The sequence below is a fragment of the Pedobacter sp. MR22-3 genome, assembly GCF_026240075.1.
GTDB lineage: Bacteria > Bacteroidota > Bacteroidia > Sphingobacteriales > Sphingobacteriaceae > Pedobacter.
Window position 1 is genome coordinate 115,344 of sequence record NZ_JAPIVF010000009.1, and the last position, 57,201, is coordinate 172,544.

Sequence of the window (57,201 nt, forward strand, 5' to 3'; positions counted from 1 at the left end):
GTTTTGACTAGTTCACTTGAAAGACTTCGCAAGTTTCATACAGTGAATTGCGAAGTCCCCCCTTTCTGCTATTTGATACAAAATGACGTTAACGGTTTTCTATAATTTTATTGATACCGATAATGTGTGAGGCTCTTCCATGCATATCATATCTTGGCTTGCCAAATGCACTGATCCAGTGTACCGATCCATCTTTCCATTTCACTTCATATTCTGCCCGATATACACCATTATTTTCTATGGCATGTTCAACAGATTTTTTAATTTGCTGCCTGTATTTCGGTAACATGGCTTCGAAAAGATCGGGATAATTAAATTGTTCATCAATATGATAACCGTAATTCCGTTTAAACTGATCATTGGAAGTCATTTTTCCTGTAGCGAATTCTACTACAGTATATCCCATTTCACCGGCATCAATGGCACTCATCAATACAACATTGGCTTCTTCGTTCAATTGCTTTGCAATAACCTGCTCAGTAATATCTGCCAGTATAAACATGATGCTGTTTCCGCCTGTTTCCAAGTTTTTGGTAAACTGCAGGGTTATGTTAATGTATAAACTCCTAAGCTGGTTTTCATTCCACACCAATAGCCGTACTTCATGGCCGTGTACGAGTTTTCCGGTCTCTTTTATGTTGTCTATTAACCGTAGAAAATCCTGATCTTCCAGATCTGGAATGACCAAAGAAAGCGGCTCACCTATTAGTGCTGAATCGCGACCCAAAATATTCAGCAAAGTCTGGTTAGCCTGTTCAAAAACATGATTTTCTTCAGAAATAATACCGATAGCTACCGGAGCCTGCTGAAAAAGTATTTCGAAATTATCCTGAAGACTTTCGAGATCACGGTTAGCTTTCGCAATTTGTTGCTGGTAATCTATCAATCCGGCATTTTGAGCTGCAATATTTTCGTTTTCAGAAATCAGATGACCGGCTTGCTCCCTTAATGCAGTCTGATTCATTACCAACTTTGCCAGTCCGGCTAAAATCTCCTGCTTTTTTTCATCAAATTTCATTGGTTCATACCCCATCACACACAGCGCACCAATTCGGTATCCATCATTGGTAATCAATGGTGCACCAGCATAGAAGCGTACCTTGTATGGGTTATTCGCCAGTTCCGGTATATCAAAAACATCCTCAATAACAGTTATATCTTTACTTTTAATTACCTCATTGCAAAGACTATCTCGTTTATAAGATGAAACATCATGATCAAATCCAATATTTGCCTTGAAAAATACCTCATCTTTATCTACAAAAGAGATCAGGCAAATCGGAAGATCAAAAATCCGGGTAGTCACTTCTGCCAACTGGTCAAAAGTGGATTCAGCTGATGTGCCCAAAATTTGATAACGGTTAAGTGCTTTCAGCCTATCGGCTTCAGTTTGTGATGGGTAATTTGAATTTCTCATATTTTGTTGTACGATATTTTGGTTATTGCAAAGTTTGTTTAAATCGTTTTAGCTAAATTACTAATGGTTATTCAGTAAAAATTATCCAAAGCATGAAGTCATGCGCCGGATTAATCTGAGCGCTCATATAAATTCAGCTTATTGATGTGGCTTTTCTTAATTAATTTTTTGCCAGCGGCATATTAAGTTTTAAGTTTTGTTGATTCAGCGTTACTATTAATCGTTTTGTCAGAAAGTTCCTTTTTCGTTAGGGTAAGTGTACCGAATAATGAAACAGGAATAAAAAAAATCCATACATCATTATCAATGGGACAGTTTGCAATCTCGATCCATCCGCTACTCGCCGCATCAGGATATAAGGTATAACTGCTCTCCATGTCTACATCACCGCTATTGTAGAGCCTGCAATTGCTGGTGTTGCCCACCCTTTGAAAACCGCATGCTGAGGTGCGATTACCTGGCGACCGGAGAAAGTAATTAAGGCCTTTGCCCGATTGTTCCGTGTAAAGCACATTACCAACCAGACAGCCCCTCGTTTGCGCAAACATCACGTTTGCACACCAAATGTTAATTAACAAAAATAAAATAATTTTTTTCATAAAATACCTAAAACGGTATGTATTAGCAATGTTTAAATAAAAAAATGGGAGATAAAGAAATATTCTGCTGATCGGCTAAAAGGAAAAGGATATCGGACAAATCTACACAACATTAACCATTTTGGACTTATTAAACATACAAATAGTAGTCAGTGTTGTACGTAATGACTTTACCATGAAAATCACTAATAATCAAAAATGATGTGCCAAATACCTCAAAATGAATAAGAGCATTACTAAAACGAAATAGTAGCCAAAACAGTCATTTTTTATAACGCTAGCAGTAAAAGATGAATGATATGCTGTTTTTAATGAAAATATATGTGAAAGGAAATTTATAGGTGGGCATATAATAAAGCATACAGTAATGCCTGAACAGGCACAAAAAAACAGGGAAGGAACCACTCTCCCCTGCTATCATCAACTAAACTAAACTGTTTAAAATTAAACACAAGATAACAGACATCCAAAAAAAAGCAACAATGTTGCAATTAAATGATTATTTGCTACATCCCCCCTATTCAAACGTGGCATTGATTCCTTAAAGAGTCAGTTCATATTAATGAAAACTAAATAGGATGAGTAAAAATAAGTTGTAAGATCAGCAATCATGCCCATAAGTTCAGATCTATATTTAAGGTTTTTGTATTTGCTATAATTTGATTTTAAAAAACCAATTTTCAAATCCCTTATTCAATAGGTTTACACGCCTTAAGTTTTCGCTATATCATTATTGTACGCTTTTCAAAATCATCAGCTGCTTTTTTGAGTTTGAATAACCTAAACACGCCACAGCAGGCCTGTAAAAGGCAAAATGAATGAAAGGAATGGCTTATCAGGTGGGTACGCTCGATAGTTTTGTAAGTATTCAGATCACTATTATATGTCTTCTTACTTATGAAATCAATATCTAAAACGAGTTTTTTAATTGTTTTTTTTCTCCTGTTATCACATTATGGTTATACACAACCTATAGGTTGTCAGCCTTTAAATTCTACCGAAATCTATACATCTAATGTTTTGGGTATTTGGGGTGGAACACCTTTACTACCAACCTGTGGTCCTACTTCAACTATTACCACGCAATATGCGGCAAATGTTAGAATAAGGCCTAACCGGAGTTGCAATATTAACATACTTGGCGCCGGAAATGAGGTATATTACAATGTTGCTTACTGTCCGTTAGATGATTACCTGGTTTACTTTGGTTGTGGACTGGGCGTATTAGGCTTCAGAATGCTCTCCAGACGGCTGGCCTAATACGAATGATAAAAGAATGATACCACTGTATATTTCTCCGGCCCAAAAATTGGATAAAATTAGGAATCCGAAGAGGTAAACATTCTACGATATGAAGCAGAATGCTTCACGCTCTGGCTGCAAGCCTTCCTTCTCTCGCAATGTGCCCATAAAGAGAACATTGCGGGAAGGATTTTTTTATTTAATCGCCCCATACGAATCCATCAAAATGTTCAATCACTTTTGTTTAAATCTGCTTTTCCATTAAAAAAATCATTAGATTTTAATGAAAATATTTTCTTCAAACAGATCAATTCTTTATCGGTATTCCTTTTGTTCAGTTTAAAAATCAAGCAAAAAAAATGCCTTTGGGCATTAATAATCTGGTCTTATAAAGCATTTCATGATTAACATATATAATAAATGGGTTTAAGTAAAAGTATTGCGGCTGATTGTTGAATTTGTATCTTCCGGAACAACAGCTGAAAGAGCTGCTTTTTCACTTCCTATCTATACCATTGAAAATAGAAAATTACCCGGGATTACTCTTATTATGACGATTTTGAAGAAGAGATAAACTGGAAGTGAGTCACCGGCAGCATGAGGAAATACAATCGTAAGTATTGATGCATTTAAAATGCAAATGCGATAAGACTTGCTTATCGCATCGCGGAAACATACTAGCGATGTTTAGTTGAGAGCATTGCTGTTTCTGTTTTAGTTAATGATGATACGAATGTAGTATTTTTCAGATTACCATACAATCATAAAATACTGTTAAAGTATCCTAAGAAATACAATCAAAAAATATAATCCAACAAAAAAAAATACAAATAACTATAATACAAATACTTATACAAAAACAATTATTAACTCAACTGATTTTGATTTGATTTTTATCAACAACTATATCTGGTTTCACCATATTTTGAGATGAATCTCCTTTTAACATATAGCATAAATGTTTAATTAGATGAATGATACAGCCCCACAATAGATTTAATTGCCTTTAACGGCTATCTGAAATCTTTTTTCAATTCCCGAAAGAGATTTGCTTTATCACTCAAACAAAGCCTAACTTTTAGAGTTGTATTCAAAAATAAAATGAATGGAAAATCATACAATGCTTCAATATTTCGAATGGTACTACCCTAAAGATGGTAGCCTTTGGAGAAAAGTAAGTCAGGATGCAAAAGAATTAAAGGAAATGGGAATAGATTCAATTTGGTTGCCGCCTGCCCATAAAGGGATGGATGGTACTGAATCTACAGGTTATGACTCTTATGATCTATACGACCTGGGTGAATTTGACCAAAAAGGAAGTGTTGCTACCAAATACGGAACAAAAGAAGAATATATTGAGGCCGTAAAAACAGCAAAAGCGGCCGGGCTTCAGGTTTATGTAGATATTGTGCTCAACCACCTTGGTGGTGCCGACGACTTTGAACCGGTAATGGTAAGAAAGGTAAATCCCGAAAACCGCAACGAATTTATTTCAGAACCTTTTGAGATTGATGCCTATACCAGGTTTACCTACCCCGGCAGAAATGGCAAATATTCTGAATTTAAATGGGATTACCAGTGTTTTACCGGTGTAGATTATGATGCCAGAACACAGGAAACAGCTATTTATAGCATTCAAAATCAATATGGCGAGGGTTGGGAAGAAGTAATAGATAACGAAAATGGCAACTACGATTACCTCATGTTAACCGACATAGATTTCAGAAACCCGGCGGTAAGAGCAGAACTGAAAAGATGGGGGAAATGGTTTTATGAAACGGTGGGTTTTGATGGTTTCAGACTGGATGCCATCAAACATATGCCGCATGCTTTCTTTAATGAGTGGCTGGATTATCTCCGTGCAGAACTGAATGCAGAACTGTTTACCGTAGGTGAATACTGGTCGCCATATGATTTACAATCGATGATGGATTATATTGAGGCCACAGAAGGACGCATGTCGCTTTTTGATGCCTGTCTTCAGGCAAATTTTTCCAGGGCTTCCAAAGCAGGGGAAGAATTCGATCTTTCTACCATCTTAAACGGAAGTTTGGTTCAGGTACGTCCGGAACTCGCAGTTACACTGGTTGAAAACCACGATACACAACCGCTTCAATCTTTAGAACAAACGGTAGAACCCTGGTTCAGGGCACATGCTTATGCCATTATTCTACTACGTGAGGCGGGTTATCCATGTGTATTTTATTCTGATGTTTACGGATCTTCCTATACAGATAAAGGAACAGACGGAAAAGACCATGAAGTAACCATGCAATCGCTTCCGCAACTGGCGCAGTTATTACACTTAAGAAAAAACAAAGCCTACGGTTTTCAGCGAGATTATTTCGATCATGCAAGTTGCATTGGATGGACCAGGGCCGGTGATGAGGAACATCAGGGTTCGGGTGTCGCCGTAATCATGTCCAATGGTGAAGCAGGCACAAAACATATGGAAATGGGCGAGGCATTTGCCGGGCAAACCTTTACGGATTGTTTAGGTCATGTTGAGGGTGAAGTAACCCTTGATGAACATGGATGGGGCGAGTTCCGTTGCGATGCCGGTTCTGTATCAGTCTGGGCCGTTTGCGGTTAAACGACCAGGAAATTATTAAATGTCTCAAAAACGAAAAACTAATGGAAAAATTTGAATTGAACCTGAATGGACTGAACCATGATGTTCTTCCCCAGGATAACGGTACTTACCGAATTATGAATGGCGAAGAAAAAATTGGTGTCATTTATGCGGAACCTGGTGATGAGGGGCCGCAATGGAAAACGCTTGATGATCTCGATACGGATCTGGTTAACGATTTGGGCAAAGCCATTACAGATCATAATGCTTAATAGCTTCAATTAATCTCATCTGGTCTGAGGTCTGAAAAGACAAAAGCCGTATTCCTATTGTCCATTGCATCAGCGGTTAAGCATTTGCAATGGACTTTTACACGAAATGCCACCTGACATTAGGAATTAGTTTCAGAAACCGAGATCCATTTAATAATTCGAAAATCCATTGCCTGATCGATCTATCAGTTTACTCTAATTCGATAATTATAAAACAATGTAAAGATCACATCGGTTGCTATAGATAATATTCCAATGGATAAACTTGTGTATTCAACAAACATTTGTTGTACTATAACGCTCTTGATGAATTAGCCTATGATAGATAAAAAAATAAGAGAAGCGGAAATCCTTTATGAAGAATTAAAAGATAGTGCAACCTTACAACTGGAATTATTGAGGTTAGATGCCATACATTATATTGCCAAACTTAGCGCCAATCTGATCACGAATATATTTACCTTAATTTGCGCCATTTTAGCTTTTCTGTTTGGTACCGTTACACTAGGTTTTCTATTTTCAGATTTATTAAACAGTTACACATTGGGCTTTGGCGGACTTACCTTATTCTACCTATTGGTTGCCATAGTGACAATTAAAAAGGCAAACTTTATAGAAGCCATCATTATTAATTTTACCATCCGGAAATTTTTATTGACCAAAGGAAATAAAAACGATGGATATCATAACCCGTTGGATCCTGAGTAAAGCAACTTAAAGGGAGATCAAGGCTATTATCTATATTAAAAACGAATACCATTATTACAATGAAATTTGCTGTAAAACCAAAATGTATTTTCTTTATTTTGCTGATGCTTGTATCCACCAGCATCTGGTGTCAGGCACAGCAGGCAAAAACCAAACCAACTGATTCTGTTAATACCATTCCTGATACACTCCTTTTTAAAATTCAAACGGCCCAGTCTGCCATTACGGAAATCAACGCGGCCAACAAAAAGGGATATAACCTCGATGCCATTCAGCGCCAGTTTAATACGGTAAAAGAAAATGTAAATCCATTGATTATATCTTTTAAGGCTAAGGAGGAACTTGATACCAAAAACCTGTTGAGTTTTGATCTTATTTTGCGAGATGCAGATACCAGATTAAAAAATATTACGGCTATTTTAGTACAAAACAGCAATGCTCTTCAAAAAATGTCTGACCAGGTAGTTAGCCTGAGCAGCGATACCCTACTGCAAAACAATAATGGCGAGGATGGCCGGAAACTATATCATCAACAGATCAGTGAAATTAAATCGCGATTACAGGAGGCTGGAAAATTAACAGGTGAAAACCTGAGTCAGGTCAATGTACTTCTGGCCAATACTTCTGCATTAAATGTAGTGGTCAATGATTTGCGTGCACAAACTGCTGAAAAACTGGCGCTTTCAGGCAAACTCGCTTTGCGCAAACGGAATCCATACCTTTGGCATGCCACGCTCCAAAACCCGGCCAGCCAAACCACTGGTAATTTAATTGCATCATCATATCAGGGACAGCAGCAAATTCTCAAATACTTTATTCATTCTACCTGGGATAACCGTTTTCTGGCCATCTTAATTTCCGTTGTTTTTTTTATCTGGGTGCACCGAAACTTCAAAAGTTCCAGGCGTGCGGCAATCAGGCGCCAGCTTGGTGACCTGAAATTCGAATACCTCAAACCCTTCCCGATTTTTTCAACGCTGATTGTATTGTTAAACATTACGCCGCTTTTCGAACCCGATGCACCAGCACTATACATTGAATTGATTCAGCTTTTACTACTGGCTGTGATGTCGGTTCACCTCTGGAACACTTTAGAAAAAAAACAGCTGCGTTTCTGGCTGATGCTCATGGCTTTATATACCATCATGATTATCGGAAATGCCGGAGTAGATGATACGCTTCCACTTCGTGTGGTGCTGATTGCCATTAACATTTTCTTTATATGGATTGGCATTCAGCTATTTAATAAAGTAACTTTTAAGGAATTTTCCAAAAAATATATCCGCACTGTACTGATAATCCTCATTTTAATGAATGCGCTCTCCGTATTGCTGAATCTTTTTGGCAGGGTTGATATGGCCAAAGTAACCAGTGTTACCGGAGTGATTGGCCTCATTCAGTTAATTGGTTTGAGTGTGTTTATGCAGATTATGCTTGATGCACTGGATCTGCAGATGAAAATCAGTTCCTGCAATAATGGTCTTTTTTCGAGAATCAACCACATGAAAACAAAAGCCAAATTTAAAAAGGGGCTTTCTGTACTTTGTGTTTTATTATGGGTAATCGTATTGCTTATCAACCTAAGTCTGATTGGAGGCCTCTGGCAATGGATCAGCGAAATACTGTCAAAACCGAGGGTATTCGGCAGCATTCACTTCAGCCTTGGTAACATCGTATTTTTTATTGTCATTATCTACATCGCCAATAAACTACAGAAACATGTTCCCTTATTGTTTGGTGAGGAGCGCATTACCTTTAATGAAGATAGTGGTCATAAGGGGTCAAAAGTGGCATTGGTTCGCCTGGTGATCATTGTTTTAGGTGTATTACTGGCCGTAATGGCTTCAGGTTTACCAATGGATAAGCTTACGGTTGTTTTAGGTGCATTTGGTGTAGGTATTGGTTTAGGGATGCAGAATATCGTTAATAATTTTGTTTCCGGAATTATTCTGATTTTCGAAAAACCCTTCCGTATAGGCGATTATGTTGAACTCGCCGATAAAAAAGGCAAGGTTCGGGATATCGGAATCCGCTCCAGTAAACTCCTTACCCCTCAGGGTTCTGAAGTCATCATTCCCAATGGTGATTTACTTTCAGGACGTTTGGTAAATTGGACCTTAGGGAATGATTTCATTAAAACCGAACTCGTTTTTAAAGTAAGTGCAGAAAGTGATTTTGAAGACATCAAAAAAATTATCTCGGGCATGTTAAATGAAGCGGAAAATACCGTAAAAAAACTACCTCCTGAAGTTTTACTGAATAACATTACAGCTGACAGTTTAGAAATTAAGGTCCTGCTCTGGATTAACAATATTTATGTGGAAGCAGAATTTAAGAGTGATTTCCTGCAACAGCTGGTGAAAAAATTAAAGGATGCCAGCGTTAAAATCATGTAGTGGCTGATGCATGTATTTTATATTTGTCAGAGAGAATTTTAGCATCAGGTCATTTGTCTAAAACTTTTTTCAAATGTTTAAAGTTGTGTAATTGGGGATCTCCGAACTACAAAACAGATTTACAATGACAAAAACAACACTAAACGTTAACCAGCAACGTTATGAGCTGAACCTGCTTCCATGGGTTTCGTTACTTGATGCCTTGCGTGAACACCTTAAACTTACCGGGACTAAAAAAGGTTGCGACCATGGTCAGTGTGGTGCCTGTACCATTATCTGTGATGGCAAGCGAATATTAAGCTGTATGACCCTGGCGGTAATGAAAAATGATTCTGAAATCACCACTATAGAAGGTATTTCTGATGGTGAATCCCTTCACCCCATTCAGCAAGCTTTTATTGATCACGATGCATTTCAATGCGGTTATTGTACTCCCGGACAAATTTGCAGCGCTATTGGAATGTTGAAAGAAGGTCATGCCCATACGCGTGAAGAAGTTCAGGAACTCATGAGTGGCAACATCTGCCGTTGTGGTGCCAATGTGGGTATTATTGATGCGATCATGCAGGTTAAAGACGGAGGTACGCATGAATAATTTTGAATATAAACAAGCTACCAATATTCACGATGCTTTAGATCTGGTTAACCAGAAACCTGATGCCGTATTTGTTGCCGGGGGAACCAATTTAATCGACTTGTGGAAATATGACCTTACACATCCTTCCCAACTCATCGATATCAATCATATCCCTGAAAACGATGAGATTTCTATACAAAAAGATGGTAAAATCCGTCTCGGGGCTGCGGTAAAAAATGCAGACACCGCATATCATCCTTTAATTGAACAAAAATATCCCCTGCTTTCCAGAGCTATTCTGGCTGGCGCTTCGGCGCAGATCCGAAACATGGCCAGTAATGGCGGTAACCTGCTGCAGCGCACCAGGTGTTATTACTTTTATGACCCGGATGTACCATGCAATAAACGCAATCCGGGATCTGGTTGCCCGGCCAAAGCCGGGTACAATAGAATCCATGCCATTCTGGGTACGAGTGATGCATGTATTGCGGTTTTTCCTTCAGATATGTGCATCGCCCTCGCCGCACTTGATGCTACTGTAAACGTGAGCGGACCAAATGGCAACCGCAGCATTCCTTTCGCATCCTTTCATCGGCTACCAGATAACCGCCCTGACCTGGACAACACTTTAGAGCAGGGAGAAATCATCACTTCCATTGATCTGCCTCAAGATGATTTTTCCGAAAATTATTCTTATCTGAAACTGAGAGACCGGCACTCCTATGCTTTTGCATTGGTATCAGTAGCCACAGCATTTAAGCTGAATGGAAATACCATTGAATTAGCCAGAATTGCTTTAGGTGGTGTAGCCCACAAACCCTGGCGCAATATTGAAGCGGAAGAATTCTTAAAAAATAAGGAAGCAAATGCTGAAAATTTTTCTGCAGCAGCTGATATGATATTAAAAGGTGCAAAAGGATTTGGTCATAATGATTTTAAAATCAGCCTTGCTAAAAAGGCCATTATCAGAAACGGACTTATGGCATTAAACCCGTCCAGTCAGTTGCCTGGTGCTCAGCCATCAGCATAATAATTTTACGAGAACACATGGAAATGGATACAAATAAAACGGTAGGTAAGCCAGTTAGTCGTTTAGAAGGTAAACTCAAAGTAACCGGAATAGCCAAATATGCCGCTGAATATGAGGTTGACAATTTACTTTATGGTTATGTAGTAAACAGCACGATCACCAAAGGAAAAATTTTAAGTATTGATGTAAGTAAAGCAATGGCACTGCCTGGTGTGATTGAAGTACTTACACATGAAAACCGGACCAGGCTGGCCTGGTTTGATTTGCAGTATACTGATATGGATGCCCCTCCGGGAACGGTTTTTAAACCGCTTTATGATGAAAATATTTTATACAATGGCCAGCCAATTGCCTTAGTGGTGGCCGAAAGTTTTGAAATGGCACGCTTTGCAGCTACACAGGTTATTTTTAAATATAAAGAAGAACCTTTTCAAACCAGTCTGGAGCATCACCTGGATCAATCAAGAGTAGCAAAAAAAGGATTTGCTACTGCATTGAAACCACCTCCACCACCGCCAACAGGCGATTTTGAAAAAGCCTATCAACAGGCTGAGGTGAAAGTAGATGCGACCTACATCCACGGTACCGAACACCATAACCCTATTGAACTTTTCGCCACCACAACCGTTTATCAGGGCAACGGTAAACTCACCATTTACGATAAAACACAGGGCACCATCAATAATCAGTTGTATGTAGCCAACATTTTCGGACTCAAATATAAAAATGTAAGGGTACTGGCACCATTTGTAGGTGGTGGATTTGGCTCAGGCCTTCGCCCCCAATACCAGTTATTTTTATGTGTAATGGCGGCACTGCACCTCAAACGGAATGTTCGGGTGGTATTAGACCGGAAACAGATGTTTTCATTTACCCACCGCCCGCCAACCGTACAAAACCTGCGCTTTGCAACCGATACTGATGGCAAACTTACGGCGATGAATCATTCATCGAAGAGCGAAACCTCTTCATTTGAGGATTACTTTGAACCGATTGCCTCCTGGAGTCACCGGCTTTATCCGGCACCTCATACCTTATTTGAACAGGAACTTGTGCCACTGGATGTTTATACGCCAATGGATATGCGTGCACCTGGCGGAAGTACAGCCCTACATGCTATTGAGTGCACCATGGATGAACTTTCCTATAAGCTTAATATCGATCCGTTGGAATTACGCTTAATCAATTATACAGAAATGGACCCATCTGCCGGCAAACCCTATACCAGTAAAGCCCTGAAAGCCTGCTACCTGGAAGCTGCTGACCAATTTGGCTGGGAAAAACGAACGCCAAAACCAAGAAGCATGGAACGTGGCAATAAGTTGATTGGTTATGGCATGGCTACCGGAATATGGGATGCCTTTCAGTTTCCATCGCGTGTGGAAGCCATGATTACCGCAGATGGAAAAATGATACTGAATAATGCAGTAACGGATATTGGTACCGGTACGTTTACGGTAATGACGCAGATTGCAGCAGATGAACTCGGACTTCCGCTGGAAGAAGTGGATTTCCGCTATGGGGATAGCAAAAAGCCATTTTCGATGTTTCAGGGTGGTTCAGCGATGACCTCCTCTACCGGCGTAGCCATTGTAATCGCAGCAAAGGAACTCAGAAAAAAATTAGCAAAGAAAGCCAGGGAAATGCCCCACTCTCCTTTTAAAAAGGTTGAAGACGCGGAGCTGACTTTCAGCAATGGTAACATTATTTTAAATAACGATCCGAATATTTCCGTATCATTTAAAGATATCATCGCCTTTAATAAAGGCAAGGTAATCAAAACAACCAATATGGGAAAGCCACATCTGCTTAAACTAAAAAAATACAGTCTGGCTACACATAGTGCCTCTTTTGTGGAAGTGGAAGTGGATAAAGATCTGGGCACTGTTACCGTAACCCGGGCAGTAACCGCTGTTGCGGCAGGAAAGATCATTAATCCTAAGACAGCTAAAAGTCAGGTTTATGGATCGATGGTTTGGGGAATCAGCAAAGCGCTTCATGAAGAAACCATTATGGATGAAAACCTGGGTAAATATATCAATGCCAACCTGGGCGAATACCACCTTCCTGTTCATGCCGATATCCGCCAGCTTGAGGTTATTTTTGCCGAGGAAAATGATGAGCTAATTAATGAACTTGGCGTGAAGGGTGTTGGTGAAATTGGCCTTGTAGGTATGCCTGCTGCCATTTCAAATGCCATTTATCATGCCACCGGAAAGCGCATTAATAAATTACCTATTCATTTTGATGAGCTGATATAACTTTTATCAGCGGCCTTGCCGATAGTAGAAAATGAACCTTAATAAATTATGGATAATGGTCATTCCATTGTTGATCGCATTTCAAACAGCTGCCCAGACTGAAAATACCGGGTGGCTGTTCATTTCCCACAGTCAGCAAGTAAGCCAGAAATTTGACATCCTGGCTGATGTGCAAGTCAGGTCAGCTGATCAGCTGAATGCTTTTTCAGCATTGCTTCTTCGCACAGCTTTAAATTATAATTTTAATAAACACCATGCTATTGCTGCTGGCTATGCTTTTTTAGGAAAATGGGAAAATGATGAATCAGCAATCAAGATACTTCATCCCGAAAACCGGATTTACCAGCAATATCTTTTTAATGCCAATACCAGTCGTACAGAATGGACGCTAAGGTTTAGGCTGGAACAACGTTTCATGACGCAGCAAGATCAGACGGATTTTTCACAACGGAGCCGTTTTTTTACTGCGGTGCAGGTTCCACTCTTGGCAAATGAAGATTTCAGTAAAGGTTTTTATACAGGCTTTCAGAATGAATTATTTCTGAATGTCATCAATAAGAAAAATGTAAACGGCAGCATATTTGATCAAAATCGCTCTGCTGTTTCTGTGGGCTACCGGTGGAACAAAAAAATAGATATGGAATTCGGCTACCTCTTATGGGCACAAAAGGAAGAGGACAATTCTGCTAAAACCAATGTTTGGCAGTTGATGATCACCACCAGTTTCTGATCCTTTGAGGTAAGTTTAGGCTTCCATTTTAAATACTGCCGGCGATGGATCAAGTATTTCATCGTCATGTGTCACCAGCAATACCGTTGTGCCCTGAACTAAGAATAAGGCCTGGAGTTTAGCGAGCAGTTTACTTTTCAGTTCCCTGTCAAGCGCTGAAAAAGATTCATCCATCAGTAACAGATCAGGTTTTGTGGACAATGCTCTTAAAATGGCCAGCCTTTGCTGTTGACCACCTGATAGCTGAGCAGGCAGGTGCTGACGAAAAACTTCCATCTCACCCAACTCCAGTAACTGACCGATATATGCCTGATCGGACGTGCCATAGGCCAACTGTTCTTCAACCGTCATGTTCGGAAACAAGGCATAATCCTGAAAAACAAACCCAACATTTCTTTCCTGAATTCTTTTCGAAAACTTCCTTTCAGCATCAAACCAAAGGGTATCCTTAAATTTAATCATTCCTTTTTCAGGGGTAATTAATCCGGCAATCATCTTCAGCAAAGTTGTTTTTCCTGCACCCGATGGTCCGGTAATCTGGGTAACTTTTCCAATATCGAATTGGGCTTTCACCCTTAAATCTTCCCAGCCTTTATAGGTTTTTATACGCTTATTAATATCGACTTCTATCATTCAAATGGATTTTTGACTGCTTTTTTATTAAAGATGAAAACAGCCAGTACGATCGCAAAAGTAATGGCAAACAGTATCAGCGCATACTGATTGGCAGCCTCATAATCCATGGTTTCAACCGCATCATAAATGGCAATGGAAGCCACTTTTGTTACACCAGGAATGTTTCCTCCAATCATCAGTACCACGCCAAACTCACCAAGTGTATGGGCAAATGTAAGTACTGCAGCCGTATAGATGGATGCCTTTATATTGGGCAGCAGCACATAAATAAAGGTTTGCCATTTGCTTTTACCCATGGTATAAGAAGCCTGCGCCAGTGTTTCAGGTAGATGTCCGAATGCGGATTTCACCGGACTAATCATAAAGGGAAGGCTATAAATAACAGATGCAAAAACCAATCCCTGAAAAGAAAAAACCAGCTGAAGGTTTAAATGTTCATGCAGCCACTTCCCAAAACCGTTATTCGGACTAAAGGCCAGCAGCAGGTAAAAACCTAAAACAGAAGGTGGCAGTACCAGGGGCATTGTGATAAAGGCTTCCAAAATAATTTTCGCCATGGTACTCTTTCCGGAAAGCCAGTAAGCAACCGGAATTCCGATTAACAGAAGTATTGCCGTGGTAATCAAGGCAAGTTTTAAACTGAGGTAAATCGGTTCAAAATCCATTTAACTTTTTTTTATTACAGGTAAATGATAGCCACTTTTCCTGATAATTTGTTGTGCAGAAGCAGAAGAAAGATAATTAAAAAATTTTGTCGCTTCCGTAAGCTTTCCTTTTTTCGCATAGGCCAGTAAAATGGCACCTTGAGAGATCGTGCGATAACTTTCAGCGTCTACTCTGGCCCATTTCAATTTTGATTGATCACTGTTTTCATATAGAAAGGATTCTGTAGTAAAACCTAATTCTACCGCTCCAGTTAGGATATAGGTATTTACTTGTGAAATACTTTCGGCATAAACCAAATTGGAGCTGATCTTGCTCTTTAATTGATAATATTCCAGTGCCTCTTCTGCAGCTTTTCCATAGGGTGCAGTTTTTGGATTGGCAATGGCAATTCGTCCGGCCTTATGAGCAGATAGTATTTTTGGCCAGTTTTTTAAATCAAGATCGGTTTTGCCGCAAATAATCAAACTTCCTAATGCATAAATTTTTGGGGCTTGCAATCCGAATTGTTTTGCATATAATTGCTCCGGAAACGCTGTATCTGCTGAAAGAAAGATATCGTAGGGTGCGCCATTCATGATTTGGGCAGTTAATTTTCCTGATGCACCCACTATAGCCTCCGATTTTATCCCGGTTTTCCGCTCGAAATCTTTTTGCAGCCTTTTAATCAGTTGCTGCGCATTTGCTGCCACCGCAATCCGCAATACCTGTGCAGAAAGTTGTGCAGCAGCAGTTAGGCAAACCAATAGGGTTAAGATTAAAATTCTGAATGCAAAAGTCTTTTTCATGAATCAAAATAAATGACGCCATTTTGAGCGGCTAATTTAGCTAAATTAACAGGTAATCGGGTCAAGGGTTTTGGTGATGCTTAAAAAGCAGTTGAAATATCGTCTAAAAATTAAATTTCTTCAAAATATCAAAACATTGATGCTAAACATTGTTTTTAATTTATAGCAAATAATCCATTTCAAAATATAGTGGTTAAATTGCTTAATCTGAAAATTACCCGATGAAAGAAATCGCAGACATTATTAAAGCCCATGCTCAGGCCAGGAAAGATGGAAAAAAAACAGCGCTGGCAACAGTGGTTAAGGTAGAAGGATCATCTTATCGCCGGCCTGGTGCCAGAATGTTGATCACGGAAGATGGGATGTTAACTGGTGCCATTAGTGGTGGCTGCCTGGAAGGTGATGCTTTGAGAAAGGCGCTTACAGCCATCCATCAGCAGGAAAATAAACTGGTTACTTACGATTCTATGGATGAAGATGATGCAAAATTCGGGGTACAGCTGGGTTGCAATGGCATTGTTTACATCCTTTTTGAGCCTATTTTTGATAATAGACAAGCAAATCCGATCAGCATCTTAACTGAACTGGAAAGCAAACGCGAAAATGCAGCCTTGGCTGTATTATTTTCTCTTGAAGGTCAAAAACAAATTGGCACGCACTTGCTCCATACACAGCATGGTCAATTTAGGCATAATGAAAATGGTCATTTCCCTTCACTTTCTGGTGATCTTCAACAAGTTTTGACTGAAAGAAAATCAACATTTTTAGATTATAAAGTAGGTCAAGAACTAATTACTGCATTTCTGGAATTTATCAGTCCACCCATTGCGCTAATTATTGCGGGTGCAGGGAATGATGCACAACCACTCGCCAATATTGCAGATGTACTGGGCTGGAACGTCACCATTGCCGATGGACGCCCCACCCATGCCACGAGTCAGCGCTTTCCCAAAGCCAATCAGATTTTAGTCACCAAACCTGGGCAACTTTTATCGCAGATTACGATAGACGATCATACCGCTTTTGTTTTAATGACCCACAATTACAATTACGACCTGGAGTTGTTACACCTCCTTCTATCAACCAATGCGCCATATATTGGTTCCTTAGGTCCTAAAAAGAAATTAGTCAGAATGCTGGATGAACTTAACCAGAATACCACTAAAAATCAATCCAGGGTTCATGGCCCGGTTGGTCTGGATATTGGTGCAGAAACAGCTGAAGAAATTGCCATTTCGATTGTAGCTGAAATCAAGGCTGTTTTATCGGGTGCCTCGGCAGGCAGACTGAAAGAGAAAACCGCTCCTATTCACGTTTATGAAAATAAAAACAATTGATGCATACAGGTATCATGATCCTGGCAGCAGGAAATTCAAGCCGATTAGGCCGACCGAAGCAGTTATTGGTATTTAAACAAAAAACACTTATTGAACAGACTATTAATGCCGCGTTGCAAACTTCTTTTCAACCGATCATTGTAGTGCTTGGCGCTTATGCAAATGAAATTCAGGAAAAATTATCTGCTGAAGTGAACTTTGTGATTAATGAAAACTGGTCAGCAGGGATGTCATCCAGTATTGCTGCTGGAGTAGCAGCACTCATCAAAAAATCGCCACTGATCGAAAACATAATTATAGCCGTTTCGGATCAGGCATTTATCACAGCTGAGATTTTCAGCGCATTAAAACAGAAACAAATCAGCACAAAAAAAGGTATCGTTGCAAGCACTTATGCCAAAACAACTGGTACACCTGTGCTGTTCAATAAACAATACTTCCATCAGCTTTTATCCTTAACCGGAAATAATGGTGCTAAATCAATGTTAAAATTACACGATAATGATGTAGAAACAATTGCATTTGCGATGGGTAATGTAGATATTGATACCGAAACCGATTATGATAATTTAATTAAAAAATAATGATAGCAGATTCGTTTGGAAGAGTACATGATTACTTGCGGATATCTTTAACGGATAACTGTAACTTCCGCTGCTTTTATTGCATGCCGGAAGAAGAGTATGATTTTACACCTGCTTCCAGGTTGATGCAAACGGATGAAATTATCAGACTGGCCACCATCTTTGTTAATCAGGGCGTAAAAAAAATCAGGCTAACCGGTGGCGAGCCATTGGTAAGGAAGGATGCTGCTGCCATTATTTCGGCATTAGGCAAACTCCCTGTTGAGCTGGTTATCACCACCAATGGAACCCGGATTGCTGAAATGCTTCCCGTATTAAAAGAAGCCGGAATTAAAACCATTAATATCAGCCTGGATACGCTTCAGGCAGAGAAATTTTTCATGATTACCCGCCGTGATGTTTTTCACCAGGTACGCAGCAATATTGAGTTACTTTTACAGGAAAAAATTGCCGTTAAAATTAACATGGTAGTGATGAAAGGACTCAACGATGGCGAAATTAAAGATTTTATTGCCTGGACAAAACACAATCCCATACAGATTCGGTTTATTGAATTTATGCCCTTTACTGGCAACAAATGGACCAGCAATAAAATGTTCTCGCTTCAGGAAATTTTAACAATGGTTGAAAAAAACTTTACGGTATTACCTGTTGAAGGTGCTCCACATGATACGGCTAAACATTTTATGATTCCTGGCCATGAAGGTTCTTTCGCCATCATCAGCACCATGACGGCTCCCTTCTGCAGTACCTGCAATAGAATGCGACTAACTGCCGATGGAAAATTAAAGAATTGCTTGTTTTCTAATGGTGAAACGGATTTACTAACGGCTCTGAGAAACGATGAAGACGTGCTTCCTTTAATTATCGCCTCCATTTGGGATAAGAAGGAAGCGCTCGGTGGTCAACTCATTTCACATTTTGAATCATTAGATGCAGAGACCATTAATAATCGAAGTATGATAACAATTGGAGGGTAAAATGATTACGGTAGACCAGGCAAAACAAATTATTCTTGATAATATTACCATTTTAGATCCACAAGAAATCCCATTACAAGATACCCTGGGGCATATTCTAGCTGCAGATGTTTATGCCTCGGTTGATATTCCTGCATTCAGGCAGTCATCAATGGATGGCTATGCGATAAAGTTTGATTCAGCATTAAAAACCTATACGCTGGTTGGAGAAATGGCTGCCGGAGCCACACAATCCATCATTATTACCAGTGGTGAAACCAGCCGGATTTTTACTGGCGCCCCATTACCCGAAGGTGCAGATACTGTGGTGATGCAGGAAAAAGTAAGCCGAACTGCAAAGCAGATCACTGTGGAAGATCCTAAAATGGCTAAAGGTTTAAATGTGCGGGAAAAAGGTGCTGAAATTAAAGCCGGAGCATTAGCCATGCAGATTGGAAGTTTACTCACACCTGCTGCAATAGGCTTTCTGGCAGGAATTGGCATCAGTGCGGTTGAAGTTTTTCCTATGCCAAAAGTAACCATTGTGCTTACTGGAAATGAGTTACAACAACCCGGAAAACCACTGGCATTTGGTCAGGTTTACGAATCTAATTCTTATTCCTTATCTGCAGCGTTAAAACTGGAAGGCATTCAGCACATTGAAGTGCTTTGGGTTAATGATAACCTGGAATCACTTACAGAAACACTGCAGGTAGCACTACATCAAAGTGATGTTGTGCTTTTAACCGGAGGCGTAAGTGTTGGTGATTATGATTTTGTCATTGCTGCTGCCGAAAAATGTGGGATAACACCAAAATTCCATAAAATTAAACAGAAGCCAGGCAAACCCCTTTTTTTCGGTACGCAAAACCATAAACTTGTTTTTGGCTTGCCCGGAAATCCATCTTCTGTATTAAGCTGTTATTATAATTATGTTTTACCAGCCATTAAGGTTTTATCAAATTTGCCAAACAGTGTGGCTGAGGTAGAAGCAGAACTAGAAAGTGATTATGAAAAGTACCCTGGTTTAACCCACTTTTTAAAAGGAATTTATGCAAATGGTAAAGCAAAGCCGCTAAATGCACAAGAGTCATTTCGATTGAGTTCATTTGCGCATTCAAATTGCCTCATTCGTTTGAAGGAAGATCAGCAGCATTTCATGGCTGGAGAAAAAGTAACCGTACTATTGCTACCCAATAAAACACCCTAAACCAATATTTTTACAAAAATGATTAAATACCTATTTGCCATTTTTATTTTATGTGGCATGAAGAGCCAGGCACAGGAAAGCAAACAATTTACAATTGAAGGCGATGTAAAGCAAAAGCTAACCATCAATCTGGCTTCACTTTCCAATTATAAAAAAGTTAGTATTGACAGCATAAGTATTTTAAATCACCTCTTGCAGCGAAAAAGCAGCATTAAAAATATTAAAGGCGTACCTTTGAAAGAGATTTTAAGTCAGGTGGAGATTAATGAATCATCGCCTAAAAAATTAAGTGAGTATTACCTGGTTTGTTCTGCTACCGATAACTATAAAGTGGTTTTTTCATGGAATGAGGTTTTTAACGCAAAATCAGAAAACAATATTTTAATTTTAACCGATTTCGTTGCTGATCCTGAAAAAGCTGAGAAAGGTAATATTGCCATGATTGCGACAACTGATGTAGCAACTGGCAGAAGGTTTGTAAAAGGCCTGAATAAAATAAGTATTCATAAAGTAAATTGATATGAAATTAGAGATCATCAGTTTTGGTAAAATTTCTGAATTTATCAGGCAACAGCAAATCGAAATTTCGGATGTTATAAACACTGATCAGCTTAAAAGCTACCTGGAAACATCATTTCCGCAGTTGGCAGGAATGAAATACAAACTGGCCATTAATCAAAATGTGATACAGTCCAATCAATCCCTTAAAAACGAAGATAAAGTGGCCATTATGCCGCCATTTTCTGGAGGTTAATAGCAATGGATAATGAACGCTACAGCAGACAACTGATTTTAAAGGGCTTTGGAGTTGAAGCACAAAACAAACTCATCAACTCGCGCATACTGGTGATTGGTGCCGGTGGCCTGGGCTGTCCAATTTTACAATACCTGGTTACAGCTGGCATCGGGACAATTGGAATAGTAGATGATGACACCATTTCACTTTCTAACCTGCACAGGCAAATTCTTTACGCGACCAATGACATTGACCAGTCTAAAGTAAAAGTAGCGGCTAAAAGGTTGCGACTGATGAACCCTGAAACTCACATTGTGGAACATGAACTTCGACTGGATAAAAGCAACATATTCAATACAATAGAAAGTTATGACATCATAGTGGATGGTACAGATAATTTCGATTCGAGATACATCATTAACGATGCCTGTGCAATACTTCAAAAGCCATTAATTTTTGCAGCAGTATCTGGCTTTGAAGGGCAGCTGGCCATTTTTAATGTGAAAAATGAACAGGGTATCGCCACCAATTATCGCGACCTCTTCCCTATTTCCCCACTGCCCGGAGAAGTTTCAAACTGTGCGGAAAATGGCGTATTGGGTGTTTTACCCGGAATCATCGGGAGCATGGCGGCGGCGGAAACCATTAAACTGGTCACCGGAATCGGGCAGCCCCTGATCAGTAAAATGCTACATTATAATCTGCTTAACCAGGCCAGTTATACCTTAAATATTTCTCCAGGCAATGACTATCTTTTGCCTGAAAGTAAAGCAGATTTTCTGCTAAGTGATGGGGAACAATTATGCCCTAAAACACCTGTTTTTGAGGAAATAGATCTTGCCACAATGCAACTTTTACAGGAAGAAGCATCTGCTTTGGTGATTGATGTGCGTGAAAAACATGAATTTCCTTTGCTGAATAAAGAAATCTTCCTTCAAGTACCCATGTCTGAATTTAACACCTTTGTGCAAAACAATATTGCCGCAGAAAGCATTGTATTGCTTTGCCAGCATGGCATCAGAAGTGTTGCTGCTGCTGAACTGCTTCAGGATAAATATGGTCATACAAAGAAGATTTACAGCTTAAAGGGTGGCATTTCTAAATGGAGAAATCATTTTCTAACAAAACAAAATGAGTGAAAAGAAACTAAAAAACATCTTTGTTAAAGGTGCAATAAGTCCGGATTTTATAGCCGATAGTATTGCAAAACATGCCACTAAAACAGCTATTGGCGGCCATAACATTTTTATGGGACAGGTAAGAAAGGATGAAATAAATGGCAAATTTGTAGCCGCTATTGATTACACGGCCTACGAAGAATTGGCACTTACCAAAATGGATGAGATTAGAGAAGATATTTTTGCTAAGTACCCGCTCAACTGCATGCATGTGCACCACAGTTTAGGTTCAATACAGGCAGGCGAAATCTGTTTATTTGTCTTTACCTCTTCCGCTCACCGTAAACCTGCTATGGAAGCTTGCAATGAATTGGTAGAGCGCATTAAGACTGAACTCCCGATCTGGGGCAAAGAAATATTCGAAGACGAAACCCACCAATGGAAAGAAAACATTTAAGATGGTAAATATTACTAAAAAATCAAACTCCTTAAGGATTGCCATAGCCACGGCTATTGTAAAAGTTTCAAAACAAGAAACAATTGATGCCGTTGTGCAAAGAAAAATTCCTAAAGGAGATGTTTTTGAATTTGCCCGCGCTGCCGGATTATTTGGCGTAAAAAAAACCAGTGATGTGATTCCGGATTGCCATCCCCTTCCGATTGAATTTACGTCTATTACCTATGAAGTGGTAGATTTAACCATCCTGATTACAGTAGAAGTCCATACCGTTTATAAAACCGGGGTAGAAGTTGAAGCCATGCATGGTGCTTCAGTTACCGCATTAACCATGTACGATATGCTGAAGCCGATTGACAAGGGCGTAGAGATTCAAAATATCCGTCTGCTTAAAAAGTTGGGAGGCAAGTCAGATTTAAAAAAACTGAAGTTCCCTGAAATTAAGGCTGCAGTAGTGGTGTGTTCCGATTCCGTTTTTGAAAAAACTGCTGAAGATGCTTCCGGCAAGGCCATTATTAACCGACTGGCGCAATTGGGCATTGATACAGAAACCTATACCATTGTGCCCGATGTATTGGAAGATATCCAAGATACGGCTAAAAAACTGACAAACAATAACATTAGCTTACTTATCTTTACCGGAGGAACAGGCTTATCACCTCGGGATGTGACTCCTGAGGCCATTAGTCCGCTCATTGAACGCAAAATTGATGGAATTATGGAAACTGCCAGAAAGTATGGGCAGGAACGCATGCCTTATGCCATGTTATCACGGGGCGTGGCCGGCTTTATCGGTAACACTTTAGTATTAACTTTTCCAGGATCTAAAAATGGCGTGGAAGAATATATGGATGCGCTTTTCCCCCAAATTCTACATCTTTTTAACGTGAATAAAGGGCAAAAGCATTAAAATGTTTATCCGATAATATTATCTTTTTAAAAGTTTAAGCAACACGCCATTGGTCCAGCCGAATCCATCCTGTAAGGGATATTCTCCACCACCACCACCTTTACTTTTTGATTCGACCACATTATATTTTTCCATCAGTTTACCGGTTTCCTTAAAAACCGAAATATTCAGGTTCACCCATCTATTGCTTATTGTATCAGCTAGTTTATGATAACCATAATGATGTAAACCTTGTATACTCACCCATTGCAAGGGTGCCCAGGCGTTCGGTGCATCCCATTGCTGCCTGGTGGTTTTTAATGTAGTGATTAATCCACCAGGCTTCAGGAAATCCTTTTCCAGTTTTTCTGATACCGCTTTGGCCTGAGTAGCTGTAGCAAGCTTAAAATACAATGGAAAGGTAGCTGCTAAAGTTAACTGCTTAGAGAAGCTTTTATTTCTCCAGTTATAATCTGTAAAGAAGTTTTGTTGTGCATTCCAAAAATATTTCAATATTGCGGCTTTACGCTTCTTGGCGCTGGCAGAAAACAAATTAGCTTTTTTTGTATCCCCCGCCTCTTTATTGGCTGCTGCAATTGTACTTTCTAGATGATACATCAATGTATTTAAATCAACCGGTACAAGATCGGTAGTGATGATCTGGCTAAAACTTAAGCCATCAGCAAACCAGCGGCTGCTGAAATCCCATCCAGACTCTGCCGCAGATCGCACGTGCCGTAAGAAGGTGGCTGGGTTTTGTTTGGTTGACCTGGCTGCTTCAGCATCTTCCAGGTATGATTCTTCCCTGGGCTGATCATCAGCATCATAATAACGGTTTAATAGCGTTCCATCATTAAGTCTGACTACATGATTAATTGCTTTTCCCGGTTTCAGCTGGTCAGCACCCTTCATCCAGAACTGGTACTCCTTTTCCAAAGCATTTTTGTATTCGCTCAGTTTCACTTGTGGATTGTCCTGACAAAGTAATTGCACCATAGCCGCAAAAAAAGGTGGCTGCGAACGGGTAAGGTAATAACTCCGGTTTCCATTGGGGATAAAACCATAGGTATTAATCAGGTAAGCAAAGTTATCAACCATATCTTTGATCAGTTTCGTTTTACCGGCCTCTTTTAATCCCAGCATGGTAAAGTAAGAATCCCAGTAATACACTTCACGGAATCGTCCTCCCGGCACCAGATAGGGCTTTGGCAATGGCAGTAATGAGGTTTGATAGGCAGAAACGGTATCAGGATTCCGCTGCAGCACAGTCCACAAAGTATCCAGATGTTTTTCAATGCCCGCTTTGATATCCGACTGGTATAAAGCAGTATGACTTTCAGGTAAATTAAAATGTGCGTCCACAAAGCTTTTCAGGTTAAAATCTTTGCTGTTTCTTTGAGCAAGGTAAGCTTTCATAATTACCGAAGGCTCAGCTTTAGGAATCGCATCAGGAAAAGATTTCCCGTCAGCATAGATCCTGGAAAGCTGAACAGCCTCAAATAAACCCGGATAGGTTGATCGTGGTGATTTTTCATGCTGGGCAAATAACTCAGCTGAAACAAATAGTAAAAGAAAGAAAATAATTTTTTTCATAAATTAGAGATTCATAATGCTGCATTTCATAGTAAAGCTCAAAGATAAAATCTGTGCTCTTTTTTGCGTTCACCTTTGTTTAATATAGTATTTATTCCCTAATCAAACCTGGTCGCGTACATCAATAATATTTGCATCTAAAATACATCATCCGGGCGAAGCGTTTTACATTTTATTTATTAACAATGCGGTATTTTGAATCCCGTAGCGTAACCTGATCAGGAGCATAAAAATGTTACGCTATTTTAAATAGTTATAAAAATATTGTATAAATTCATGCCAAGTTTTTTTTAATTTAGCCTTTCGAAATTGATGCTGCTGGTAGTAGGTAACAGTAAGCAAAGCCTTACGCGTCAGGCGCCCAGCAAATGATGTGGTGAGGTCAGGAAAACCTGTTATTGAGAAGGGACAAAATCTACGTGATCAGCGTTTCTTTAACAGCAGCATCAATTTTCATTTTCAGTATTGCTGAACTGCGATAAGGAAATACCTTTATACCTTCTGAAAGCGATACCAAAGTTTGCCGCATTTGAAAAACCCAGAATGATAGCAATCTCATCTACAGTATATTCACTATCCAGCAACAATACTTCAGCTTCTCTCATGATCCGGTCTTTGATTAAGACAAATAAGCTTTTTCCCAGCACATGATCAAGGAAAGCATTTAATTTTCTAGGACTCATCCCCATCTCTCTGGCATAAAACCGGATAGCCTTTTCTTTTTTATAAAAATTTTCCAGAATAGCTTTAAATCTTATGGTCTGCTGTAATTCATCAAGTGTCAGTGCAGCCAGATATCCGTCAAATCCGGCTGTAAACCCTAAAAAAAGCGACAAACATTGCGAAAGAAGTGCTAAATCCCTATTTACCTCAATTTCCTTTTTCAACTGATCCAGTAAATTGAATACTTTCTCAAGCCTGTTGCCGCTAAGATCTCTAAAGGACAAATTAAGGAAAAGATTTTTAGCTAAGGGATCTAAATGTTGTTTTAGAAATTCGGCATACAGCGAACTGCAGAAATTTAACCAGTAGCCGGTAGTAATTTCACCTTCCAAACGAACCAAACCTTCTTCAGGAATGAAAAATATACGGCTGTTTTTCAATTCATAATCACCGGAATTCATACAAAGTAAACCATTGCCTTCTTTGATCACTAAAATTCTCATTGGATGCGTTGCGGCTAATGCGAATTCTCTTTTAAAAGTACCTTTTATAAGTTTCAGTTTAACCATCATCTTTAAATGAGCTGTTTTTGCATTAGATTAACTTCCCGTTGTTTGGTTACATATTATTTATGTGTAAACAATAAAAAGACAAAAATTAGAATAATTGTATAGTATTAAGCTCAAAATGAATAAAAAAAAGGCATACTCATCATATCCAGCAAATTGAAAAACAGCATGTAAACATAAAAACTTATCATCAATAAACCATTAAATTGTAATTTTAATCTGGCTAATAGTCACCATAAAACGCAAACTTAATACACTTGAATCAAGATTGCTGAAAATTGATAAAACAAAAAATAATTTAATCCCGTGAACAGATTAACTGATGGCAGTACAAATTGGATTTATAATAATTCTCATGCTTTAAACGGTTTTCCCGAAGTTAAAACGATAGGCTCTCACCTTCGCAGCTTCACCTGATGAGTAAAAGCAAAACTTATATTCAAAACAGCGCAGCAAAAATATTCGATTGGCTTAAACTATTGCATATCCAAATTGATAGTTTTTCATATTTGAATTTCAGCTTATCTATGATCAATTCAGTCTAAATTGAAAGTAATCTCTTCTTATACTATTCATCTTGTCCTATCTTTATAAAACTAATTTCTATTACATAGTGTTCTTATAAATAAGTATACATCTATAAATCATCAGATATGAAAAATGTTAATAAAAAGACACCTTCACACTTGCTTGATGAAATTAAACCTGGTGATATTATCAGGGATGAAACCGGCAAGATTGGAGAGGTTGTGGAAGTAGAAGTAATTAACCGGAAAATGGAAACACAGTATTATTATAAAACCAAAAACAATGGTACTGTTTTAGTTATTAAATAACTTGATCAAAAAAGATGAATGAATTTTAAGGTGGAATGAATTGTTAACTTATAGCAGCATCCGGATTAAAGAATCATACCGCCATGAATAAATTTCATTTTATGGCTTTTTATTGATTCAGGAAATTGTAGGGCACACTATTTAATGATGATATTTGCAAAAAGTTTACACATGTATGCAACATATTAAAAACATCATTTTCGATTATGGCAATGTAATTTTCGATATCGATTTTAAAATTGCCCAGGCATCATTTCAAAAAATTGGCATTACAGATATAGAAAATTTCTTTGCACATAAAAGCCATAATTCATTGTTTGATGATTTTGAAACCGGTGCAATTTCTCCTGCAGAATTTCGTGAAGGCATTAGAAAAGCGGCAAACAAGCCCGGGCTTACTGATGCCCAAATAGATGAGGCCTGGAATAGTTTGCTGATTGGTACACACCAGGAAAATCATGACGTACTTTTAAAAGTAAAAAATAACTACCGCACATTTTTATTAAGTAACAATAATGAAATCCATTACGACTGGATCATCAATTACTTGAAAACCACTTTCAATTTAAACAATTACGATGCGTTTTTTGAAAAGGCTTATTTCTCGCAGCACATGAAATTACGCAAACCCAATACCAATATTTTTGAACAGGTTTTGAATGAAAACCATCTTAACCCTACAGAAACTTTGTTTATAGATGATAGTCCGCAACACATTGAAGGCGCAAAGAAGGTTGGGTTAAATACACTTTTAATGACTGAAAAACCAGCACAATTGGAATCCTTTTTAAAAGCTAACGGAATTATATAGCATGGAAGAAAAAAAGTTTAAATCATTAAAAGATTTCTATCCTTTTTATTTATCTCAGCACACCAATACCACTTCGCGTATCCTCCACTTTATCGGAACGGGCTTAGTTGCTTTAACATTCTTCGCCGGATTTCTGTTTCACCAGTGGCTTTTCTTTTTAGCCATCCCCCTGCTGGGTTATGGCTTTGCCTGGATTGGGCACTTTTTTTTCGAGAAAAATAAACCTGCCACTTTTCAATACCCGCTTTATAGTTTAGCGAGTGATTTTATATTTTTCTATGATCTCCTCAATGGCAAGCAAGACTTTACCGTAAAAAAGTAATACCATTGGCAATCTATGGGCAGTGATCACTGAAAGCTGTTGATTGCCAATGGAAAATTAAATTTTTCTTCGCTTCAATTCCCTTTCAATCAAACCTAGCTCACGGCCGGTTTGTCCTGCCACTGAAGTATTTTCCTGAGCCCTTCTGAATAAATAGGGCATTACTGCCTTAATCGGTCCGTAAGGAACATACTTTGCTACATTATAATTTGCATCAGCAAGATTAAAACTCAAATTATCACTCATACCCAAAAGCTGTGAAAAATAAACATGCGGATGGTTATGCATGATTTTTTTCTCATCCAAAAGATAGGTTAATAATCGACTGCTATCTTCATTATGGGTTCCGCAAACGATGGCTATTTCATCAATATGATCAATACAGTACCGTAATGAAGCATTATAATCTTCATCGGTTGCTTCTTTATTTAATTGAATTGGGGATGGATAGCCCATTTCTGCAGCACGCTTGCGCTCTTTCTCCATATACGCACCACGAACCATTTTTACACCTAAAATAAATCCGGCAGCTTTTGCAATGAGGTGATCCGCCTTCATATCAGCCAGTTTATCCTGACGATACATTTGATAGGTATTATATACAATGATGCGTTCCTGGTTAAATTTACGCATCATATCTAATGCCAGTTCATCAATTGTTTGCTGGATCCAGGTTTCCTCAGCATCAATCATAACCGGTACTCCCTTTTCAAAAGCAGTGCGGCAAATCATTTCACAACGCAATTTTACTTTATCAAATTCTGCCTGCTCATCTGCTGATAATGTTCTCTTAGCATCTAATTTCTCCAATAATGCAAAACGCCCTATCCCGGTAATCTTAAATACCGTGATGGGAATATTAGGATCACCATCTGCACGGAGAATGGTGCGGATGATTTCCTGACAAGTTTCGTCAAATACAGTTTCTTCTTCTTCACCCTCAACAGAGTAATCCAGAATGGTTCCAACACCACCTTTAGCCAGTTGCACGATAGCATGATCACATTCCGCAATGGTTTCACCACCACAAAATTGCTGAAAAATTGTAGCTTTTATGGCACCCTGAACAGGCAAGCCTATGTTTAGGAAGAAATTGGTAATCGGGGGACCAACCTTCGTCAAAAAGTTGCTGCCAATCATTTTGAAAAGCCAAAAAGCTTTTTTGAGCTCAGCATTTGTTTTTTGACGGAACGCCACTTCCGTATTGTCGAAATTAGGCTGTTTATTGGGGAATAAATCCATTCTTAGTTATGTAATAAGTCAGTTGGATGCAAAATTATAAAAAGCATCCATTGTTAAAACTAAAAACCTGTAAATAATCGTATTTTTGTGACAAAATGATACAATTCAAATTAGATGGCGAATTTATTCCATTAATCCAGTTGTTAAAGGCGACAGGATTGGTGGGCACCGGCGGAGATGCTCAGGCTGCCGTAATGGATGGATTAGTAAAATGTAATGGTGAAGTAGAGTTTCGCAAGCGTTATAAAGTCAGGGTTGGCGATATCATCACTTTTGAACAAGATAAAATCGAAGTCGTATGATGGAAACTTTAAGCAGCGCAGGCCATTCACTTTATTTCGAAAGTAATTTAGATGCCTTAAAAAACCTTTTAGAAAGCAACAAATACAGCAAGGTATTTATTCTTGCTGATGAACATACCAGTGAAATTTGTTTACCGGTTTTTCAATCGATGATGGATGATTTTTCAGACTTTGACCTGATTGAAACCTCCGCAGGAGAGGAAAACAAAAACATCGATTTTTGTATTGGCATCTGGAAAACCCTGCTAGATTTTGAGGCCGACCGTAAGAGCCTGCTGATTAACCTGGGTGGTGGTGTCATCACCGATATGGGAGGTTTTATCGCCTCGACCTATAAACGTGGTATTGATTTTATCAACGTTCCTACTACCCTGCTATCGCAGGTGGATGCATCAGTTGGTGGCAAAACCGGCATTGATATCGATAACGTGAAGAACATGGTGGGCACTTTTACCCTGCCGCAGATGGTTTTCATTGAAACGAAATTTCTGAAAACACTGCCGAAGCGTGAACTATTATCGGGTTTTGCCGAAATGATCAAACATGGTTTGATTTATGATAAAGCTTACTATGAAAAGTTAAAAAAAACTGATTATTTAAATCCTTCGGCTGAAGACATTTATCGTTCGGTGGAAATTAAAAATGAAGTGGTAACCATTGATCCGCATGAAAGAAATCTGCGTAAGATTTTAAATTTCGGTCATACCATTGGCCATGCGGTGGAAAGTTATTCGCTGGCAAATGATGAAAATCCACTAACACATGGTGAAGCCATTGCTATTGGATTTGTTTGCGAGGCCGCTTTATCCATCAAAAACAGTGGATTATCCAAAGAAGAACTGAAAGATATCAGCGAGTACATTTTATCTTTATATCCAAAATATCTTATTAAAAAGGAAAGCTTTGAAACACTTCTGGAATTAATGCAAAGTGATAAAAAGAATGAAGATGGAAACATTTTATTTTCACTTTTAGAAACAACAGGCAAATGCGCGTTTAACTGCCGTGTAAGCAATGCCGATATTTTAAGCAGTTTGGATTATTATAACAGTTTATAAAAATGACATTTACCGGAAGTGATATTTCTGTAGGCGGATTATTTGGCTTTGTAATCATTTTGACATTGGTTGAAATGTATTTTAGCTATGCGCACGACAAAAAATTATATACGAAACGCGACACCTGGAACAATATATACCTGATGACAGCAGCTGTAATCATTAATTTGGGTATGAAAACTGCAACATTCTTTTTGCTTGAATATTGCTACCAGTTCCGTTTGTTTCAGATATCAAATTTCTGGATTTACTGGCTGATTCTGATTTTAGCCCAGGATTTTCTGTATTGGTTCCTGCATACAGTGGGTCATTATGTCCGTTTTTTCTGGGCCATGCATGTTACGCACCACTCATCAGAGCATTTTAATTTAACCACAGGTTTTCGTTCAACCGTTTTTGAGCCTTTATACCGCGTATTTTTCTATTTGCCTTTGGCATTTATGGGTTTCACGGCGATGGATATCCTTTTCGCTTACCTCGTAACGCAGATTTACGGAAATCTTGTTCATACGCAATATCAAATCAATTTCCCTAAATGGTATGAATATATTTTTGTAACGCCTTCACACCACCGCGTTCATCATGCCAGCAATGTACGTTACCTGGATAAGAACATGGGGATGGTTTTAATTCTCTGGGACAGGTGGTTTGGTACCTTCCAGGCAGAATTACCTGAAGATAAAATTAAATACGGCTTAACTTCTCAGCCAGAAGACATGGGACCGGTTAATATTATTTTCCATGAATTTATTGCTTTATCCGCCGATGTTAAGAAGGCCCCAACCTTTATGGATAAGTTGAAATATATCTTTAATCCACCAGGATGGAGCCATGATGGCAGTACCAAGATCGCTAAAATCATGCAGCAGGAATTACATGAGGCTGAAGCGAAGGAAAATCAAAATCAGAAAAATGATAACATTAAAGACTTCAATGAAAAGCAACGAACGTTAAGTTCAACGGGATAGGCAGATGTTTTTTAAACAAAATTAAATTTTATTCAAATTATTTTCAATTTACTATTGACAAATTAAATTTTGTTATTACATTTGGCTCATTCAAAAAGAAAAATGAAATTATTCAACACATATTACTTTGGTTACTTTTACTATTTTAGTGAGAGCCGGGGCTAATATGCAAAATGATAGATAACAATATTAAAATGTATAAAAAAGTCCCGGCAAAAAGCCGGGACTTTTTTGTTTTATGCAAAAATGGAAACGACAAAAAAAGTAGCAATTCAAGGTATTAAAGCATCTTTTCATGAAGAAGCCGCCTACAAATTCTTTGGTAAAAACATCGGAACTGTAGAATGCAACTCATTTAAAGAAACCTGTGATAAGCTGGAGAAAAACGAAGCAGATTTCGTGGTTATGGCTATCGAAAATTCCATTGCCGGGAGCTTATTACCAAACTACACCTTGATTCGTGATTACGGCTTTTCTGTAGTTGGTGAGGTTTATTTGCCCATTCAATTGCACTTAATGGCTTTACCAGGTGTAAAATTTGAGGACATTAAAGTCGTAACCTCTCACCCTATTGCCATCCGCCAGTGCATCGATTTCTTTTACGATTATCCGCATATTAAAATTGTAGAAAGCAATGATACTGCTGCCTGTGCCAAACGGATTCAGGAAGAAAAACTGACGGATACCATGGCCATCGCTAATAGTTTAGCTGCTGAACTTTACGGCTTAAACATATTAGAGCGCCGTGTAGAATCAAACAAGAAAAATTACACCCGTTTCCTGATCCTTAAAAAGGACAAAACAGACGAAGGTAAAAAAATCAATAAAGCATCCATCTGTTTTCAGGTGGGTCACAAAGCAGGTTCTCTGGCAACCGTTTTAAATATTTTTGCAGAGCAAGAGGTAAGCTTAACAAAAATACAATCTATGCCGGTATTGGGTAAACGAAATGAATATTACTTTTACGTTGACCTGGAATGGCCAAGCACAGAAAAATATGATAAGGCAATCAGAAAAGCCCTAAAATATACATCGAACTTTAATATTCTCGGCGAATATCAAAAGAACGATAAAGTCTGACAGCGTTACGATTTTAGATTTACGAATTACGACTCAATAATAAATCAATACAACAATTAAACAATCGAATTATAAAATATTACAAGCCCCAAATCATGAAACTTAATTTAAACATCCAACCCTTAAACACCTGGTTAAACGTCAACAACGAGCCACTTATTATTTCTGGACCATGCAGTGCAGAAACAGAAGAGCAATTATTAACTACGGCACACTTATTGGCTGCAACCGGCAAAGTATCGGTATTGAGAGCTGGTATCTGGAAACCACGCACCCGTCCGGGAGAATTCGAAGGTATCGGAAGCATTGGTTTAGAATGGTTAAAACGCGCTAAAGCAGAAACGGGCTTACCAACAGCTGTAGAAGTAGCAAATGCAAAACACGTGGAAGAAGCCTTGGCTGCTGGTGTAGATATCCTCTGGATCGGTGCACGTTCCACTGTAAATCCTTTCACAGTTCAGGAAATTGCGGATGCTTTAAAAGGTCATGATGTACCTGTATTAATTAAGAATCCGGTTAACCCTGATTTACAGCTTTGGATTGGTGCTATCGAGCGGATTAATGGCGCAGGTATTACCAAAATCGGAGCCATTCACCGTGGTTTCTCTTCTTTCGAGAAAAGCTCTTTCCGTAACGAACCAATGTGGGAAATGGCAATTCAATTGAAAACTTTATGTCCTGAATTGCCTATCATCAATGATCCAAGTCACATTTGTGGTAACCGTGAATTAATCCCATACATTGCTCAGAAAGCGTTGGATTTAGATATGCAGGGGTTAATGATCGAATCTCACGTTGATCCATCAGTAGCCTGGACAGATGCCAAACAACAGGTTACGCCGGCTGCATTAGCAGAATTGGTTGATCGTTTAACTGTACGTGAACCAGAAGCACCAAACGAAGCCTTTGCAGATAAATTAGCGGATCTACGTAAATCAATTGATAAAATTGATGATATTTTATTGCAAAAATTAGCAGAACGGATGTCCATCGTGGAGAAAATCGGTGAGTTTAAACGCGATAACCAGGTAACCATTTTACAGGTGAACCGTTGGGATGCCATCATTAAAAAAGGCCATGCTTTTGCAAAAGCTTTAAAATTAGACTTAAATTTCACTGAAAAATTCTTAGAATTGATGCACGGTGAATCGATCCGCAAGCAAACTGAAATTATGAATGCTGGTAAAGCAGATAAAGGTATTGCTGCTGAACAACATAACGAGATAAAAGCTTAATGATGGCAAAGGCTGGGAGGTTAAAGTTGGAGGGTGTCAAGTCCAAAGCTTAAAGACCAAAGTCTAAAGTACCATATCATTGTGAGGCAGATCACAATGATAATTTAAATAAAATAATGGCGTTGTATCTTGCGAATTGTCATTTTGAGTTTGTCGAAGAACTTTTTAGCAGGTGTTTCGACAGGCTCAACATGACAATGATCCAAAAACAACCTGTTGAGAATAAAACAGAATAAAATGTCGAAAAACGCCTTAGTTTCTTTTAAAGGAACCAAGAATATTAATACGGAAATCCAGTTAACAGGTTCGAAAAGCGAATGCAACAGAGCGCTGATTATTAGCGCTTTAAGCAACAAACTGGTTAAGGTTGATAATTTATCCAATGCGGCAGATACCGTTACGCTTGATGGAATCTTAACCGCATTGAGGGAAGACTCAGAACTCAAAACTGAAGACTCAAGACTGGTAGACGTTGGCCCAGCAGGAACAGCAATGCGTTTTCTATCTGCTTATCTATCGGCAAAAAACGGAAATTTTTTGTTAACCGGAACCGAACGTATGAAAAAACGTCCGATTGGTATTTTAGCAGAGGCACTTAAAACCATTGGTGCTGATATTTCTTATGCTGAATCTGATGGTTTTCCGCCTTTAAATATCAATGGCCCATTAAACCAGAAAACGGCAGAAGTGAAAATCAAAGGTGATATCAGCAGTCAGTATATTTCTGCACTATTGATGATTGCCCCTATCCTTCCGCAAGGCTTAACGTTAGAAATTGAAGGTGAACTGACATCAAGACCTTATGTAGACATGACTTTGGATATGCTTGCAGAAGTGGGGATTCAACATTCATGGACTGGAAATTCAATTACCATTGAACCGCAAGCTTTTAAGGCAGGAACCCTTATTGTGGAGCCAGACTGGAGTGCTGCTTCTTATTGGTACAGCATTGCCGCTTTGGCTGATGAGGCTGAAATTTCTTTACCGGCCCTGAAAGATAAAAGTTTGCAGGGCGATAGCCAGATTCAAAAAATCATGAAGATTTTTGGTATTGCCACGGAAAAAACTGAAAAAGGAATTTCCATCAGCAACCTGGGCTTATCCCTGGAAACCAATCAGGCACTGGACTTGAAAACCTGCCCTGATTTGGCTCAAACCGTCATTGTTATTGCAGCTGTCCTAGGAAAAAACATGTCTTTTACAGGCTTGGAAACCTTAAAAATTAAAGAAACGGATCGCATTGCTGCCTTACAAAATGAACTGGCCAAGATTGGGGTAACGTTAACGGAAGATAATTTAGTTTATACACTGAATACGGATGAACTTCATTTCCCTGAAAAAATTACAGTAGCTACTTACGAAGATCACCGGATGGCTATGGCTTTTGCTCCCCTTGCTTTATTAATCAGCGAAGTGGAGATTGAAGACATGCAGGTGGTAGAAAAATCATATCCTCATTTCTGGGAAGATTTGAAAAAGGCAGGCTTTGACGTAAAGGAAATATAAGAAAAGATATTTGAGAAATGAGAACCTCGCAATACCTTAAAGTCTAACTTTACGCATATAAAAGTGTTAATGAACAATTAAAATTTAATCAGATTTGAATGAAATTTGGACAGAAAATCTCATATCTCCTGTTTAACTTCTCAAATCTAAATCATCAATCTAAAATAATATGGCAGGCAACTCATTCGGACAACTTTTTCGCATCACCACTTTTGGCGAATCTCATGGCGTAGCGATTGGGGTAATTATTGATGGCTGTCCGGCGCAATTGGGTATTGACATGGATTTTATTCAGTCGGAACTGGATAAGAGAAAGCCCGGTCAATCGAAAATTACCACACAAAGAAAGGAAAGCGATACGGTTCAGGTTCTATCAGGCGTTTTTGAGGGGAAAAGTACCGGAACACCAATAGCATTGTTAATTCCGAATGAGGATCAGCGATCAAAAGATTACGGGCACAATGTGGATGTTTATCGTCCCAGCCATGCCGATTATGTGTATGATGCCAAATATGGTATTCGCGACCACCGTGGTGGCGGGCGTTCCTCAGCACGGGAAACAGCTGCACGCGTAGCAGCTGGTGCGATTGCCAAATTATTTTTAAAACAGCAAGGCATTGAAATTTTTGCACATGTTACCGCAGTAGGAAGCATTGAGGCACCAAATTTAGAAAGTAACGACTTATCCGCTTTACTGGAAGTCAGGGAAGAGAATATTGTACGTTGTGCCGACCCGGCAACTGCACATGAAATGATTGAATTTATTGACGCCATCCGGAAAGATGGTGATACCGTAGGCGGTAAAATCGGCTGTGTAATTAAGGGTTGCCCGGCTGGTTTGGGTGAGCCGGTTTTTGATAAATTACATGCTGATTTGGGCAAAGCAATGTTAAGCATCAATGCAGTTCATGGTTTTGAATACGGTTCAGGCTTTGCCGGAAGTGAATTAAGAGGTTCACAACATAACGACCGCCCCATCCCAAACCCTTCCCCTGATGGAAAGGGCTTCATCACAACTACCAATTTTGCCGGAGGGATTCTGGGCGGCATTTCAAACGGGATGGACATTACCTTCAAAGTTGCTTTTAAACCTGTAGCTACGATTATGCATAGTCAGCAAACCATTAATGCTGCCGGTGAAGCATCAGAAATTAAAGGAAAAGGCCGACACGACCCTTGTGTGGTACCTAGAGCGGTGGTGATTGTCGAGGCCATGGCCGCTTTGGTTTTAGCTGATCAGTTTTTAAGGAATAAAATGAGTATTATCTAATATTATGTTGTTCTTGCGATGCAAGAAGCAATCTATTTAGCAAGAGAGGTCGCTTTGTGCATCGCAATGACGGCAATTTTAATTTATAATTAACAAAGTATGAAAATCCTCCCCATCCTACTGCTCTTCATCAGCTTAAACACACTTGCTCAATCCTACTCCGGGCAGATTGCCAAACATCGCGATAGCTACAAACAGGATTTTATCAAAGAATCAAATTCACCTTTGAAAGAAAGTGATTTGCAACATCTTCATTTTTATGAGGCAGACAGTATGTATAAAGTCATGGCCAAAGTAGATATCTTAAAAAATGAAAAGATTTTCAAAATGCCTACTTATGATGGTACCAGTAAAGAATTTTATCGTTTTGCTAAAGTCAGCTTTAATTTAAACGGAACGCCAATAACGTTAACGCTCTATAAAAATATAGCACTGGCTGCTAATCCGGCTTATAAGTATTTACTTTTTCTGCCTTTTACAGATCAAACCAATCAAAAGGAGACTTATGGCGGTGGCAGGTATATTGATTTAAGCGAAAAAGAAATTAAAAATCATCGAATCGAGATTGATTTTAATAAAGCTTATAATCCATATTGCGCTTATAGCGATGGTTATCGTTGTCCTGTACCACCGGAAGAAAATGATCTTCCGGTAGAAATAAAAGCTGGTGAGAAACAATATACCGGTGATAAAAAGCATAAAAATTAATCAGTGCACAGAAAACGTATGATTACAATGACTTTGATCCATTAATTTGATTTATATTTAACAGATATACACTAAAGTATTATTCTGATATTTAAATAAATCTATCCAAATGCGGTATAAATGCCTTGTAGTTGATGATCATGAGATTGAAAGAGATGCCCTGGAAATGCACCTCCGAAAAATTTCACAACTGGAAATTTTAGCAGTTTGTAAAGATGGCATGGAAGCCGCTGGTATCTTATCACAAACCAGCATAGACATTGTTTTTTCGGATATTGATATGCCTGAGCTTTCAGGAATTGGTTTATTAAAAAGCATCAAAAAACAACCTCTATTCATATTTATTACTGCCCATGGCCAGTATGCGGCTGAAAGCTATGAGGTGGATGCTATCGATTTTGTGGTAAAACCTGCTACATTTGAAAGGGTATTAAAGGCAGCGAACAAAGCCATAGAATACCTCGAATTAAAAAAACAAGTAAGTCATGTAAACGAAAATGTTTACAACGCCCCGGCTAATCAAGATGATCATTTCTTTTTTAAAGAGACCAAAGGCATCACCAAGCTAAAATATGATGAGGTGATTTATATGGAAAGTATGGGCGATTTTTCCAAAATATTTACTAAAAATGAGATGCATGTCATACTGGTGAGTTTGAAAAATCTCGAGAAACAACTTCCTGAACATTATTTTGCAAGGGTTCATAAGCAGTTTATGATCAATAAAAATCACATCATTACTTTAACCAATCATGAAGTACATCTGACTCATGATTTCGTGGTTCCGATTAGTGCAGCCAACCGCCAGCATTTACTTGAAAATGCGATAGACCAAAAAATCCTGTCCAGATTTATAAAATAAAAACGAAATACAATCCGAAAAACCGGAGACTGCATGACATCGGAATCTAATTTATTTAGGCATGGTGATGGTGAAAATTGTACCTGCTGGATTATTTTTAGCGGCACTAATTTTTCCGCCCATCAGTTCAGTAAATGTTCTGCAAAGTATTAATCCCAGGCCTGTACCCTTTTCTTTTTCTGTACCCGGAGTGCTGATTCCAGCTCCCTGATAACCCGTTTTATTAAAATGTTCCAATTGATGGACACTAAGACCGGTGCCATTGTCAGCTATAAGGAGATACACTTCATCGTCTGAACTTTTAACTGATATGCTGATCATTCCGTATCTGGGTGTAAACTTAATGGCATTGCTTACGAGATTCCGAACGATCAGCGAAAGCATATTGGCATCAGCTTTAAACTTTATATCCGGGGAAGTATTATTTTCTATTTTTATATTTTTGGCATCCGCATGGTGTAGCACAGCATCTATTATCTCACTAATTAATTGATGGATATTCAAAGTTTCCATATCAGGATGAAATCCCTGCATCTGGCTGGCTGCCCAATTTAAAAGATTCTCCATCATGGTTGAAGTATAACTCAGATTGGTTTTTAAAGTTGCGGCATATCTGGTGAGTTTATCCTGATCAATAGCTCCTCCTTCCAATAGCTGAATAAATGAAATTAAGGCATTTACCGGCGTACGCATATCATGGCTGACCACACTAAAAATTTTGTCTTTTACCCTGTTTAATTGCTGAAGCTCCAGTGTCTGCAGATTAATAACCTTATTTAAACGGGCGGTTTTACGCTGATTATAATAGATAATGGCTGCAATAAACAGAACGAGCGCAATCCCAATGCTAAGGTAAATCTTGATTCGCCAGTCGAACCGGATCTGTTGCTCCTGTTTTGATATTTGCTTGTCTCTAAGGGAGGTTTCATACTTGGACTGGAGTTTGGCTCGTTCAAATTTCTCCGTTTGATTTTTTTGGGCAATTTGCAGGTCTAACTGTCTTTTTAAAAAAGTAAGTCGCTGCAGACTTTTTTCCTGATCACTTAAGGCCAGCTGTTGCTTTTTTACATAGAGTTCTTGTTGCTGCTGCCTGGCCAGGAGCATCTGTTTCTGCAATTCTATTCCTGTTATCTTTTGCTTATAGCGATAGTCTTTTTCTTTGAAGTCAAAATCAATTTGCATTTGTCGCCTGGTAATTTCTTTCTCTTTATCTTCATTAAAAATCTGATCCCTCAGCACAACATATTGTTTATAAAAGTTAAGCGACTGGTTATAGTCTTTTAATTGATAGTAGGTATCACTTAAACCAAGTGCCGCATTTTTCTTCTGGTCTGTAAAGTTATTTTCATCAGCCATTTTATAGCTTTCCGTAAATTGGGCTAACGCATTGGCATCATCGTTCTGTTGCTGATAAAACTTTCCTAAAGCATAGAGACAATCTACATAGCCTAATTTATCATCCAGATTTTTACCAATTTGAATGGCTTTCTGATAGGTGATTAAGGCCAGGTCTTTTTTACCCATTTCATTGTAAACATCAGCTATACTTTTCCTTATGGATGACATGATGTTTTCATCATTTAAGAGATCGGCCACCCTTAATGACTTTTGATAGTATTGTAATGCTATGTTCAAGCGATCCTTTGGAAGGATGCCCATTTTTTCCAGTTCAGACGGATTAGCCTCATAATATGCTGTCCCTATTAATTCATTAACGACTGCTACTCCCCTCGACTCTTCATTCTCACGCGTAAAGATTTTAAGTGCCATTTTCAGATAAACCAGCGATTGACTTTGGTTGCCGAGATCCTGATAAACACTGGAAATATTGGTATAGCAACTCGCCAGATCGGATTCATTGCCCAGCTGTTCATAAATGGCAATTGCTTTTTGATTAACTTCCAGGCATTTTGCATAATCAGGAATTGTAGCATACAAAGCGCCTAAGTTTAAATAGGTTCCGCCAACCATATCCAGGTTTTTTGCCAGTTCAAATTCAACAATTGCCTGACGATAATATTCTTCGGATTTTATAAAAATACTTTTTCCGTGATAAAATTTTCCACGGCGATACAAAGCGAAACCAGAGATGTTCCGTAATTTTAACTTTTGTGCAAGGGCAACAGTTTTGTCGGTATATTCTTCAAACTTACCAGCATCCTTTAATCCAAGATAAACTTTAGAAATCTGTTCCAGGAGTTTTACTTTCACTGAATCAAGCTGTGAATGCGATTGATTCAGCACCAACAGGCTATCTAACTTTTGAATATTACTTTTCTTTTGTGCATGTCCTTCCAGCTTAAAAAGCAATACAATCAGCAAGAACAGTAAAAGCCATTGTTTCCAGAATTTTGAGCAGGAATACAATACATCAACGAATATATTTTTCAACTTCTAAAATGTGCTAAAATTAAAAAAGTTTAAAATTGGGGGTAACTGATCGTTTTATGCTTTTAATGGCAATAACATGAGACATACAAATGGAATGATAATGATAGATAACCTCGTCTAAGGTATCTATTTTACCCTAAATTACATCAATTATTAGAATTTAAATAGCAACTTTTATTACGCTATTCAACTATCCATCTTCACAGATCACAGCATTAATACATCGCAGGAAACTGGTCCGGATGGGTTTCATGCATCATTTCATAAATGGTTTCGATAATATCATCTACAGATGGTTTGCTGAAGTAGTCGCCATCTGATCCGAAAGGCGGACGGTGTGCCTTGGCAGATAATGTTCTTGGTTTTCCATCTAAAGTAAAATAACCATTCTGATCTTCCAGTACTTTTTGCAAGATATAAGCTGAAGCACCTCCCGGAACATCTTCATCAACCACCAGAAGTTTATTGGTTTTAGCCAGTGAGGTAGCACATACTTTATCCAAATCGAATGGCAATAAAGTTTGAGGATCAACAATTTCTACGGAAATGCCAAAATTGGCCAGTTCTTCTGTGGCTTCCTGTACCAACCTTAAAGTTGATCCGTATGATACTACTGTAATATCAGAACCTTTTTCCAGCACTTCTGCCTTGCCTAGCGGTACCGTAAAATCGCCAACATTGCTGGGTAATTTTTCCTTCAGCCGATAGCCGTTCAGGCACTCAATCACCACAGCGGGCTCATCAGCCCTGAATAAAGTATTGTACATGCCGGCAGCCTGAGTCATATTTCTTGGCACACATAAATGCATCCCCCTTAATGAACCCAGTAACATGCTGATTGGTGACCCTGAATGCCATACACCTTCTAAGCGATGGCCCCGTGTTCTTACAATAACCGGTGCCTTTTGAACCCCTTTAGTCCGGTAAGAAAGTGAGGCCAAATCATCGCTTAAAACATTTAAGGCAAAAATCAGGTAATCTAAATATTGTATTTCGGCAACTGGTTTTAAACCACGCATGGCAAGCCCAATGCCTTGCCCCATGATCGTCATTTCCCTAATGCCTGTATCATTTACCCTGAGTTCACCAAAACGGGCCTGTAATCCTGCGAAACCCTGGTTTACGTCACCAATATTCCCTAAATCTTCTCCAAACGCCACCAATCGCTGATCACGTGCGAAGTTTTCATTAAAACAGGCATTAAGCACTTCTCTCCCATCTACCATTTTAGAAAGCTCATCATATACCGCATCAACTACGGTAATCTTATCCGGACTTTCCAATCCATTTGTATGCAGTTTAGAGTTATACCGCTCGAAACTCAAAGCTTCCTGGTCTTTATACCAGGCCAGTATGTCTTCACGTTCTCTGGTATTAAATTTAGCTGATAAACGAATGGCCTTACGTGCAGCACTGAATACTTCCCTTCGCTGTGCATCAGCCGTTGCCGCCAATTGCGCACCTATCCTGGCTAATTCCGGCTGGTGTTTGGCCAGGCCGCCAATGAGATCGATCACTGCTTTCTGTTCCGGTTTAATGCTGTCCAAGAACTCATTCCAAGCCTCTTTTTGCGCATCACGGACAAATATTTTTGCTTTTTTCTCAATGTCTGATATTTCTTCATCCGTTGCAATGGCAGAATCGAGCATCCATTCCCGCATCTTTAAGAGGCAGTCATGTTCGCTTTCCCAGATCAGGCGATCTTTTGATTTATACCTTTCATGAGAACCAGATGTAGAATGCCCCTGTGGCTGCGTGAGTTCTGTAACATGGATCATTACCGGCACATGCTCATCCCGGCAAACCTGGATGGCTTTTTCGTAAACTTCGCATAGAGCAGGGTAATCCCAGCCTTTTACTTTATAAATTTCATATCCGGGTTGATGAGCATTACGCTGGAAACCCTTAAGGACTTCAGAAATATCTTCTTTAGTGGTCTGGTATTTTGCCGGCACCGAAATTCCGTAAGCATCATCCCAGATAGATATGGCCATTGGTATCTGCAGTACACCAGCCGCATTTATTGCTTCAAAAAAAACACCTTCAGAGGTGGATGCATTACCGATGGTACCGAAGGCGACCTCATTACCATTCACGGAAAAATGCTTTAAATAATCGAGTTCCTTATTGTTTCTGAAGAGCTTGGAAGCATATCCCAGGCCAACCAAACGAGCCATTTGTCCGCCTGTTGGCGAAATATCTGAAGAACAGTTTTTGATCTGTGTTAGGTCATTCCATGATCCGTCTTCATTTATGGATTTAGTTGCAAAATGACAGTTCATTTGCCTTCCACCTGAAAAAGGATCGGCACCATTTGTCGGATTTGCATATAGTTGTGCGAAAAACTCTTTGATGGTAGATATACCTGTTGCAAAGGCGAAAGTCTGATCCCTGTAATAACCTGAGCGCCAGTCTCCTTTTTTGAAAACCTTTGCCATGGCCACTTGTGGCACCTCTTTACCATCACCAAAAATGCCAAATTTAGCCTTTCCTGTTAACACTTCCCTGCGACCTAATACACTAGCTTGCCTGCTTTCATAGGCGATCTTATAATCATTCAATACGATGGTTTTAAAATCTCCAAATGTCAGCTCAGAATTATCAATAGAATTGGTTATAAATTTTTCATTCTGCATCATAATCAAATATTGGTTCTGGCAAATATATGCAAAATTAAAAGCTTGCCTTAAAGTTCGATTGTAAAATTATATATGGAAGAGCAAAATATAATTGGAATAGTTTTTGTTTTAGATTGAAATTATTAAATTTGTTTTAAGAATTTTAAAAAAATAATTTCAAATATAACATGAAAAAAATCTTAGTATTATTCGCCTTCGTTTTAGGTTTTGGTGTGGTTGCCAATGCGCAATCAAAACCTGCAGATTTTAAATTTGAATCAGAAACCCATGATTTTGGTAAAATTCCGATGGGTAAACCGGTAACTTTCGATTTTAAATACACGAATGTTGGAGAAGAACCATTAATCATTAGTAAAGCTGAGGCAAGTTGTGGTTGTACTGTTCCTAAATACACTTCAACACCTATTAAAAAAGGTGAAACCGGTGTAATTTCAGTAACTTTTAATGCTGCTGCAGGTCCATCTGCATTTTCAAAAGCGGTAACTTTAACTTCAAATGCAAAAACACCTATAAAAGTACTTTATATTAAAGGTGAAACCGTTGCGGCCAGTTCGAAATAATTTTTCAATAAATATTGTAATTAAAGTCCCGATAATCATCGGGACTTTTTTATTTTTGTGCCATGCCAAAGATTTCACTTAAGGGGGCGCAGATGCCTGCTTCACCAATCAGAAAGTTAACACCATATGCTGATCAAGCAAAAAGAGATGGTAAGAAAGTTTATCACTTAAATATCGGTCAGCCGGATATTGAAACGCCGGAAGGCATGCTGAATGCTATTAAGAATATTGATTTCAATGTTTGGGCTTATACACCTTCAGAGGGAACACTAGCCTATCGTTTAAAGCTTGCGGAATATTATAACAAACTGGGATATGGCATTACACCGGAAGACATCCTGGTAACGGTAGGCGGATCAGAAGCCATTACGATTGCAATGCAAACCTGCGTGAATGAAGGTGATGAAATTATTATTCCTGAACCTTTCTACGCGAACTATAATGGTTTTGCCTGTATGAGTAATGTGGTGGTAAAACCCATTTTATCTTTTATTGAAAATGGATTTGCCTTGCCTCCAATTGCTGAATTTGAAAAACTTATTACAGAAAAAACGAAAGCCATTATTATATGCAACCCCAATAATCCTACAGGCTATTTGTACTCCAGGGAAGAACTGGAAGCCTTAAAAATGCTTTGCAAAAAATATGACCTGTTTTTATTTTCAGATGAAGCTTACCGGGAATTTTGCTATGACGGGCGTGAATTTATTTCACCGATGCACCTGGGTGGGCTGGAAGAAAACGTAGTAATTATGGATACCGTTTCTAAAAGATATAGTGCCTGTGGTGCGCGTTTGGGTTGTTTAATCACCAAAAACAAGGCTGTGATTGCTTCGGGCTTAAAATTTGCACAAGCCAGATTAAGTCCTGGTATGGTGGAACAAATTGCCGGTGCGGCCGCTGTGGATACGCCTGATAGTTATTTCGAAAAGGTAAATACCGAATATACATTACGTCGTGATACTTTAGTAAGCCGTCTAAATCAAATTGACGGTGTTTTTTGTCCTAATCCGGGTGGCGCCTTCTATGTGGTGGCCAAATTTCCTATTGATGATGCGGATCTATTTTGCCAATGGATTTTAGAAGATTTTACACATGAAAACCAAACGGTAATGATGGCGCCAGCAACTGGTTTCTATTCTACCAAGGGTTCTGGAAAACAGGAAGTTCGCATGGCTTATGTGTTAAATACAAGTGATTTAAATGCCGCAATGGATTGTCTGGAAATAGCCTTAAAGGAATATCCAGGAAGGACAATTTAGTTTACAATTTCTGTTTACAGTTTTTATAATAAATGCCAAATAGCAGTTTACAGCTGTATTTGGCATTTTTTTTGTACATTTGCAACCAGGTTTTCAACTTTAGACTTTAGACTTTAGACTTTAGACTTTAGACTTTAGACCTAAACCGGGGCCGTTCTTGGATTTGACAGGGTGGCGAAGGTTATGTTAGCATGCAGTGCGTTGTTCGGAGAGCACTTAAAGTGAACGATCACATTTTAGTTGGCGAAAACACTTACGCCTTAGCTGCCTAATTTAGAATTAGATAGCTTTTGTCCCTCTGACTGTTGCATTGTTGGGTTAGATTCCGGGGCATCGAAACAACAAAGCTGGCTTTAAGGAGATACGACTTAAAGTGAGATCAAGTATCTAAGGTGATGAACAAGGTCGGTTTTCAGCCCGTTTATCATTCGAAAATTAATTGAAAAATAAGCATGTAGAAGGTATAATTTATCTCACAACTGGACAAGGGTTCGACTCCCTTCGGCTCCACAAAACCAATCTCAAATCCCTGCAAACCAAACAATTTGCAGGGATTTTATTTTTTTTTTAGATTTGATTGCTTTGGGCACCACTTTTTTCCATGTGTGCATTTCCCTAAATTCAGACCAGTTAAAAGTAGAATTCCTGATACCATCACATTCACCCTGAAAAAATTAATAACCTACAGTCAGCATTAACGATGAAACCAGCCTATCCCATGGCGAGCTTTATATTCTCATCACGAACAAAGCAGAAAAAGGTAATAAAGGGGCAATCGTAGTTATTATTGCAGGTACAAAAGCTTAACAGTCATTTCAGTACTTCAAAAGATACAGGAAAAAGAATGCAGAAAAGTTTCTGAAATTGCACTGAATATGGCTGGGAACATGGAACACATCGCTAAGAAATCTTTCCCTGTGGCTGTAAAGGCAACCGGTCGTTTCCTTGTTTAGAAACTAGCGACAGAAGCTGTACAGAAAATAAGGATCAAGCATCGCTGGGATGCAATTGATATGGAAAACGATGCGATTGAAATCGCTAAGAAAACCAATAAAGCATTTCGGGCTAAAGTATTAGTAATGGCGATACACTGAAAAAACTTCTTGCAAGGAGCAGATATGTACTGTATAAAAAGTTTTCGATTGAACACCCAGTCAAGAGTGGGTAGGCTTACTATTTGAAAGATATCCTGACCTCAAAATATTCTATTCTTTGAGTATGGAACTCACCCATATATTTGATAAGACCACTGAAAAAGTATTTGGCCTTGCCAAAACATAAAAAAGTAATACAGTCTGCCTTTAAAACTTTCAATACCATTTTCAGGTCAGCTCTGAATCACTATCCTACTATTCTCACTGATTTTGATAACAGATCGACAAATGCTTCTTCAGAGAAGCATTCAATGCCAAAATTAAAACTTCTAGATCCCAATTCCAAGGTATGAAATACGTAAAGTTTTTCCTATATAGGATAACTCAATTGTATGCTTAAAAAATCAATAGTCCACAACTTTTGGTGTTAATCCATAAAAAACGGATCTATGAACTTGGTAATTTTGTTGAGAGAACAATAATAATGAGAAAATTATGGTATTGGATTTGATAAAAAATCCGCTTTATCCCCCTTTTTAGGATTTAACATAAAAAACAAACCCCCTAAATTTATTATTTAGAGGGTTCTTCTGTTTTGTCGGGGTGGCAGGATTCGAACCTACGACCTCCTGCTCCCAAAGCAGGCGCGATACCGGGCTACGCTACACCCCGAACTCAGGTATCACCTTTTTTGTAATCCTTTTGAAAAGTGGATTGAACTTTTGTCGGGATGGCAGGATTCGAACCTACGACCTCCTGCTCCCAAAGCAGGCGCGATACCGGGCTACGCTACATCCCGAACTTGGTATCTCCTTTTTATTTCCCTATTTCTAAGGGCTGCAAAGTAACGGTTTTAAAATGACATTTTCATTTTTTTTATTACTTTTTTTCTTCGTGCGGTGAGGGCGGGATTCGAACCCGCGGTACCGTTACCAGTACGACAGTTTAGCAAACTGTTCCTTTCGGCCTCTCAGGCACCTCACCTTTTCAACCTTCAAATTTGTCCTACCGACCTTGTTTTGAGGTCTGCAAATATAGTAAAACAAGTTATTCTACAAAAAAAAATTATAAAACTTGTTGATAATCTATCCGCACATGATAGATACTCATCAGCATCGTCTTGAATATCAATTTGATAGTTTCAATATCTTTTAATGTCAAATCGCAGTTATCCAATTGATTTTGCTCCAATTTGTAATTAATTATCCTTTCAACGATGTCATTTATGCTCTGTGCATCCGGATTTTTGAGGCTCCTTGAGGCTGCTTCTACTGAATCTGCCAGCATCAATACACCTGTTTCCTTACTAAAAGGGATTGGTCCGGGGTAGCGGAAAATGTTTTCATCCACAAATTTTTCAGGAGAATTTTTTAAAAACGACTGATAAAAATAATCTACCCGAGTATTCCCGTGGTGGGTCCGGATAAAATCGATAATTGCTTCCGGAATTAAGTTTTTCCTTAAAATCTCAATACCTTTGTGTACATGCTGGATAATAATCTGTGCACTCTGCTCATATGGAAGTTTATCATGCGGACTAACTGCTGTATTCTGATTTTCGATGAAGTATTGAGGGTTATCAACTTTTCCGATATCATGATATAGCGCCCCCGCCCTGACCAGCACCGAATTACCACCGATTTTAAATATAGCTGCCTCTGCCAGGTTAGCCACCTGCAAGGAGTGCTGAAAGGTACCAGGAGCTTTAAAGGCCAGCTCACGAAGTAATTTATTGTTTGTATTGGTGAGCTCAATTAGCGCCACATCAGAAGTAATTCCAAAAATACGCTCAAATAAATAGATGAGCGGATAAGCAAGAAGAGATAGCAATACACTAAAGATAAAAGGAATAAAATTTGCCCACTCAATTTCGCGGAAAGAACCTTCCCTCAATAAGGCAATGCCTACAAATGAAACAAAATAAGCCAATAAAATAAATAGCGCAGACACCAGGAACCGTTCCCGCTTAACGAAATTTTTAATACTAAAAATGGCAACCATGCCTGCCGTAACCTGATAAAAAACAAACTCGAAACTATTGGCCACAAAGAAACCGGCAATTAAAATCACCAGCAAATGAAGATAGAGTGCCAGCCTGGTATCAAAAAGAATCCGGATAATAATAGGCACCACGCAAAATGGAATATAATACAAACTGGGGATTTCCATTTTAATGGCCCAGGTAAGTGCCAGCAGCATGCCGGTAGTTACAATCAGGATTAAGGACAGCTGGCGGTTATCGGAGAAGATATCCCTGCGAAACAGAAAAAGAAACGACATCAGGATGGCGAGCATGAAACTCACCAGCACGACCTGCCCCAGATATACCAATGCACGGCTGCCAATGGTTTTAGTTTGCGCATCGTAGGTAGCCTTATAAGATTCAAGCTTTTGATAAATTTCTTCATCAATCACATCGTTTTTAGAAACAATCAGCTCCCCTTTCTGCACCATCCCTTTGGTAGTCGAAATATTATCAACAGTATTTTGCTGAATAATCTGGGTTAAACGCTCATCAAAAATGATATTTGGTGTAATATGGTCTTCAGCCAGGTTAGCCACCAGGTCACTCATCACCTGGTTTGGAGACTGAAAGTTATGCTTGAAATAAAGTAAGGCCGTTTCAACCGTAAACACATCCTGCGTATTTTTTTGTTTAGCTACATTATTTTCCATCAGTGAAAAATCATAGTTTTTGCCATTCGTTTGCTGCTTGGCATTTAAACTGATGATTCCACGTGTATAAATATTGTTTAGCAGGCGGTAAGATTCTGTTTTAAACCTGATCTTATCTTTTTCATCCAGTTGGGTAGATTTCCATTTAATATCAAATTCGTTTGTAAAGGCTTCCAGGGCATTCCTGCCAATGGTCTGATCATACTGGTAAACAGGCAGAACATCTTTAAGCGCGTTCTTCTTATCCGTATTTACCTGAGGATTAGTCTTGAGAATAGCGAAGCTGAACGGAGAAATTAAGTCTTTATTCATCCACACTTTGCCCTTTTCAAACTCATACCTAAACCTGGGTTGCTTAGGAAGAAACAGTGTGATAACGAACACTGTAAAAAGCATCATCACATACTTCAGGTTGGATGAATACTTACGATAAAGGATTTTATGTGAATTTTTCTTGATTTTGGCCAAAACGATCTGATTATTGTATTGTCAAAAATAGCATTTTTATCTAATATACTTTTTAATGATTTTGTTTGGTATTACCAGATTTTATAATTTACTTTATGATATCAAATTAATATCAATTATGTATCAGGAAAAAATCATTAGCCCGCCATCCGGGTATTTAACATTTGTATTATCTTTAGTATTATTGGCGGGTGCCATATTCTGCTTTTTTTCTCAGCTCTTCGTCTGGGGCAGCATCATATTAGCCGTTGATCTTTTTCTGGTTTTTCCGGGATTTCTGATTATAAATCCTAATCAGTCGATGGTGTTAACCTTATTCGGAAAGTATATCGGCACGGTAAAAGCAGATGGTTTTTTCTGGGTGAATCCACTTACCTCCAAAAGAAAATTATCGTTAAAAGCCAATAACCTTAACGGCCAGCAATTAAAAGTGAATGATAAGTTGGGTAATCCCATTGAAATTGCTGCCGTGGTAGTGTGGAAGGTAAATGAAACGGCAAAGGCCGTTTTTGCTGTAGAAAACTACATGCAATATGTAAATATCCAAAGTGAAGCCGCCGTTAGACATCTGGCTAATATATTTCCTTATGATCATGCTGAAGGCGAAGAAACAAGCATTACTTTAAAAGATGGCGCAGAGCAGGTAAGTGAAATTTTAGAGAAAGAATTAACCGAGCGACTTTCCAGAGCAGGAATTGATGTCTTAGAAGCACGTATTTCTCACCTGGCTTATGCTCCCGAAATTGCCAGCGCTATGCTACAAAGGCAACAGGCTACAGCGGTAATTGCAGCCCGTAAATTAATTGTGGAAGGTGCTGTGGGAATGGTTGAAATGGCATTGGAAAAGTTATCAGAAAAAGGAATTGTAGAACTTGATGAAGAACGTAAAGCCGCAATGGTGAGTAATTTATTGGTGGTGCTTTGCGGCGACAGGCATGTACAACCGGTAGTTAATACAGGAACACTTTATAATTAATATGGAATTAGAGGAAAAGCAATCAGCATGGCGTCGCCTACCAGTATTTGCCTTTACAGTTTAAATATAAAATGCAAAGCTGGATTAACATAGAAAAAGCATACCTCCCAAACTATGATGCTGTTTCTGAATATGGAGGCGTTACTCATCAATATAAAAACAAGATATAAGGTAAAAGCAATACAATAGATATGGCGGAGAAAGATAAAAAAGCTTTTGTGTTGAGGATTAGTCCAGCTTTATTGAAAGAGGTAGAAATATGGGCTGCAGATGAATTCAGAAGCACTAACGGACAGATTGAATTTCTGCTGAATCAGGCAATAAAATCAAGAAAAAAAGGAAAAGCGAAAGAGGAATAAAATAAGCTTATGATTCTTTATAAAACTATTTTCACGCCCATTGTTTTAGTCTTAGATTTAAGTTAAAAATGACGCCTGATTCATTTTCTGCAATCAAAAATGTATAACTTAGCGGTCTAACCAAAAAGTTCATAAAAATTTTAATTCATGAAAGAAGTTGTAATCGTATCAGCGGTAAGAACACCAATTGGCAGTTTTGGTGGCGCATTATCTTCATTTTCGGCCACTCAGCTGGGTGGTTTCGCCATCAAAGCTGCAATAGAAAAAGCAGGTTTGACACCAGAACACATTCAGGAAGTTTATATGGGCAATGTGTTGTCGGCAAATTTAGGACAGGCCCCCGCTACACAAGCCGTAAAACTTGCAGGCTTACCAGATATACCAGCTACCACCATCAATAAAGTTTGTGCTTCAGGCACCAAAGCCATTATGCTGGCGGCACAAAGCATTGCCAACGGCGATCAGGATATTATTATTGCCGGCGGTATGGAAAGCATGAGCAATGTACCTTATTACCTGGATAAAGCCAGAAATGGTTACCGGCTGGGGCATGGTCAAATTACCGATGGATTGGTGAAAGACGGGCTATGGGATGTTTATAATGATTACCATATGGGTTCAGCAGCTGAGCTTTGTGCCACCGATTGTCATATCAGCCGCGAAGATCAGGACAATTTCGCCATTGCATCTTATAAAAGAGCACAGCAGGCACAAACCACCGGAAAGTTTGCTGCTGAAATTATAGCCATAGAAGTAAAAGATAGAAAAGGTGAAATCACAATCGTGGATAGAGATGAGGAACCAACTGCGGTTAAATTTGATAAAATCTCCTCACTGAAGCCCGTATTTAAAAAAGATGGAACCGTAACTGCGGCCAATGCTTCTACTTTGAATGATGGTGCAGCAGCAATAGTTTTAATGAGCGCAGATAAGGCAAAAGAACTGGGCATCAAACCATTGGCTAAAATATTAGGTTATGCAGATGCGCAACAAGCCCCTGAATGGTTTACAACTGCTCCTTCAAAGGCCATTCCTTTGGCCTTGCAAAAAGCCAATATTGATATAAAAGACGTTGACTATTTTGAAATTAACGAAGCATTTTCCGTGGTTTCCATTGCCAACAACCAGAAACTGAGTTTAAATGAAAACCGGGTGAATGTAAATGGTGGCGCTGTTTCCCTGGGCCATCCGCTTGGTGCATCTGGTGCCAGAATAGTAGTGACCCTACTATCTGTTCTCGAACAAAATAATGGGAAAATTGGTGTAGCCGGAATCTGTAACGGTGGCGGCGGTGCCAGTGCGTTGGTGATTGAGAAAATTTAATACATGAAGCTTAAATACTGCGGCATATTGATTATTGCTTTGCTCGCTTTGCGTACCCAGGCGCAGCAAAGCAATAAAAAACTGGATGTTTTTCAGGATTCCCTGATCCGGATCGCAACGGCTACTATTGCCGCTGAAACCGATGTTAAAAAAACAACCAGCAATAGCATTTTTATCAAAACACTGGTAGAAGCCCTGAAAATGCAAAATTCTTTTACTTACCCTTTTGATTCTTTAAAAAACGTTTCAGTAATTCCATCGCCCGACAGGTCTTTCCGGATCTTGAGCTGGTATGTTCAGCAGGAAAATGGCACCTACCGTTATTTCGGAACCATCCAGATGAATACTGGCGGCGGTCCCTTAAAGCTCTATCCGTTAATTGATCAAACGGACAACATTACAGATGCAAATGCGGTAACCAATCATCAAAAATGGTTTGGAGCGCGTTATTATGAGATTGTTCCGGTAACCAGCGGAAACCGCAAGCCTTATTACGTGTTGCTCGGTTGGAAAGGAAATACTTCAAGTTCCACTAAAAAGGTGATCGAGATCCTTTCCTTTGATCAGGAGCAGGTCATTTTCGGCGCACCGGTTTTCGATGGAAAAGACCTTCAGCATAAAAACCGGGTAATCTTTGAATATACCAAATCAAATGCAATGACACTTAAAGTGGATCAAAAAGCCGATATGATCGTTTTTGACCACCTTGCTCCGGTAGATGCTGAAATGGAAGGCAGATATGAATTTTATGCATCAGATGGCACCTTCGATGGCTTCAAAATTATTGGTGGAAAACTTAAATTACAGGAAGGACTGGAACTCAATAACGATCCTCACACCATGGATGAGCAATATGCTGATCCAAAGAAAAATGTTAAACCCATCAGAAAGTTTTAATTTCCATTATCTTAACCTGTTCATTACCATTCCGGTAACTTAAAAATTTGTGAGTTTGCCCTCCGCTGACTATATTGCGCCTTGCAAATAAGCTAAAACAACACACAAATTCTGAATTCTTCAACTAAAACCAATAAATGTTTTATGCAAACATCCATTGAAACCAAAGACGACTTCTTTAGCAGTAAGGTACTGGGTCATCCGTCAGGTTTATTCGTACTTTTCTTTACCGAAATGTGGGAAAGATTTTCGTATTATGGAATGCGGGCTTTGCTCGTTTTATTTCTAACCTCATCTATATTAGGTCAAAATCCGGGTTGGGGCTGGCCCCGTGAACATGCCCTGGCTATTTATGGTTCTTATACTTCACTTGCATACCTTACTCCTATTTTAGGAGGTTATATTGCCGACAGATTTTTAGGTTATCGCTGGGCAGTTATCATCGGAGCTTTTTTAATGACATTGGGCCATCTTTCGATGGCTTTTGAGTTTAATCCAATTTTTATGTACCTGGGCCTATGCCTATTAGTGTTAGGTAACGGATTTTTTAAACCCAATATGACATCCATCTTATCTCATATGTACAAAAAACATCCTGAGAAAAAAGATGGCGCTTATACTATTTTCTACATGGGCGTAAATTGTGGTTCGTTTTTAGGAATGCTGTTGTGTGGTTATATCGGTGAGAAAATAGGCTGGAGTTATGGCTTTGGTCTTGCGGGAATCTTTATGTTTGTGGGTATGTTACAGTTTTATTTCACTAAAAATATTTTTGGCTCTATTGGTTTAAAACCACTTAAAGACGAAGATAAAGTGGATGAAGAAGAGCATCCGGCTGAAGCCAAACGGAATCCATTCTCCATTTTTGATATTGTGCTGATTGTATTTATTGCTGTTATCGGCCTGGTCTGGATCATTAATGACCCTTATGCTAAAGTTTCAGGCCATACTGTTTTTAATTTTTCTGTAGGTAACCTGACAGGAGATAACTTCGCGATTATTGTGGCGCTAAGTTTATTTATTTTTGTTTTGATTAAAAGAATCGTACAATATACGCCACAGCTTAGAGATAAAATGATTGTGGTTATTGTACTTGCCTTCGTAGCCATTTTCTTCTGGGCTTCATTTGAACAGGCCGGTGGCTCTATGACCATCTTTGCTAAAGATTACACTGCCAGAATACTGGAAGGCAATTCAAAAATCATTTTTAACGTTGCCAATACTTTAATTACCATTATTCCGCTCACAATCATTTCATATGTACTGTTTCAGTTATTCAGGCAAACATTTTCAAGGTTTGCATTGGGTAATATCATTCTGGCAATTGGTTTTGCTATAATCTGGTGCATGGTTATTTATATGCTCAAAAACCAGTTCAGTGAAGAAAAAACGGAGGTTCCCGCAACCTGGTTTGGTATTTTGAATTCACTGTTTATCATTTCATGCGCACCAATTGTATCTAAACTTTGGGAAAGCAAATATAGTCCAACGGCAACCGTTAAAAACGGCATCGGGATGATCTTACTAGGGATTGGTTTTGCAGCACTGGCATACGGCTCAAGCTCCATCCCGGCAGGTGCTAAAGTGGCATCAGTAAGTATGATCTGGCTTATTTTAGCTTATTTTTTCCATACTATGGCAGAATTATTCATCTCTCCTATTGGCTTGTCCTATCTGAGTAAACTGGTTCCTGGCCGTATGATTGGAATCATGTTCGGCATCTGGTATTTAGCACTCGCCATCGGAAATAAAATTGCAGGTACCATGGGTGGTATGATTGATAAAATTACCGCGCAATATTCCATGTCTACCTTCTTCCTGATCTTTACCCTTATTCCTGTAGGTTTGGGTATTTTCATCATGTTACTCACACCAATAATTAAGAAACTAATGCACGGGGTTAAATAAAATGCAGATCATTACTGAAAAAATACCTTCTATTGAAACTTTAGAAGCGATTCAAAATTTTGAAGGTAAATACCCGAAACAACTCTGGTATTTATCATTGGTAGAGATGTGGGAACGTTTCTGTTTCTACGGCATGCGTGGGGTACTCGCCTTTTTTATGGTGGATCAACTGGGTTTAAGTGATCAGAAATCCAACCTGCAGTACGGTGCCATCCAAGCATTTGTTTATGCCTTTACCTTTATTGGTGGAATTTTTGCCGATAAAGTTCTGGGCTTTAGAAAATCTCTTTTCTGGGGTGGCTCATTGATGATCATCGGAAACCTGATTCTCGCTTTTTCGCCCCACGATTTGTTTTATGTAGGTATTACGTTATCCATCATTGGCACAGGTTTTTTTAAACCTAATATCTCTTCTATGGTGGGTGAACTTTACCATGAAAAAGATAACCGGAGAGATGCGGGCTACGGACTCTTTTATGCAGGTATAAATGTTGGAGGCTTATTGGGTGGAGCCATGTGTATTTACCTGGGTAAATATGTTTCCTGGCATTTATGTTTCCTTTCTGCAGCCCTGGTTATGGCATTTGGCTTAGGTACTTTTATCTTCACCAAAAAATACCTAGGTCCGATTGGTAATTCGCCACTGCTGCATTTACAAAAAGCGAAAAGAACCATTTATGAAATAGTTGTCTATGCAGGTTCACTTTTATGTATTCCGTTGATTTTTATCATGGTCAGAAATACTGCCTATACTGATTATTTTATGTACACGCTTGGTATAGTAGCGCTGATCTACTTTTTCTACGAAATGTTCAGTATCAGAGAAGTTAAAGCACGTTATAAATTACTGGCGGCTTTTATATTTATTCTTTGCTATTTTATCTTTATGGCCATTTCAGAACAGAGTGGCGGATCACTTTCTTTATTTGCCAAAGACAATTTAGATCATAGCCTTTTATTCTTTTCTATTGATCCGAATGTAGTAAATAATAGTGTCAACTCATTTTTTGTGATTGTATTTAGTCCCCTGGTAGGTTTACTATGGATTGGCATGTATAAACGCAAAATAGAACCCAATACTGTAGTGAAATTTGGATTAGGCTTTGTGTTATTGGCGGTGAGTTTCTACGTTTTTTATGCCACCAGGTTTTTCGCCAATGAACAAGGCATCAGTTCTTTAAATATTTTCACTCTGGGTTACTTACTGCTTACGCTGGGCGAATTATGTATCGGTCCAATCGGGATGTCTATTATCACAAAACTATCTCCTAAAAGAATGTTTGGCATGATGATGGGCATGTGGTTCCTGTTCAGTGCTTTCGGACAGCTTGCCGCCGGAAAGTTGGGCGCGGAAATGTCGAGCATTGAAAATGCATCCTTAATGACAAAACTTATTTCATATACGGAAGGTTATAAATCACTTGCCCTCTATTCATTAATAGCCGGTATATTTTTAATTGTATTCTCGCAGCTGATTAAAAAACTGATGCAAGAGGTCAGATAAAAGATTTTCAATAGATTTTAAACCGTATCAGCACTGTTGATACGGTTTTTTTAATTTATAATATTTACTTTCGCCCTCAGAAGTTAAAATCAGTTTTTTTAGCTTAACATGCAATTCACATCAATCAGAACAAACGTGTCAGACAGTTTAGTAATCATTCCGACCTATAATGAAAAGGAGAATATTGAAAGGATCATCCGGAAAGTATTTTCATTGAGTCAACCTTTTCATGTTTTGATTATTGATGATGGATCTCCTGATGGTACTGCAGACATTGTAAAAGCACTGCAGGTAGAATATGAAGGCCATTTATTTATCGCAGAGCGTGCCGGCAAGCAAGGTTTAGGTACGGCATACATTTATGGTTTCAACTGGGCATTGCAAAAAGATTATCAGTTTATTTTTGAAATGGATGCTGATTTTTCTCATAACCCTGATGATTTGGCCCGACTGCGGAATGCCTGCGTAAACGGTGCAGATGTAGCCATCGGATCGAGATATGTTAAAGGGGTAAACGTGGTAAACTGGCCGATGGGCCGGGTATTGATGTCGTATTTTGCTTCCATGTATGTGCGCTTTATTACCAGAATTAACATCCAGGATGCCACTGCAGGTTTTAAATGTTACCGGAGATTGGTGCTGGAAACGATTCCTTTGGATAAAATCCGATTTGTAGGTTATGCCTTTCAAATTGAAATGAAATTTACTGCCATTAAATTTGGATTTAACGTAGTTGAAGTACCCATTATTTTTACAGATAGAACGGAAGGCACATCAAAAATGAGCACCCGTATTTTCCGTGAAGCTTTTCTTGGTGTAATACAAATGAAAGTAAACAGCTGGTTTAGGGATTATAAAAGAAAAGGTTAGAAAAGAAATTAGTAGTGGTAGAGGCTTAGTTAACCATCCGACTTAGGACTATAGACTGACGACTCATA

Annotated in this window: 50 protein-coding genes, 3 tRNA genes and 1 other RNA gene; 40 read left to right on the forward strand and 14 right to left on the reverse strand. The window is 38.8% G+C overall.

Annotation, left to right across the window (positions count from 1 at the left end; translation table 11 throughout):
- Nucleotides 1-88: 88 nt before the first annotated feature.
- Complete coding sequence (locus OQ267_RS21075; protein ID WP_265837935.1) at nt 89-1,417, reverse strand: PAS domain-containing protein; 1,329 nt, start codon at nt 1,415-1,417, stop codon at nt 89-91.
- 182 nt (nt 1,418-1,599) lie between these two features.
- Nucleotides 1,600-2,016, reverse strand: a complete 417-nt coding sequence (locus OQ267_RS21080) for a hypothetical protein (RefSeq protein WP_265837937.1) — start codon at nt 2,014-2,016, stop codon at nt 1,600-1,602.
- Between the two features lie 897 nt (nt 2,017-2,913).
- On the opposite strand from OQ267_RS21080, the gene OQ267_RS21085 reads away from it, so the two are divergent.
- The 9 genes from OQ267_RS21085 to OQ267_RS21125 all read left to right on the forward strand — a co-directional run bounded on the left by OQ267_RS21085 (nt 2,914) and on the right by OQ267_RS21125 (nt 13,804).
- Nucleotides 2,914-3,276: a hypothetical protein gene (locus OQ267_RS21085; RefSeq protein ID WP_265837938.1), complete on the forward strand. Its 363-nt coding sequence runs from the start codon at nt 2,914-2,916 to the stop codon at nt 3,274-3,276.
- A gap of 1,087 nt (nt 3,277-4,363) precedes the next feature.
- Nucleotides 4,364-5,851: an alpha-amylase gene (locus OQ267_RS21090; RefSeq protein WP_265837939.1), complete on the forward strand. Its 1,488-nt coding sequence runs from the start codon at nt 4,364-4,366 to the stop codon at nt 5,849-5,851.
- A 41-nt stretch (nt 5,852-5,892) separates the two neighbouring features.
- Nucleotides 5,893-6,102 (forward strand): hypothetical protein, encoded by a 210-nt coding sequence (locus tag OQ267_RS21095; RefSeq protein ID WP_265837941.1) that lies wholly within the window; start codon nt 5,893-5,895, stop codon nt 6,100-6,102.
- Between the two features lie 318 nt (nt 6,103-6,420).
- Nucleotides 6,421-6,810: a hypothetical protein gene (locus tag OQ267_RS21100; RefSeq protein ID WP_265837942.1), complete on the forward strand. Its 390-nt coding sequence runs from the start codon at nt 6,421-6,423 to the stop codon at nt 6,808-6,810.
- A gap of 104 nt (nt 6,811-6,914) precedes the next feature.
- Nucleotides 6,915-9,206, forward strand: a complete 2,292-nt coding sequence (locus OQ267_RS21105) for a mechanosensitive ion channel family protein (protein WP_265837944.1) — start codon at nt 6,915-6,917, stop codon at nt 9,204-9,206.
- A gap of 124 nt (nt 9,207-9,330) precedes the next feature.
- Nucleotides 9,331-9,801 carry a (2Fe-2S)-binding protein gene (locus OQ267_RS21110; RefSeq protein WP_088300617.1) on the forward strand — a complete coding sequence of 157 codons (471 nt, stop codon included), beginning with the start codon at nt 9,331-9,333 and terminating at the stop codon, nt 9,799-9,801.
- A complete protein-coding gene (locus tag OQ267_RS21115; RefSeq protein ID WP_265837946.1) occupies nt 9,794-10,813 on the forward strand; it encodes an FAD binding domain-containing protein in 1,020 nt (339 codons plus the stop codon). The genes OQ267_RS21110 and OQ267_RS21115 overlap by 8 nt, the downstream gene beginning before the upstream one ends.
- A gap of 17 nt (nt 10,814-10,830) precedes the next feature.
- Nucleotides 10,831-13,074, forward strand: coding sequence for a xanthine dehydrogenase family protein molybdopterin-binding subunit (locus tag OQ267_RS21120; RefSeq protein ID WP_265837948.1), 2,244 nt, complete (start codon nt 10,831-10,833; stop codon nt 13,072-13,074).
- 31 nt (nt 13,075-13,105) lie between these two features.
- Complete coding sequence (locus tag OQ267_RS21125; protein WP_265837949.1) at nt 13,106-13,804, forward strand: DUF2490 domain-containing protein; 699 nt, start codon at nt 13,106-13,108, stop codon at nt 13,802-13,804.
- A gap of 15 nt (nt 13,805-13,819) precedes the next feature.
- On the opposite strand, the gene OQ267_RS21130 is transcribed toward OQ267_RS21125, so the two are convergent.
- From OQ267_RS21130 to modA, 3 genes are read right to left on the reverse strand one after another with little or no spacing between them, the layout of a single operon-like run.
- Complete coding sequence (locus OQ267_RS21130; protein ID WP_265837951.1) at nt 13,820-14,437, reverse strand: ATP-binding cassette domain-containing protein; 618 nt, start codon at nt 14,435-14,437, stop codon at nt 13,820-13,822.
- Nucleotides 14,434-15,105, reverse strand: coding sequence for a molybdate ABC transporter permease subunit (modB, locus tag OQ267_RS21135; protein ID WP_265837952.1), 672 nt, complete (start codon nt 15,103-15,105; stop codon nt 14,434-14,436). The genes OQ267_RS21130 and modB overlap by 4 nt, the downstream gene beginning before the upstream one ends.
- Complete coding sequence (gene modA, locus OQ267_RS21140) at nt 15,106-15,891, reverse strand: molybdate ABC transporter substrate-binding protein (protein WP_265837954.1); 786 nt, start codon at nt 15,889-15,891, stop codon at nt 15,106-15,108.
- A 221-nt stretch (nt 15,892-16,112) separates the two neighbouring features.
- Here modA and OQ267_RS21145 point away from each other — a divergent pair, with 221 nt between their 5' ends.
- From OQ267_RS21145 to moaCB, 9 genes are read left to right on the forward strand one after another with little or no spacing between them, the layout of a single operon-like run.
- Nucleotides 16,113-17,228: an XdhC family protein gene (locus OQ267_RS21145; protein ID WP_265837956.1), complete on the forward strand. Its 1,116-nt coding sequence runs from the start codon at nt 16,113-16,115 to the stop codon at nt 17,226-17,228.
- Complete coding sequence (locus OQ267_RS21150; RefSeq protein ID WP_265837958.1) at nt 17,228-17,812, forward strand: nucleotidyltransferase family protein; 585 nt, start codon at nt 17,228-17,230, stop codon at nt 17,810-17,812. Before OQ267_RS21145 ends, OQ267_RS21150 begins: the two co-directional genes overlap by 1 nt.
- Nucleotides 17,812-18,792 (forward strand): GTP 3',8-cyclase MoaA, encoded by a 981-nt coding sequence (moaA, locus tag OQ267_RS21155; protein ID WP_265837959.1) that lies wholly within the window; start codon nt 17,812-17,814, stop codon nt 18,790-18,792. The genes OQ267_RS21150 and moaA overlap by 1 nt, the downstream gene beginning before the upstream one ends.
- Nucleotide 18,793: 1 nt before the next feature.
- Nucleotides 18,794-19,981, forward strand: a complete 1,188-nt coding sequence (glp, locus tag OQ267_RS21160; protein WP_265837960.1) for a gephyrin-like molybdotransferase Glp — start codon at nt 18,794-18,796, stop codon at nt 19,979-19,981.
- An 18-nt stretch (nt 19,982-19,999) separates the two neighbouring features.
- The gene (locus tag OQ267_RS21165; protein ID WP_265837962.1) at nt 20,000-20,500 is read left to right on the forward strand and encodes a molybdopterin-binding protein; all 501 of its coding nucleotides are present in this window, start codon (nt 20,000-20,002) and stop codon (nt 20,498-20,500) included.
- A gap of 1 nt (nt 20,501) precedes the next feature.
- Complete coding sequence (locus OQ267_RS21170; protein WP_088300627.1) at nt 20,502-20,735, forward strand: MoaD/ThiS family protein; 234 nt, start codon at nt 20,502-20,504, stop codon at nt 20,733-20,735.
- A 5-nt stretch (nt 20,736-20,740) separates the two neighbouring features.
- Complete coding sequence (locus OQ267_RS21175) at nt 20,741-21,856, forward strand: ThiF family adenylyltransferase (protein WP_265837963.1); 1,116 nt, start codon at nt 20,741-20,743, stop codon at nt 21,854-21,856.
- Complete coding sequence (locus tag OQ267_RS21180; protein ID WP_265837964.1) at nt 21,849-22,292, forward strand: molybdenum cofactor biosynthesis protein MoaE; 444 nt, start codon at nt 21,849-21,851, stop codon at nt 22,290-22,292. The genes OQ267_RS21175 and OQ267_RS21180 overlap by 8 nt, the downstream gene beginning before the upstream one ends.
- A gap of 1 nt (nt 22,293) precedes the next feature.
- On the forward strand, nt 22,294-23,202 hold the full coding sequence (gene moaCB, locus OQ267_RS21185; RefSeq protein ID WP_265837965.1) for a bifunctional molybdenum cofactor biosynthesis protein MoaC/MoaB: 909 nt from the start codon (nt 22,294-22,296) through the stop codon (nt 23,200-23,202).
- A gap of 18 nt (nt 23,203-23,220) precedes the next feature.
- Here the strand turns inward: moaCB and treF are convergent, their stop codons facing one another.
- Together treF and OQ267_RS21195 are read right to left on the reverse strand one after the other, a co-directional pair.
- The gene (gene treF / locus OQ267_RS21190; protein WP_265837967.1) at nt 23,221-24,774 is read right to left on the reverse strand and encodes an alpha,alpha-trehalase TreF; all 1,554 of its coding nucleotides are present in this window, start codon (nt 24,772-24,774) and stop codon (nt 23,221-23,223) included.
- A gap of 446 nt (nt 24,775-25,220) precedes the next feature.
- Nucleotides 25,221-26,009: a helix-turn-helix domain-containing protein gene (locus OQ267_RS21195; protein ID WP_265837968.1), complete on the reverse strand. Its 789-nt coding sequence runs from the start codon at nt 26,007-26,009 to the stop codon at nt 25,221-25,223.
- Nucleotides 26,010-26,659: 650 nt separating this feature from the next.
- Here OQ267_RS21195 and OQ267_RS21200 point away from each other — a divergent pair.
- The 3 genes from OQ267_RS21200 (at nt 26,660) to OQ267_RS21210 (ending at nt 27,975) form a co-directional block, all read left to right on the forward strand.
- Nucleotides 26,660-26,842 (forward strand): hypothetical protein, encoded by a 183-nt coding sequence (locus tag OQ267_RS21200; protein ID WP_088300633.1) that lies wholly within the window; start codon nt 26,660-26,662, stop codon nt 26,840-26,842.
- Between the two features lie 175 nt (nt 26,843-27,017).
- Nucleotides 27,018-27,653: an HAD family hydrolase gene (locus OQ267_RS21205; protein ID WP_265837970.1), complete on the forward strand. Its 636-nt coding sequence runs from the start codon at nt 27,018-27,020 to the stop codon at nt 27,651-27,653.
- A gap of 1 nt (nt 27,654) precedes the next feature.
- A complete protein-coding gene (locus tag OQ267_RS21210; RefSeq protein WP_088300635.1) occupies nt 27,655-27,975 on the forward strand; it encodes a DUF962 domain-containing protein in 321 nt (106 codons plus the stop codon).
- Between the two features lie 57 nt (nt 27,976-28,032).
- On the opposite strand, the gene OQ267_RS21215 is transcribed toward OQ267_RS21210, so the two are convergent.
- Nucleotides 28,033-29,217 carry a proline dehydrogenase family protein gene (locus tag OQ267_RS21215; protein ID WP_265837972.1) on the reverse strand — a complete coding sequence of 395 codons (1,185 nt, stop codon included), beginning with the start codon at nt 29,215-29,217 and terminating at the stop codon, nt 28,033-28,035.
- Between the two features lie 95 nt (nt 29,218-29,312).
- Here OQ267_RS21215 and OQ267_RS21220 point away from each other — a divergent pair, with 95 nt between their 5' ends.
- The 9 genes from OQ267_RS21220 to OQ267_RS21260 all read left to right on the forward strand — a co-directional run bounded on the left by OQ267_RS21220 (nt 29,313) and on the right by OQ267_RS21260 (nt 38,206).
- Nucleotides 29,313-29,519 (forward strand): RNA-binding S4 domain-containing protein, encoded by a 207-nt coding sequence (locus OQ267_RS21220; protein ID WP_088300637.1) that lies wholly within the window; start codon nt 29,313-29,315, stop codon nt 29,517-29,519.
- Entirely contained in the window at nt 29,519-30,577 is a 1,059-nt protein-coding gene (gene aroB, locus OQ267_RS21225; protein WP_265837987.1) for a 3-dehydroquinate synthase, read from the forward strand. The genes OQ267_RS21220 and aroB overlap by 1 nt, the downstream gene beginning before the upstream one ends.
- A 2-nt stretch (nt 30,578-30,579) precedes the next feature.
- A complete protein-coding gene (locus OQ267_RS21230) occupies nt 30,580-31,545 on the forward strand; it encodes a sterol desaturase family protein (RefSeq protein WP_088300638.1) in 966 nt (321 codons plus the stop codon).
- 246 nt (nt 31,546-31,791) lie between these two features.
- Nucleotides 31,792-32,625 (forward strand): prephenate dehydratase, encoded by an 834-nt coding sequence (locus OQ267_RS21235; RefSeq protein ID WP_088300639.1) that lies wholly within the window; start codon nt 31,792-31,794, stop codon nt 32,623-32,625.
- A 95-nt stretch (nt 32,626-32,720) separates the two neighbouring features.
- Nucleotides 32,721-33,860, forward strand: coding sequence for a chorismate mutase (locus tag OQ267_RS21240; RefSeq protein WP_265837974.1), 1,140 nt, complete (start codon nt 32,721-32,723; stop codon nt 33,858-33,860).
- A 237-nt stretch (nt 33,861-34,097) separates the two neighbouring features.
- Nucleotides 34,098-35,366: a 3-phosphoshikimate 1-carboxyvinyltransferase gene (gene aroA / locus OQ267_RS21245; RefSeq protein WP_265837975.1), complete on the forward strand. Its 1,269-nt coding sequence runs from the start codon at nt 34,098-34,100 to the stop codon at nt 35,364-35,366.
- Between the two features lie 169 nt (nt 35,367-35,535).
- The gene (gene aroC / locus OQ267_RS21250; protein ID WP_265817322.1) at nt 35,536-36,636 is read left to right on the forward strand and encodes a chorismate synthase; all 1,101 of its coding nucleotides are present in this window, start codon (nt 35,536-35,538) and stop codon (nt 36,634-36,636) included.
- 99 nt (nt 36,637-36,735) lie between these two features.
- Nucleotides 36,736-37,344, forward strand: a complete 609-nt coding sequence (locus OQ267_RS21255; RefSeq protein ID WP_265817320.1) for a DUF1684 domain-containing protein — start codon at nt 36,736-36,738, stop codon at nt 37,342-37,344.
- 109 nt (nt 37,345-37,453) lie between these two features.
- Entirely contained in the window at nt 37,454-38,206 is a 753-nt protein-coding gene (locus OQ267_RS21260) for a LytR/AlgR family response regulator transcription factor (protein ID WP_265817318.1), read from the forward strand.
- A gap of 51 nt (nt 38,207-38,257) precedes the next feature.
- On the opposite strand, the gene OQ267_RS21265 is transcribed toward OQ267_RS21260, so the two are convergent.
- Nucleotides 38,258-40,597: a tetratricopeptide repeat protein gene (locus OQ267_RS21265; protein WP_265837977.1), complete on the reverse strand. Its 2,340-nt coding sequence runs from the start codon at nt 40,595-40,597 to the stop codon at nt 38,258-38,260.
- A 215-nt stretch (nt 40,598-40,812) separates the two neighbouring features.
- Nucleotides 40,813-43,236, reverse strand: coding sequence for an alpha-ketoacid dehydrogenase subunit alpha/beta (locus OQ267_RS21270; RefSeq protein ID WP_265837978.1), 2,424 nt, complete (start codon nt 43,234-43,236; stop codon nt 40,813-40,815).
- 167 nt (nt 43,237-43,403) lie between these two features.
- On the opposite strand from OQ267_RS21270, the gene OQ267_RS21275 reads away from it, so the two are divergent.
- From OQ267_RS21275 to ssrA, 3 genes are all read left to right on the forward strand, one after another.
- Nucleotides 43,404-43,796: a DUF1573 domain-containing protein gene (locus OQ267_RS21275; RefSeq protein WP_265817315.1), complete on the forward strand. Its 393-nt coding sequence runs from the start codon at nt 43,404-43,406 to the stop codon at nt 43,794-43,796.
- A gap of 62 nt (nt 43,797-43,858) precedes the next feature.
- Nucleotides 43,859-45,058 carry a pyridoxal phosphate-dependent aminotransferase gene (locus tag OQ267_RS21280; RefSeq protein WP_265837979.1) on the forward strand — a complete coding sequence of 400 codons (1,200 nt, stop codon included), beginning with the start codon at nt 43,859-43,861 and terminating at the stop codon, nt 45,056-45,058.
- 147 nt (nt 45,059-45,205) lie between these two features.
- Nucleotides 45,206-45,571, forward strand: a transfer-messenger RNA (tmRNA) gene (gene ssrA, locus OQ267_RS21285).
- Nucleotides 45,572-46,750: 1,179 nt separating this feature from the next.
- On the opposite strand, the gene OQ267_RS21290 is transcribed toward ssrA, so the two are convergent.
- The 4 genes from OQ267_RS21290 to OQ267_RS21305 form a co-directional block, all read right to left on the reverse strand.
- A tRNA-Pro gene (locus tag OQ267_RS21290) sits at nt 46,751-46,824 on the reverse strand.
- A 53-nt stretch (nt 46,825-46,877) separates the two neighbouring features.
- A tRNA-Pro gene (locus OQ267_RS21295) sits at nt 46,878-46,951 on the reverse strand.
- A 98-nt stretch (nt 46,952-47,049) separates the two neighbouring features.
- Nucleotides 47,050-47,136: transfer RNA gene (locus OQ267_RS21300), tRNA-Ser, on the reverse strand.
- Nucleotides 47,137-47,217: 81 nt separating this feature from the next.
- On the reverse strand, nt 47,218-49,296 hold the full coding sequence (locus OQ267_RS21305) for an HDIG domain-containing metalloprotein (protein ID WP_322974895.1): 2,079 nt from the start codon (nt 49,294-49,296) through the stop codon (nt 47,218-47,220).
- A gap of 118 nt (nt 49,297-49,414) precedes the next feature.
- Between OQ267_RS21305 and OQ267_RS21310 the strand changes: the two genes are divergently transcribed.
- From OQ267_RS21310 to OQ267_RS21340, 7 genes are all read left to right on the forward strand, one after another.
- Nucleotides 49,415-50,272: an SPFH domain-containing protein gene (locus OQ267_RS21310; protein ID WP_088303028.1), complete on the forward strand. Its 858-nt coding sequence runs from the start codon at nt 49,415-49,417 to the stop codon at nt 50,270-50,272.
- Between the two features lie 191 nt (nt 50,273-50,463).
- Nucleotides 50,464-50,631 (forward strand): ribbon-helix-helix domain-containing protein, encoded by a 168-nt coding sequence (locus OQ267_RS21315; protein ID WP_088302983.1) that lies wholly within the window; start codon nt 50,464-50,466, stop codon nt 50,629-50,631.
- A gap of 147 nt (nt 50,632-50,778) precedes the next feature.
- Nucleotides 50,779-51,954 carry an acetyl-CoA C-acyltransferase gene (locus OQ267_RS21320; protein ID WP_265837981.1) on the forward strand — a complete coding sequence of 392 codons (1,176 nt, stop codon included), beginning with the start codon at nt 50,779-50,781 and terminating at the stop codon, nt 51,952-51,954.
- 3 nt (nt 51,955-51,957) lie between these two features.
- Nucleotides 51,958-52,851, forward strand: coding sequence for a hypothetical protein (locus OQ267_RS21325; RefSeq protein WP_265837983.1), 894 nt, complete (start codon nt 51,958-51,960; stop codon nt 52,849-52,851).
- 144 nt (nt 52,852-52,995) lie between these two features.
- Nucleotides 52,996-54,759, forward strand: coding sequence for a peptide MFS transporter (locus tag OQ267_RS21330; protein ID WP_265837985.1), 1,764 nt, complete (start codon nt 52,996-52,998; stop codon nt 54,757-54,759).
- Nucleotide 54,760: 1 nt separating this feature from the next.
- Entirely contained in the window at nt 54,761-56,263 is a 1,503-nt protein-coding gene (locus OQ267_RS21335; RefSeq protein WP_265837986.1) for a peptide MFS transporter, read from the forward strand.
- 135 nt (nt 56,264-56,398) lie between these two features.
- On the forward strand, nt 56,399-57,133 hold the full coding sequence (locus OQ267_RS21340; protein WP_088303029.1) for a polyprenol monophosphomannose synthase: 735 nt from the start codon (nt 56,399-56,401) through the stop codon (nt 57,131-57,133).
- The last annotated feature ends 68 nt before the right edge of the window (nt 57,134-57,201 follow it).

Bases quoted from the DNA above. Each gene is read 5' to 3' on its own strand.
- OQ267_RS21335 (WP_265837986.1), top strand. From the start codon at position 54,761: ATGCAGATCATTACTGAAAAAATACCTTCTATTGAAACTTTAGAAGCG.
- OQ267_RS21110 (WP_088300617.1), top strand. From the start codon at position 9,331: ATGACAAAAACAACACTAAACGTTAACCAGCAACGTTATGAGCTGAAC.
- OQ267_RS21195 (WP_265837968.1), bottom strand. From the start codon at position 26,009: ATGATGGTTAAACTGAAACTTATAAAAGGTACTTTTAAAAGAGAATTC.
- OQ267_RS21255 (WP_265817320.1), top strand. From the start codon at position 36,736: ATGAAAATCCTCCCCATCCTACTGCTCTTCATCAGCTTAAACACACTT.
- OQ267_RS21240 (WP_265837974.1), top strand. From the start codon at position 32,721: ATGAAACTTAATTTAAACATCCAACCCTTAAACACCTGGTTAAACGTC.
- OQ267_RS21125 (WP_265837949.1), top strand. From the start codon at position 13,106: ATGAACCTTAATAAATTATGGATAATGGTCATTCCATTGTTGATCGCA.
- OQ267_RS21210 (WP_088300635.1), top strand. From the start codon at position 27,655: ATGGAAGAAAAAAAGTTTAAATCATTAAAAGATTTCTATCCTTTTTAT.
- OQ267_RS21230 (WP_088300638.1), top strand. From the start codon at position 30,580: ATGACATTTACCGGAAGTGATATTTCTGTAGGCGGATTATTTGGCTTT.
- OQ267_RS21095 (WP_265837941.1), top strand. From the start codon at position 5,893: ATGGAAAAATTTGAATTGAACCTGAATGGACTGAACCATGATGTTCTT.
- OQ267_RS21270 (WP_265837978.1), bottom strand. From the start codon at position 43,236: ATGATGCAGAATGAAAAATTTATAACCAATTCTATTGATAATTCTGAG.
- aroB (WP_265837987.1), top strand. From the start codon at position 29,519: ATGGAAACTTTAAGCAGCGCAGGCCATTCACTTTATTTCGAAAGTAAT.
- OQ267_RS21320 (WP_265837981.1), top strand. From the start codon at position 50,779: ATGAAAGAAGTTGTAATCGTATCAGCGGTAAGAACACCAATTGGCAGT.
- OQ267_RS21130 (WP_265837951.1), bottom strand. From the start codon at position 14,437: ATGATAGAAGTCGATATTAATAAGCGTATAAAAACCTATAAAGGCTGG.
- OQ267_RS21170 (WP_088300627.1), top strand. From the start codon at position 20,502: ATGAAATTAGAGATCATCAGTTTTGGTAAAATTTCTGAATTTATCAGG.
- aroC (WP_265817322.1), top strand. From the start codon at position 35,536: ATGGCAGGCAACTCATTCGGACAACTTTTTCGCATCACCACTTTTGGC.
- OQ267_RS21175 (WP_265837963.1), top strand. From the start codon at position 20,741: ATGGATAATGAACGCTACAGCAGACAACTGATTTTAAAGGGCTTTGGA.
- moaCB (WP_265837965.1), top strand. From the start codon at position 22,294: ATGGTAAATATTACTAAAAAATCAAACTCCTTAAGGATTGCCATAGCC.
- OQ267_RS21180 (WP_265837964.1), top strand. From the start codon at position 21,849: ATGAGTGAAAAGAAACTAAAAAACATCTTTGTTAAAGGTGCAATAAGT.
- OQ267_RS21205 (WP_265837970.1), top strand. From the start codon at position 27,018: ATGCAACATATTAAAAACATCATTTTCGATTATGGCAATGTAATTTTC.
- OQ267_RS21275 (WP_265817315.1), top strand. From the start codon at position 43,404: ATGAAAAAAATCTTAGTATTATTCGCCTTCGTTTTAGGTTTTGGTGTG.
- modB (WP_265837952.1), bottom strand. From the start codon at position 15,105: ATGGATTTTGAACCGATTTACCTCAGTTTAAAACTTGCCTTGATTACC.
- OQ267_RS21150 (WP_265837958.1), top strand. From the start codon at position 17,228: ATGCATACAGGTATCATGATCCTGGCAGCAGGAAATTCAAGCCGATTA.
- OQ267_RS21260 (WP_265817318.1), top strand. From the start codon at position 37,454: ATGCGGTATAAATGCCTTGTAGTTGATGATCATGAGATTGAAAGAGAT.
- OQ267_RS21280 (WP_265837979.1), top strand. From the start codon at position 43,859: ATGCCAAAGATTTCACTTAAGGGGGCGCAGATGCCTGCTTCACCAATC.
- OQ267_RS21085 (WP_265837938.1), top strand. From the start codon at position 2,914: ATGAAATCAATATCTAAAACGAGTTTTTTAATTGTTTTTTTTCTCCTG.
- OQ267_RS21145 (WP_265837956.1), top strand. From the start codon at position 16,113: ATGAAAGAAATCGCAGACATTATTAAAGCCCATGCTCAGGCCAGGAAA.
- OQ267_RS21215 (WP_265837972.1), bottom strand. From the start codon at position 29,217: ATGGATTTATTCCCCAATAAACAGCCTAATTTCGACAATACGGAAGTG.
- OQ267_RS21310 (WP_088303028.1), top strand. From the start codon at position 49,415: ATGTATCAGGAAAAAATCATTAGCCCGCCATCCGGGTATTTAACATTT.
- OQ267_RS21235 (WP_088300639.1), top strand. From the start codon at position 31,792: ATGGAAACGACAAAAAAAGTAGCAATTCAAGGTATTAAAGCATCTTTT.
- glp (WP_265837960.1), top strand. From the start codon at position 18,794: ATGATTACGGTAGACCAGGCAAAACAAATTATTCTTGATAATATTACC.
- OQ267_RS21330 (WP_265837985.1), top strand. From the start codon at position 52,996: ATGCAAACATCCATTGAAACCAAAGACGACTTCTTTAGCAGTAAGGTA.
- OQ267_RS21120 (WP_265837948.1), top strand. From the start codon at position 10,831: ATGGAAATGGATACAAATAAAACGGTAGGTAAGCCAGTTAGTCGTTTA.
- OQ267_RS21165 (WP_265837962.1), top strand. From the start codon at position 20,000: ATGATTAAATACCTATTTGCCATTTTTATTTTATGTGGCATGAAGAGC.
- aroA (WP_265837975.1), top strand. From the start codon at position 34,098: ATGTCGAAAAACGCCTTAGTTTCTTTTAAAGGAACCAAGAATATTAAT.
- modA (WP_265837954.1), bottom strand. From the start codon at position 15,891: ATGAAAAAGACTTTTGCATTCAGAATTTTAATCTTAACCCTATTGGTT.
- OQ267_RS21315 (WP_088302983.1), top strand. From the start codon at position 50,464: ATGGCGGAGAAAGATAAAAAAGCTTTTGTGTTGAGGATTAGTCCAGCT.
- OQ267_RS21220 (WP_088300637.1), top strand. From the start codon at position 29,313: ATGATACAATTCAAATTAGATGGCGAATTTATTCCATTAATCCAGTTG.
- OQ267_RS21200 (WP_088300633.1), top strand. From the start codon at position 26,660: ATGAAAAATGTTAATAAAAAGACACCTTCACACTTGCTTGATGAAATT.
- moaA (WP_265837959.1), top strand. From the start codon at position 17,812: ATGATAGCAGATTCGTTTGGAAGAGTACATGATTACTTGCGGATATCT.
- OQ267_RS21080 (WP_265837937.1), bottom strand. From the start codon at position 2,016: ATGAAAAAAATTATTTTATTTTTGTTAATTAACATTTGGTGTGCAAAC.
- OQ267_RS21075 (WP_265837935.1), bottom strand. From the start codon at position 1,417: ATGAGAAATTCAAATTACCCATCACAAACTGAAGCCGATAGGCTGAAA.
- OQ267_RS21090 (WP_265837939.1), top strand. From the start codon at position 4,364: ATGGAAAATCATACAATGCTTCAATATTTCGAATGGTACTACCCTAAA.
- OQ267_RS21115 (WP_265837946.1), top strand. From the start codon at position 9,794: ATGAATAATTTTGAATATAAACAAGCTACCAATATTCACGATGCTTTA.
- treF (WP_265837967.1), bottom strand. From the start codon at position 24,774: ATGAAAAAAATTATTTTCTTTCTTTTACTATTTGTTTCAGCTGAGTTA.
- OQ267_RS21105 (WP_265837944.1), top strand. From the start codon at position 6,915: ATGCTTGTATCCACCAGCATCTGGTGTCAGGCACAGCAGGCAAAAACC.
- OQ267_RS21100 (WP_265837942.1), top strand. From the start codon at position 6,421: ATGATAGATAAAAAAATAAGAGAAGCGGAAATCCTTTATGAAGAATTA.
- OQ267_RS21325 (WP_265837983.1), top strand. From the start codon at position 51,958: ATGAAGCTTAAATACTGCGGCATATTGATTATTGCTTTGCTCGCTTTG.